At 31.6% G+C, this 57,671-nt stretch carries 51 protein-coding genes (1 of these 51 running past the window's edge); 30 read left to right on the top strand and 21 right to left on the bottom strand.

From position 1 onward, the window contains the following. From ACWVCY_RS13915 to ACWVCY_RS13905, 3 genes are all read left to right on the top strand, one after another. Positions 1-1,238: part of a class I tRNA ligase family protein coding region (locus ACWVCY_RS13915; protein ID WP_455143554.1), annotated on the top strand (this coding region is incomplete at its 5' end). 997 nt of the annotated region lie to the left of the window's left edge; the window shows 1,238 of its 2,235 annotated nt. A gap of 434 nt (positions 1,239-1,672) precedes the next feature. Then, complete coding sequence (locus ACWVCY_RS13910) at positions 1,673-2,821, top strand: esterase/lipase family protein (RefSeq protein WP_455143553.1); 1,149 nt, start codon at positions 1,673-1,675, stop codon at positions 2,819-2,821. A 14-nt stretch (positions 2,822-2,835) separates the two neighbouring features. After that, positions 2,836-3,597 carry an SIR2 family NAD-dependent protein deacylase gene (locus ACWVCY_RS13905; RefSeq protein WP_455143551.1) on the top strand — a complete coding sequence of 254 codons (762 nt, stop codon included), beginning with the start codon at positions 2,836-2,838 and terminating at the stop codon, positions 3,595-3,597. Positions 3,598-3,608: 11 nt separating this feature from the next. Here ACWVCY_RS13905 and ACWVCY_RS13900 read toward each other — a convergent pair whose 3' ends face one another. Further along, positions 3,609-4,097: a GNAT family N-acetyltransferase gene (locus ACWVCY_RS13900; protein ID WP_455143549.1), complete on the bottom strand. Its 489-nt coding sequence runs from the start codon at positions 4,095-4,097 to the stop codon at positions 3,609-3,611. Between the two features lie 121 nt (positions 4,098-4,218). Here ACWVCY_RS13900 and ACWVCY_RS13895 point away from each other — a divergent pair, with 121 nt between their 5' ends. The 5 genes from ACWVCY_RS13895 (at position 4,219) to ACWVCY_RS13875 (ending at position 8,565) form a co-directional block, all read left to right on the top strand. Continuing rightward, positions 4,219-4,734 (top strand): NUDIX hydrolase, encoded by a 516-nt coding sequence (locus ACWVCY_RS13895; RefSeq protein ID WP_455143547.1) that lies wholly within the window; start codon positions 4,219-4,221, stop codon positions 4,732-4,734. Between the two features lie 67 nt (positions 4,735-4,801). After that, positions 4,802-5,365, top strand: a complete 564-nt coding sequence (locus ACWVCY_RS13890) for a hypothetical protein (protein ID WP_455143557.1) — start codon at positions 4,802-4,804, stop codon at positions 5,363-5,365. Next, the gene (locus ACWVCY_RS13885) at positions 5,281-5,568 is read left to right on the top strand and encodes a 4Fe-4S binding protein (RefSeq protein ID WP_455143545.1); all 288 of its coding nucleotides are present in this window, start codon (positions 5,281-5,283) and stop codon (positions 5,566-5,568) included. Before ACWVCY_RS13890 ends, ACWVCY_RS13885 begins: the two co-directional genes overlap by 85 nt. A 219-nt stretch (positions 5,569-5,787) precedes the next feature. Then, positions 5,788-7,254 (top strand): pyridoxal-phosphate dependent enzyme, encoded by a 1,467-nt coding sequence (locus ACWVCY_RS13880; protein WP_455143543.1) that lies wholly within the window; start codon positions 5,788-5,790, stop codon positions 7,252-7,254. Positions 7,255-7,293: 39 nt separating this feature from the next. Next, positions 7,294-8,565 (top strand): threonine synthase, encoded by a 1,272-nt coding sequence (locus ACWVCY_RS13875; protein ID WP_455143542.1) that lies wholly within the window; start codon positions 7,294-7,296, stop codon positions 8,563-8,565. Here ACWVCY_RS13875 and ACWVCY_RS13870 read toward each other — a convergent pair. Next, a complete protein-coding gene (locus ACWVCY_RS13870; RefSeq protein WP_455143540.1) occupies positions 8,548-9,810 on the bottom strand; it encodes an MFS transporter in 1,263 nt (420 codons plus the stop codon). The two genes, ACWVCY_RS13875 and ACWVCY_RS13870, sit on opposite strands and share 18 nt — an antisense overlap. Before the next feature lie 188 nt (positions 9,811-9,998). Between ACWVCY_RS13870 and ACWVCY_RS13865 the strand changes: the two genes are divergently transcribed. Further along, entirely contained in the window at positions 9,999-10,817 is an 819-nt protein-coding gene (locus tag ACWVCY_RS13865; RefSeq protein WP_455143538.1) for an indolepyruvate ferredoxin oxidoreductase subunit alpha, read from the top strand. A gap of 147 nt (positions 10,818-10,964) precedes the next feature. Here the strand turns inward: ACWVCY_RS13865 and ACWVCY_RS13860 are convergent, their stop codons facing one another. After that, positions 10,965-11,720 carry a glycerophosphodiester phosphodiesterase gene (locus ACWVCY_RS13860; protein WP_455143537.1) on the bottom strand — a complete coding sequence of 252 codons (756 nt, stop codon included), beginning with the start codon at positions 11,718-11,720 and terminating at the stop codon, positions 10,965-10,967. Between the two features lie 62 nt (positions 11,721-11,782). Further along, complete coding sequence (locus tag ACWVCY_RS13855; RefSeq protein WP_455143535.1) at positions 11,783-12,178, bottom strand: translation initiation factor IF-1A; 396 nt, start codon at positions 12,176-12,178, stop codon at positions 11,783-11,785. 257 nt (positions 12,179-12,435) lie between these two features. On the opposite strand from ACWVCY_RS13855, the gene ACWVCY_RS13850 reads away from it, so the two are divergent. The 8 genes from ACWVCY_RS13850 to ACWVCY_RS13815 all read left to right on the top strand — a co-directional run bounded on the left by ACWVCY_RS13850 (position 12,436) and on the right by ACWVCY_RS13815 (position 20,888). Continuing rightward, entirely contained in the window at positions 12,436-13,053 is a 618-nt protein-coding gene (locus tag ACWVCY_RS13850) for a thymidylate kinase (RefSeq protein WP_455143533.1), read from the top strand. A 7-nt stretch (positions 13,054-13,060) separates the two neighbouring features. Further along, positions 13,061-14,368 carry an MFS transporter gene (locus ACWVCY_RS13845; protein WP_455143555.1) on the top strand — a complete coding sequence of 436 codons (1,308 nt, stop codon included), beginning with the start codon at positions 13,061-13,063 and terminating at the stop codon, positions 14,366-14,368. Between the two features lie 70 nt (positions 14,369-14,438). Continuing rightward, positions 14,439-14,741: a hypothetical protein gene (locus ACWVCY_RS13840; RefSeq protein WP_455143532.1), complete on the top strand. Its 303-nt coding sequence runs from the start codon at positions 14,439-14,441 to the stop codon at positions 14,739-14,741. A gap of 78 nt (positions 14,742-14,819) precedes the next feature. Continuing rightward, positions 14,820-16,157, top strand: coding sequence for a helix-hairpin-helix domain-containing protein (locus ACWVCY_RS13835; protein ID WP_455143530.1), 1,338 nt, complete (start codon positions 14,820-14,822; stop codon positions 16,155-16,157). 292 nt (positions 16,158-16,449) lie between these two features. After that, positions 16,450-18,666: a HEAT repeat domain-containing protein gene (locus ACWVCY_RS13830; protein WP_455143529.1), complete on the top strand. Its 2,217-nt coding sequence runs from the start codon at positions 16,450-16,452 to the stop codon at positions 18,664-18,666. Between the two features lie 490 nt (positions 18,667-19,156). Continuing rightward, positions 19,157-19,933: a hypothetical protein gene (locus ACWVCY_RS13825; protein WP_455143528.1), complete on the top strand. Its 777-nt coding sequence runs from the start codon at positions 19,157-19,159 to the stop codon at positions 19,931-19,933. A 10-nt stretch (positions 19,934-19,943) separates the two neighbouring features. Further along, a complete protein-coding gene (locus ACWVCY_RS13820; RefSeq protein ID WP_455143527.1) occupies positions 19,944-20,360 on the top strand; it encodes a nucleoside 2-deoxyribosyltransferase in 417 nt (138 codons plus the stop codon). A gap of 72 nt (positions 20,361-20,432) precedes the next feature. Further along, the gene (locus tag ACWVCY_RS13815; RefSeq protein ID WP_455143526.1) at positions 20,433-20,888 is read left to right on the top strand and encodes a peroxiredoxin; all 456 of its coding nucleotides are present in this window, start codon (positions 20,433-20,435) and stop codon (positions 20,886-20,888) included. A 9-nt stretch (positions 20,889-20,897) separates the two neighbouring features. On the opposite strand, the gene ACWVCY_RS13810 is transcribed toward ACWVCY_RS13815, so the two are convergent. After that, positions 20,898-21,518, bottom strand: coding sequence for a DUF1405 domain-containing protein (locus tag ACWVCY_RS13810; protein WP_455143525.1), 621 nt, complete (start codon positions 21,516-21,518; stop codon positions 20,898-20,900). A gap of 114 nt (positions 21,519-21,632) precedes the next feature. Here ACWVCY_RS13810 and ACWVCY_RS13805 point away from each other — a divergent pair, with 114 nt between their 5' ends. Next, positions 21,633-22,712, top strand: a complete 1,080-nt coding sequence (locus ACWVCY_RS13805; protein WP_455143524.1) for a hypothetical protein — start codon at positions 21,633-21,635, stop codon at positions 22,710-22,712. A 10-nt stretch (positions 22,713-22,722) separates the two neighbouring features. Here the strand turns inward: ACWVCY_RS13805 and ACWVCY_RS13800 are convergent, their stop codons facing one another. Beyond that, on the bottom strand, positions 22,723-23,550 hold the full coding sequence (locus ACWVCY_RS13800; RefSeq protein WP_455143523.1) for a hypothetical protein: 828 nt from the start codon (positions 23,548-23,550) through the stop codon (positions 22,723-22,725). A gap of 151 nt (positions 23,551-23,701) precedes the next feature. Here ACWVCY_RS13800 and ACWVCY_RS13795 point away from each other — a divergent pair, with 151 nt between their 5' ends. Further along, positions 23,702-25,177, top strand: coding sequence for a M3 family metallopeptidase (locus tag ACWVCY_RS13795; RefSeq protein ID WP_455143522.1), 1,476 nt, complete (start codon positions 23,702-23,704; stop codon positions 25,175-25,177). An 11-nt stretch (positions 25,178-25,188) separates the two neighbouring features. Here the strand turns inward: ACWVCY_RS13795 and ACWVCY_RS13790 are convergent, their stop codons facing one another. Further along, complete coding sequence (locus ACWVCY_RS13790; RefSeq protein ID WP_455143521.1) at positions 25,189-27,819, bottom strand: hypothetical protein; 2,631 nt, start codon at positions 27,817-27,819, stop codon at positions 25,189-25,191. A 247-nt stretch (positions 27,820-28,066) separates the two neighbouring features. On the opposite strand from ACWVCY_RS13790, the gene ACWVCY_RS13785 reads away from it, so the two are divergent. The 7 genes from ACWVCY_RS13785 to ACWVCY_RS13755 all read left to right on the top strand — a co-directional run bounded on the left by ACWVCY_RS13785 (position 28,067) and on the right by ACWVCY_RS13755 (position 36,237). Next, positions 28,067-29,518, top strand: a complete 1,452-nt coding sequence (locus tag ACWVCY_RS13785; protein WP_455143519.1) for an acetate--CoA ligase family protein — start codon at positions 28,067-28,069, stop codon at positions 29,516-29,518. Positions 29,519-29,703: 185 nt separating this feature from the next. Then, positions 29,704-30,252 (top strand): Rab family GTPase, encoded by a 549-nt coding sequence (locus tag ACWVCY_RS13780; RefSeq protein ID WP_455143518.1) that lies wholly within the window; start codon positions 29,704-29,706, stop codon positions 30,250-30,252. A gap of 4 nt (positions 30,253-30,256) precedes the next feature. Beyond that, positions 30,257-31,045, top strand: a complete 789-nt coding sequence (locus ACWVCY_RS13775) for a hypothetical protein (protein ID WP_455143517.1) — start codon at positions 30,257-30,259, stop codon at positions 31,043-31,045. Between the two features lie 29 nt (positions 31,046-31,074). Continuing rightward, the gene (locus ACWVCY_RS13770; RefSeq protein ID WP_455143516.1) at positions 31,075-33,150 is read left to right on the top strand and encodes an alpha-amylase/4-alpha-glucanotransferase domain-containing protein; all 2,076 of its coding nucleotides are present in this window, start codon (positions 31,075-31,077) and stop codon (positions 33,148-33,150) included. Positions 33,151-34,014: 864 nt separating this feature from the next. Continuing rightward, positions 34,015-34,731 carry a hypothetical protein gene (locus tag ACWVCY_RS13765; RefSeq protein WP_455143515.1) on the top strand — a complete coding sequence of 239 codons (717 nt, stop codon included), beginning with the start codon at positions 34,015-34,017 and terminating at the stop codon, positions 34,729-34,731. Between the two features lie 101 nt (positions 34,732-34,832). After that, positions 34,833-35,285, top strand: coding sequence for a GNAT family N-acetyltransferase (locus ACWVCY_RS13760; RefSeq protein ID WP_455143514.1), 453 nt, complete (start codon positions 34,833-34,835; stop codon positions 35,283-35,285). Positions 35,286-35,313: 28 nt separating this feature from the next. Next, positions 35,314-36,237 (top strand): DMT family transporter, encoded by a 924-nt coding sequence (locus ACWVCY_RS13755; RefSeq protein WP_455143513.1) that lies wholly within the window; start codon positions 35,314-35,316, stop codon positions 36,235-36,237. Positions 36,238-36,350: 113 nt separating this feature from the next. Here the strand turns inward: ACWVCY_RS13755 and ACWVCY_RS13750 are convergent, their stop codons facing one another. After that, on the bottom strand, positions 36,351-36,902 hold the full coding sequence (locus ACWVCY_RS13750; RefSeq protein WP_455143512.1) for a Rab family GTPase: 552 nt from the start codon (positions 36,900-36,902) through the stop codon (positions 36,351-36,353). A gap of 118 nt (positions 36,903-37,020) precedes the next feature. Here ACWVCY_RS13750 and ACWVCY_RS13745 point away from each other — a divergent pair, with 118 nt between their 5' ends. Next, the gene (locus tag ACWVCY_RS13745; protein WP_455143511.1) at positions 37,021-38,907 is read left to right on the top strand and encodes a hypothetical protein; all 1,887 of its coding nucleotides are present in this window, start codon (positions 37,021-37,023) and stop codon (positions 38,905-38,907) included. A 103-nt stretch (positions 38,908-39,010) separates the two neighbouring features. Here ACWVCY_RS13745 and ACWVCY_RS13740 read toward each other — a convergent pair whose 3' ends face one another. The 9 genes from ACWVCY_RS13740 to ACWVCY_RS13700 form a co-directional block, all read right to left on the bottom strand. Then, positions 39,011-39,622, bottom strand: a complete 612-nt coding sequence (locus ACWVCY_RS13740) for a V-type ATP synthase subunit D (RefSeq protein WP_455143509.1) — start codon at positions 39,620-39,622, stop codon at positions 39,011-39,013. 1 nt (position 39,623) lies between these two features. Further along, the gene (locus ACWVCY_RS13735) at positions 39,624-41,015 is read right to left on the bottom strand and encodes a V-type ATP synthase subunit B (RefSeq protein ID WP_455143507.1); all 1,392 of its coding nucleotides are present in this window, start codon (positions 41,013-41,015) and stop codon (positions 39,624-39,626) included. A 13-nt stretch (positions 41,016-41,028) separates the two neighbouring features. Next, positions 41,029-42,765, bottom strand: coding sequence for a V-type ATP synthase subunit A (locus ACWVCY_RS13730; protein ID WP_455143505.1), 1,737 nt, complete (start codon positions 42,763-42,765; stop codon positions 41,029-41,031). A gap of 47 nt (positions 42,766-42,812) precedes the next feature. After that, positions 42,813-43,142, bottom strand: a complete 330-nt coding sequence (locus ACWVCY_RS13725) for a V-type ATP synthase subunit F (RefSeq protein WP_455143503.1) — start codon at positions 43,140-43,142, stop codon at positions 42,813-42,815. Further along, positions 43,135-44,205: a V-type ATPase subunit gene (locus tag ACWVCY_RS13720; protein WP_455143501.1), complete on the bottom strand. Its 1,071-nt coding sequence runs from the start codon at positions 44,203-44,205 to the stop codon at positions 43,135-43,137. Before ACWVCY_RS13720 ends, ACWVCY_RS13725 begins: the two co-directional genes overlap by 8 nt. Positions 44,206-44,237: 32 nt before the next feature. After that, positions 44,238-44,876 (bottom strand): hypothetical protein, encoded by a 639-nt coding sequence (locus ACWVCY_RS13715; RefSeq protein WP_455143499.1) that lies wholly within the window; start codon positions 44,874-44,876, stop codon positions 44,238-44,240. Positions 44,877-44,880: 4 nt separating this feature from the next. After that, positions 44,881-45,093 carry an ATPase gene (locus ACWVCY_RS13710; protein ID WP_455143497.1) on the bottom strand — a complete coding sequence of 71 codons (213 nt, stop codon included), beginning with the start codon at positions 45,091-45,093 and terminating at the stop codon, positions 44,881-44,883. Between the two features lie 95 nt (positions 45,094-45,188). Further along, positions 45,189-47,078 carry a V-type ATPase 116kDa subunit family protein gene (locus tag ACWVCY_RS13705; protein ID WP_455143495.1) on the bottom strand — a complete coding sequence of 630 codons (1,890 nt, stop codon included), beginning with the start codon at positions 47,076-47,078 and terminating at the stop codon, positions 45,189-45,191. Between the two features lie 24 nt (positions 47,079-47,102). After that, a complete protein-coding gene (locus ACWVCY_RS13700; protein WP_455143493.1) occupies positions 47,103-47,429 on the bottom strand; it encodes a hypothetical protein in 327 nt (108 codons plus the stop codon). 661 nt (positions 47,430-48,090) lie between these two features. On the opposite strand from ACWVCY_RS13700, the gene ACWVCY_RS13695 reads away from it, so the two are divergent. Continuing rightward, complete coding sequence (locus ACWVCY_RS13695; protein ID WP_455143491.1) at positions 48,091-48,627, top strand: AAA family ATPase; 537 nt, start codon at positions 48,091-48,093, stop codon at positions 48,625-48,627. Between the two features lie 11 nt (positions 48,628-48,638). On the opposite strand, the gene ACWVCY_RS13690 is transcribed toward ACWVCY_RS13695, so the two are convergent. The 3 genes from ACWVCY_RS13690 to ACWVCY_RS13680 form a co-directional block, all read right to left on the bottom strand. Further along, positions 48,639-49,058, bottom strand: coding sequence for a hypothetical protein (locus tag ACWVCY_RS13690; protein WP_455143490.1), 420 nt, complete (start codon positions 49,056-49,058; stop codon positions 48,639-48,641). Positions 49,059-49,155: 97 nt separating this feature from the next. Continuing rightward, positions 49,156-53,073 (bottom strand): hypothetical protein, encoded by a 3,918-nt coding sequence (locus tag ACWVCY_RS13685; RefSeq protein WP_455143488.1) that lies wholly within the window; start codon positions 53,071-53,073, stop codon positions 49,156-49,158. A 48-nt stretch (positions 53,074-53,121) separates the two neighbouring features. Then, on the bottom strand, positions 53,122-53,310 hold the full coding sequence (locus ACWVCY_RS13680) for a hypothetical protein (protein WP_455143487.1): 189 nt from the start codon (positions 53,308-53,310) through the stop codon (positions 53,122-53,124). 407 nt (positions 53,311-53,717) lie between these two features. Here ACWVCY_RS13680 and glgA point away from each other — a divergent pair, with 407 nt between their 5' ends. Next, the gene (gene glgA, locus ACWVCY_RS13675; RefSeq protein ID WP_455143486.1) at positions 53,718-55,181 is read left to right on the top strand and encodes a glycogen synthase GlgA; all 1,464 of its coding nucleotides are present in this window, start codon (positions 53,718-53,720) and stop codon (positions 55,179-55,181) included. An 11-nt stretch (positions 55,182-55,192) separates the two neighbouring features. Next, complete coding sequence (gene hisS / locus ACWVCY_RS13670; protein WP_455143484.1) at positions 55,193-56,521, top strand: histidine--tRNA ligase; 1,329 nt, start codon at positions 55,193-55,195, stop codon at positions 56,519-56,521. A 105-nt stretch (positions 56,522-56,626) separates the two neighbouring features. Here hisS and ACWVCY_RS13665 read toward each other — a convergent pair. Further along, positions 56,627-57,671, bottom strand: a 1,045-nt coding sequence (locus tag ACWVCY_RS13665) for a hypothetical protein (RefSeq protein WP_455143482.1), incomplete at its 5' end; no start/stop codon positions are given.

Raw genomic sequence — 57,671 nt, 5'->3', positions numbered from 1 at the left:
TAGCCCCCTATAAGAGGGTTATGGTCTATGAGGCTGTTAAGAATCAAGATGGAAGCGACATGCATAAATCTGCATTTACAAATAAAACATTAAGCTTTGATGAGACTAGAAAGATACTTGGTTCTGATTCAATGAGATGGTATTATGCCTGTCAAAAAGCTGATACAATCTTGAATTTTAATCTTGAAGATGCTTTAAAGTTCAAAAGCCGTTTTATCCCAGTTTGGAATGCAGTGAGATTTTTTGTTAATCTTGCATCTTTAGATATTCAAGAAATATCACAGCTCAAGAAAAAATCGGAAAATGTATTCGACCAATGGATATTATCACGTTTAAAAGAGCTGAATAAACAGTATCATCAAGCTTTTGCTTTAGGTGATCTAAGATCTCCAGTTTATGCCCTAGAAAGTTTTTTTGATGATCTTACCAATAAATACATTCGAGTTTCTAGAAGACGATTTTGGAAAACAGAGGGTGATCTGAAAGAAAAAGAAGAAGCTTACTCCACTTTATATACCGTACTAATAAATTTAAGTGTACTTCTTTCCCCATTTATGCCCTTCTTTGCAGAAAAACTTTATCAAAGTCTTCGTTTTCCTTTAGATCAAACCTTGCCTGAAAGCGTTCATTTGTTTCTTTTTAAAGACCTTGAAGTGGTAAATACCTCTAATGAAGCAATTAATGATGTAAATAGCTTTTTTGAAATAATTGAACAAGGTAGATCGCTTAGAAGTAAAGCTAAAATTAAATTAAGACAACCTCTCTCAAATCTAGTTGTTGAAAGTTTTGAGTTATTATTTACTCAAACCTTGTGGGAAGATCAGCTTATTGAAGCTGTTAAAAAAGAGTTGAATGTAAAAAATGTAAATTTATGTCGAAAATTCAATTTTCCTGTTTCCACTGAGGATTACATATCAACTACTTTTAATGGAAAATTTCGTCTTTATTTAAGAACTGAGATAACCATTGAGTTAGAAAACGAAGGAAATGCCCGTGAAATAGTAAGGATTGTTCAAAATCTTAGAAAAAGCCATTATTTGAACTTAGAAACTCCAATCAATATCCTTTACACTACATCAGATTTAAAATTGATCCAAAGTATTGAACAATTTAGTAATTTTATACTTAAGGAGACTATTGGGCACACCATCATAGAATCAGCTAAAATTCAAGGAAAAAAGTATTTAGTCAACGGATCCGTGATATATCTAAAAATAGATGTATCTTTAGATCCTTAATTTTTTTCTAAGGTCAATTTTTCTTATAGAATCAGGTAGTGAGCTATTAAATAGATTATACCGCTCCAAGAAATCTAAATGTTAGAGTTCCAGTTAGAATCTAAGATAATAATAAACCCATGGGAAATTCTTAACATAATTGGTTAGTAATTAAAGAGAAAGGAATTAAATAATAACAGAATGATAAAAAGAAGGCCCAAAAGGTGCGGAAAATGCCAGTAAATTCCTTTATCGTTTTTTTACCCTAATTTATCAATTTAAATTCATTCATGAAAAATCTTTAAGAAATTGACATTAATATATCAGCAGAATTCAAAGAAAAATTGTTAATAAACTTCGGTAAAGTTTGAACAATGAAATAAACAGTCAAGTTTAATTAACTGTTTAAAACCTTTATAACGATTGAATTTTATTAGTAATCAAAAGTGTCTATTATGTCGCCAATATTTAAACGTCCAAAATTTGTGGATGTCACGTCGGAGACTCAACGTTTAAAAGAGTTAGACCACTTCTGGATTCAAATATCAGAAATACCTATTTGTTTTAGATTTAGCTATCTCTCTGATGACGAATCAGGGGAATATATTCCAGCGGGTGATGAAAAAGCTCGGTTTAATGAGCCAATCTTAATGATTCATGGGCATGGGACATCCCATACGATTTTTAATTGGTTTGCTCGTGAACTTTGGTATTATGGATTTCGTTCCTTGTTTGCTATTGACACTTGGGAAATGGATGATCTCAAACAAGGAGCTGATAAGTTAATAGAAATTGTTAATTATATACAGGAAGTCACAACTGCTCATAGGATAAGTATCGTTGCGTATTCAACTGGTGGAATCATTTCAAGGTACTATACAAAGTTTAATCATGGTGATACCCAAGTACGCATATTAGCGATGGTTGGTACACCACACGATAAGGTGCAATACCTTCAAAATCTTATTGAATCAAAAATGGAGAAAGTTCAAATCCAACGTGAACTTGATTATCTTGAGGACATTAATTCAACTATTACAGAAAAAGAATTATATTATTTGACAAATATTAATATAGGGGGTGCTCTCTGGGCCCGTGACTTAAAATCAAATGAAATTCGGTTTGTACCACTATCTGATGCGATCAATATTACTCTTGGGCGAACCCAATTACGTGTCCACAAGCATAAAATTACTTTTAGAGTATTGAGAGACTTTTTTATTCCTAAAGTAGCAGTTTTTAAAATCCGTTTATTGGCTATAACAAATACACTCAGACCTCTAGGATTTCGGATACACTATAAAGGACATATAACCCAGAGATATCCCCAATCAGGATTTATTAAAATTCCATCAATGAAAGAAAAACAATCATTTATTCCTGAGGTTCCTATTATTATTTTCAGTAATTTTTTTTCACTAGAACAAAATGAGGACATTAATTTAACCATTTTCTCATTTGATGATTCAGGAATTCTACAAAAAACAACAGGAAAGGTAGATATTTCTATTAAGTATACAGAATTACCTGCAGTGGACTATTTTACACTGCATGGTACTTCTAATGAGCAAATAAGCCTTGCAGTATATACTTATATTCCATAATGTCAGTGAAATCATTGATAAGTGAAAATTTAATCCTAGAAATAATCCGTCTTATTAAAAATTCTAATTATATAGTTGCCTTTACAGGTGCTGGTATTAGTACTGAATCAGGAATTCCCGATTTTAGAAGTCCTGGCGGATTATGGGAACGTTATGATCCAGCAGAATATGCTCAATATTCCTCCTTTTTAGCTCATCCTGAAAAATTTTGGCAAATGCACCGGGAAGGGTCTTTATTAATCCAAAATGCTGAACCCAATGCTGCACACAAAGGACTGGCATTTCTAGAGAAAAATTTTAATCTAAAAACTGTGATTACTCAAAATATTGATTTTTTACATACAAAAGCTGGGAGTACAAACGTTTTAGAACTCCATGGTTCTGGTGAGTTTGGGAAGTGCTTGAATTGCAGGAAGATCTATCATCATAAAGCAATTACAGATCTTATTAATGAGAAGGGCATTCCACCTCGCTGTACACTTTGTACTGGGTTAATTAAACCTAATGTTATCTTATTTGGGGAACCTGTACCAGATAATATATTCTATGAGGCTAGTAGAGAAATTTCAAAGGCTGATTTAGTAATAGTTGTAGGTAGCAGCCTTTCTGTAGCTCCAGCTGTGTTTTTACCAAGATTAGCATTGTTAAATGGATCGAAATTAGTGATCATTAATGAAGATGAAACTCACTATGATGATGATGCTACCATCATTATCCGAGAAAAAGCTGGATCAGTTTTTTCAAGGATAATAGAAATTTTATCAAATAATCTCTAAAAATTTTCTGTCTACTTGAGTTCCTTTCCCATCAAAAGAGCATGGGCCCGTCGGAAATAATAATTTTTTATTTCCTTTTGAATTTTAAACCCATGAGAGCTATAAAAGTCAATAGCAGGTTGATTTTTAGAATAGACATGCAATTCAACACGTGAAATCTTATAGGTTTTTTTAATAGTTTCAATTAGTGTTTGAAGAAGTTGAGTAGCAATATTTTTACGTTGAAATTCAGGTTCGACAGCAATAGTAACAATTTTAAAAATTGACTGATCTATTTCATCTAATTCCCCTGAAATATATCCGATGACCTTTTCATTTAGACACGCACTATAAGTTATGAATTTTGGGTACATATACAAAAGCGAAAACAGGATAGAATATTCATAACGAAATTTCGGGCTGAAACACTTTTTCTCAATTTCAATAAATCTATCAATGTCTTCCATTATACTTTTTCGGATTACTACTTCTTTATGTACTAAATCTATAGCAGAAGTCATAATAGATCTTCCTGAAAATTAAATAATTTTATGTTTCGTTTTGAATTCTAGCTTTAACCTCGTTTTATTTATATGTCATCTATCATTTAAAGTTGCGGATTCTTGAGTACATTGATTGTTTATGGTTACTCATAAGCTTGCTACACTTGCATACGTTATATACATTAACCCAAAGAAAGCACTTGAAGTTTTACTACTATATCGTAACAAAAAAAAGGACGATTTCCATGCAGGAAAGTATATAGGAGTAGGGGGCAGGGTGGAGCCTGGAGAAACGCCCTTGGAATGTATTATTCGGGAGTTAAAGGAAGAAACAGGTTACATCTTTACTCCACAGAATATAAATTATCGAGGATATATTTATTTTGACGAAATTAATCGTGATAAGTTTTCAGAGGATATTCCAGCATTTAATTGGTTGGTTTTTTTATATACGGCTGTGGTACACGAGAAAAAAGGATTTATAAACCTTGAAGGAGAATTAAAATGGTTTTATATTGAAGATATTCCTTATAACAGAATGTGGGATGGCGATCGTTATTTTACACCATATCTATTAACAACAAATAACATTCTTGAAGGTAAATTCCTTTATAATGGAGAAAAAATACAAAATTGGACTTTTGGGAGAAATTGAATTTATTTTTCATTAAATCAAACTTTCTGATTAGAAGGTTCAAAAAGTCTTAAAAAGAGAAAATAGATTGAAAAGGTTTTTCAATCGTGATCCAAAAATAGGAAAAACTGTTAGTACACTTTTAGGAGCAGTAGAAGTTCCTATCCTTGAAGCTATCAGGTATAACAACAAATTAAATTCTAAGTATTATTTAAAAAAAATGGATTTCTTTTCAAAAGTGTATGGAAGTAAAATTATACCCTTAGACATAAGTTTACATGGAGTTAACCGTATAGCTTCCACAGAAGAAATTTTAAACATAATAAAGCAAATTCCATCACTTTCTATTGGATATTGTTATTGTAGGGCGACTAGGAAAAAATGTGATAACGAACTCTGGACATGTATTCATGTAGGAAATGCCAAAAATATACGTGAAATTGGAGAAAAGTCAATTACTAGAAATTCTACAGTAAAAGAAGTTGAAAAAATTCTTTCAAAGGCGAATGAAAGAGGATTAATTCATCAACTAATTACAGCGCCAACTTCTGAATATTTTTATGTTATTTGCTCCTGTTGTCCCTGTTGTTGTGTAATGCTCCAAACAGTCTTATTGCAACATTCTCATCGAAAAACAAAAATATTGCTTTAACTAGTAAATTTGTAAGCGTTCACAATCAAGAACAGTGCATAGCATGCGGAAGTTGCTCTAAATACTGTTATTTTTCTGCAAGAAGCTTCTTTAATAATCAATTAGTTTATCAAAGTAAAAAATGCGTTGGTTACGGACTATGTGTTACAAAATACCCCATTGGAGCGATTACAATGAAAAGAAGGAAGATTTATGAAAATTAGATTAGAATGATTAATGTAATAGCTTTTGTAAATTAGAATTTTAACTAATCAATCGAAGAATAAACAAATATAAAGGAACAGAGATTGATTGTACCTCCCTTAATAGATTATTTTATTCAGTAAATAATGATTACATAAGGGGATTAATCTTCTTTTCTCCCTTTATTCACAAAATTTATCTCAAGTTTAATTTATAAGGAAAAATATTGGTGAAATAGAATGATAGATCTTACATTAAATGAAGAAATTCTAAACCGAGCTGTAAAACGAGCAAAGGACAGAAATATCATCATACCAACATTTGAAGAGCAAAAAAATCCGAAAAAATTGGTTTCAGCGACAATTAAAGCGGAATTAAAAACTTTAAGTTTATGGGAAGTAGCGCCAAGGAATCTCTTCAGGATTACATGGAAAAATCAATCTGTGGAAAAAGGAGGAGGTTTTAATGATATTGCTAATTATATTGAACTTCCTTCAGAACTGACGGGAGTAGAAGCAAGAATTATTGCCCTGATAGGAAAATGGTTTCCAACAGGTGCTCATAAAGTAGGTGCAGCTTTCAGTTGTTTAGTTCCACGTTTAGTAACTGGTCAATTTGATCCCACCTCTCAGAAAGCCGTGTGGCCAAGTACTGGAAATTATTGTAGAGGAGGAGCATATGATTCAGCAATCCTCGGATGTGAATCAGTAGCAATTTTACCTGAAGAAATGAGTAAAGAGCGTTTTGAATGGTTAAAAACAGTATCTGGGGAAATAATCACGACTCCTGGTGGTGAATCAAATGTTAAAGAAATTTATGACAAATGCCATGAACTGAAAGCAGAAAGAGGAGATCAAGTTGTAATATTCAACCAATTTGATGAGTTTGGTAATCATTTATGGCATTATGAAGTTACAGGAAACGCTATTAAAGAAGTGTTGGATAAAGAGCTTCGAAGTAGTAAATATCGTGGATGCTGTTTCACGACTGGAAGTGCTGGTACTATTGGATGTGGTGACTTCTTAAAAGAGGAATATCCAACGAGTTTTATCGCAGCAGGTGAATCAGTCCAATGTCCTACTCTGTATGAGAATGGATTTGGAGCTCATAGAATTGAAGGGATAGGAGATAAACATGTTCCATGGATTCACAATATTAAAAACACTGATGTTATTGTTGCTATTGATGATCATGATGTTATGAACTGGGTTCGTTTGTTTAATGAATCAGCTGGTTTGGAGTACTTAGAAAAAGAAGTTGGAATTTCTGAAGATATTATTAGTCAATTACCTTTATTAGGGATTTCCAGTATGGCTAATATTCTCTTCGCAATTAAATTAGCAAAATATTATGAATTGACTAATAAAGATGTAATTATAACAGTATTTACCGATTCAATGGAAATGTATCATTCTCGAGTTATTGAATTACGAAACCAATATGGTGAATATAAAACAGTTAATGCTGCAATTGATTACCATAGATCTATCAAGCAATTAAAAACTGATTATATCCTTGAACTTTCGTATCCTCAAAAGAAACGTGTTCATAATTTAAAATATTTCACATGGATAGAACAACAGGGTAAAAATGTAGAAGAGCTAAATCAACAATGGTATGATAATTCCTACTGGTCTTCAATCCATAAACTGACGCCTAAACTTGATGAATTAATAAAACTGTTCAATGAAAGAGTAGCTTTATAATAAAATCCTATAGTTTTTTCATGAATCAAGGTGTTTTAAGTGGATAATAAGGAAACATTTTATAATCCTAACCTAATGTGTCCAAAATGTCGTAAAGAGGTTTATGAAGAAGATTTTATTACTAAATATTGTAATTGTGGATATAGATTACAGATTATTTTTAATTATGAATTATTGAAGGAAAAAGTGACAAAGAAGCTGTTTATAGAGAGACCATTCACTCATGAAAGATATGTTGAGTTCTATCCTCTAAAGGATCCAAAGAATTTAATCCTTTTAGGGACGGGTGGAACACCATTAGTCAAAGCTGAAAAAATAGCGAAAAAAATTGGAGCAAAAAGGTTATTTTTAAAAATTGAAACTGGAAATCCTTCAGGAAGTTTCAAAGATAGACCTATTTCCGTTGGAGTTTCAAAAGCTAGGGAATTAAAATCAAAAACAGTCACTGCAGCATCTAGTGGAAATGCAGCAGCAGCTTTAGCCACTTATGCGGCTAGAGCTGGATTAAAAGCTGTTGTATTTGTACCTGAGTCCGCTCCTCAAGGTAAAATAGCACAATTAACCTTTTTAGGAGCAAAAGTAGTTCGCGTATCTGTTGTAAAAGAAGGAGAAGACCCTACCGTAGTATTATTTAGAATGGCATTTAAGGAGTTTGGATGGACACCCAGTCCTTCCTTTGGCCCTTTTAATCCCTTTCAATTTGAAGGAACTAAAAGTCTTGGATTTGAAATTTGTGAACAGCTTGGGTGGGAAGTCCCTGATTGGGTAATTTGTAACACTGGAAGTGGTGGATTACTTGCGGGGACATATCGTGGTTTTGAAGAATTTGAAAAGCTGGATTTTATTTCTAATACCCCGAAAATGGTTGCAGTCCAACCTGAAGAATGTGCACCAATTGTCGAATCTGTAAAACAAAAAATAGAGCCATTAAATTTTCTGGATTGGAATAAAACTCCTAATACTGTTGCAGGTGGATTAGCTGATCCTCATCCGTGGGATGGGAATGAAGCTTTAGAAGCAATATATCAGAGTAAAGGAACTGCAGTTGCAGTCAAAGAGGAAGACATTCTTAGGACACAAAACTGGCTTGCAGCTGATGAGGGTATTTTTGGTGAACCTTCAGGAACAGCTGCTCTAGCAGGCTTAGAAGAATTAATTAATGATGGAACCATCGATACTAATGATGTTATAATTCTTCCTATAACTGGAACAGGTTTTAAAGATCCTGAAGTTGTATTTCGATCCTTTAAAGTATATGATTCAATTCCTCCTGATCTAAGTGCTTTAAAATTCTTACTCAAACGTATATGATAGAATTTTTTTCACTCTTAAATCAAAAATCCAAAGAATTATAAAAGCTAAAAATGAACAGAGACTAGCGAAAATAAAGATATTTAGATATTTCTGAAGATTCCAAAATAAAAAAATTCCATCGATTAGTGGGCCAAACGCACCAACTATATTTGCAAGAAACATCACTATTCCGAATGCTGAGCTTTGTTTTAAGGTGTTCTTTGCAATTAAACTATTTGTTGAAGGCCAGAAAATAGAATTACTCATAGATAATACAATGTAAAGAACTAGAATTAAAATATCTCCAAATGAGAAATAAATCAGAAGAATAACTCCAGCTTGGAGTAATGCATTAATTTTTAAGACAAAGGATTCACTGAATTTGTCTCCTGTAATTCCACCTAGGAGTTGTCCAAAGATTCCTATTAGTGTTGTTACTCCAATAAACAACGCTGCCTTTGTAATTTGAAAATTTTTGGATTCCGATAGAAATGGTGCGATTATAAAGTTGATCATGCCTCTAGATAAGGACATGGCAATGATAAAACCAAAAAGTAATATTATTCTAATATATCGGGCTTGAGATTTTGAATATTGATCAACCTTCTCATTTTTTTTATAATTAATAGGAATTGATTTCTGATTTAAATTTTTCCGACCAATCAATATCCAAAAGAGAAAGGCAACTATAACTAAAGGAAAAACCCAAAATAAATAAATTTCTCGCCAAGAAAAAGATTCTATAAGAAAATAAACAGATAATGGCCCAATAGAAGCTCCTATAGTTCCTCCAGCACCATGAAATGCAAGAGCTTTGTTATAGTTTGTTGAATATGAATTGGTTTCTTCATTATAAAACTTCTTTGTTACCCAAGCCAATCCTGGCGGATGATAAATTGCTAGTGCAATCCCAAGGATTATCATTCCTAAAACTGATCCCAAATAAATATCTCCCCATAAAAACATTATTAAGGATCCACAGGCTGCTAAAACTACACTTATCGACATTAATGAACCATAATTCATTTTTTCACTCCAATACCCAAATATTGGTGCTGGTAATCCAGCAGCTAAAGTTCCTAACGTACCTATAGATCCTAATCCGATCCATACAATTGAGTTGACATCAGAAAATAAATCATTTCCTACTAGAAGTAGAATAACGGGAAAAATAAAAAATGGAATTTCAACTGAAGCGTGCATAATTACTGCGGCGGTTAATTCAGAAATGTTAGAAATTTTATCTATTTTTTTATAATACACAGACAGAAAGCTTCCTATAGTTAATTAAAAATAGTTAAACTCTTTTGTTTGGATTTTAAGGAGAAATTTTGTCTATACTTTGATCATGGAAAAATGAATAAAAATGTGATACAAAAGAATAATATCGTTGAATATCTTATTTCGAATAAATGCCTTTTATCTAATTACATTTCAGGAATGTTATTAGTTTGCCTCGACCAATGTGGTTTGTTAATTTAATCAAAAAGGGTTTTCCACAGCGTTTCTTGTTTTCACGATTTACTAAATTTCCAATTATTGGACGAATGGTTGATCACATGCTTTTTGAAGGAGATGATATATTATATCTACCAAAAGATGAAGTTATTCAAATAAACAAAGCTATAGAACTTCATGGTGACATGGTATTACCTTCTCAGGTAGTTGATCATTTCATAGATGAATCAAATTATCATTGGATCATGGATTGGTGTATTTGTAGATCTTCGACATCTTGCAAGGATTATCCAGTTAATTTAGGATGTTTATTCTTAGGAGAAGCAGCCATGAGTATTGATCCTCGTTTAGGTAGACAAGTCTCCAAAAAGGAAGCTCATTCCCATGTAAAGAAGTGTCGTGATGTCGGATTAATACATCTAATAGGTCGAAATAAGTTAGATACCTTCTGGTTAAAAGTAGGTCCAGGTGAAAAGTTGCTTACTATCTGTAATTGTTGTGAATGTTGTTGTTTATGGCGTATCCTCCCCTATGTATCTAAAAAGATATCAAACAAAGTAACAAAGATGCCTGGAGTTATGGTTGAGGTGAATCATGATTTATGTATAGGATGTGGAACATGCACTAAAGACATTTGTTTTGTAAAAGCCATTCAACTTGTAGACAAAAAAGCCATTATTTCTGATTTTTGTCGTGGATGTGGTAGATGTGTCGAGATCTGTCCTCAACACGCCATTTTTCTTTCATTTGATGGATTAGAGAAAATATCTGACGCAATTGAACGTATTAATTCTCTTGTAGATGTTTCATAAAGGAAGATAGATTTCCATTAAATTTCTATTTTTGAATTTAATCATCTAAAATAACAAGAAAGGATTATAAAATTATAGATTTTTTCTTCTTAAATTCATAAAGAACATTAAATATGAACTTCACCTTTGGAATTACATGTCAAATAATTATCTTTTCATGAATTCTGTTCTTTTATTAATTGCTTTTTCAAGATTATCGGTAATAATGCCATCAATATTTTGCTTGAATGCCTTTTTAAGATAATTTTCATCATTTACTGGATATAAATTAATATGCAATCCAGAATTTTTTGCTTCTTTAAAGCCTCTTGATGTTAAATAGTCAAAATATACCTGTGTTAGTGTTCTTGAATGTAATTTGATTTTTTCAGGAGGCACAGGATCATAAAATGGATGAATAGCGTCACATTTTAATTCTAATGCTAAATCTATCTTCGGGAGATGACAAAGTAGAGCTGTTGGGACATTTTCATTATGTCTTTTAATTTCCTTAAGAGGTTGAATATTAAATGATGATATTATTAAATTAGAAATATCAAAATTAACATCATATTGGTTTAGAAGGTCGATTAGAAGAACAGCCCCTTCAAAGAATTTTACTTCAATATTTAATAAAGTCTTATTTGCAAATAATTCAAGAATTTCCTCCAGTGATGGAATCTTTATCCCTTTATTATTTAAATCGACTTCTTCGATTTCTTTTGTTGTTAGATCTCGAATTAGAGAGTGCATTCCTATTTTACTCAAAGATTCATCATGGTAGCAGACAAATTGTTTATCAGCTGTTAGATGGATATCAAACTCCAATCCGTCAGCATGATGATGAATCGCTGTCTGAAAAGCAGGTATTGAATTTTCAGGGTCACCATTAACCAAGTACCCTCGGTGTGCAAGAATATGCAAATCTCAAGGCCTCGGTCTTTATGATTTCAATAAATAGTTGTTAAAAATAGTAATTCTTTTAATTAGTCGTATTCTTCTTCTCCCGATGATTCTCGTGGAATTTCTACTTCCAATTGATCTAGGGCTTTCTTATAGCGTCTTGCCAAGGGACGAATCTCATTTTTTCTATATCGATAACTTATATCCGCTTTATCCCCCGTTAAATCGTCCCAAGGCTCAACTAGAACCACATCTCCTATTGAAATCCTATAACCCCTTCTAAATCGACCAGGAATTCGTGCATTTCTTTTAACATTATCTGTACAGAGAACTTCCATATGGCGTGCACCAAAGTTCCTAATAACCACCCCAATTAGTTCATTTTGGCTTGGATATCGCGTTCTCCGAGGTGCTTCGCTAGTTATTGGTACATTTTTTCCTTTCTTTTTATCTTTTGATTTTGGTTTACCTTGAACCATGATAATATTGCCTTCTAAATAGTTTTTTGATGAAATATTAATATTAAAGATTAATAACCTTAATTTCCTCCCCTTCTATGTTTTTTTATCAGCTTATTAAGAAGCAAAGGAGAGGACTACATTGTTAAATCCTTCATAAAGAGTCTTTTTATAAACCTTCAAATAGTTTTGCTAAATAAGAGTATCATAACTCTAATATTAAGGAATCAAATCATTTTTTATTTCTTAAAATTTACAAAGATTGTGTGAAAAAAGGCTTGAAAACAGAGAATAAATATCAGAAGAGGAGATTTTTATTCATTGTAGTAGATTCTGGTGATGGAAGTGGAAAAGACACTCAAACTAATCTAATAGCACGGTATTACATTAAGCAGGGGTATAATGTGAGAATAAGGAGCCATCCTAGCCTTGATAATCCCTTTGGAAGATTAACAAAAAAAGCTCTTGAAGAGGGTGGTACTAAGGGACATATGAAAGCAGCAATATTTTACATTATCGATGTAATCAGAACTTTAGTCAAATATTACCATCCTTCTGAAAATGAAGTTCTGATAATATCACGTTATCTCCTAGGGGTCTGTTACCTACCTAGATCTCTAGTTTTATTTGGGTACAACTTTTTTTCAACTTTTATACCAACTAGTGAATTTTCCTTTTTTCTAGATGTCTCTCCAGAAGTAGCTTGGGAGAGGATAAGAAACCGTGGCGAAAAAAAAGAGATGTTTGAATCTTTAGCTCGTTTACATAAGATGCACGAAAAAATGAGTTACATTACAAGATTAAAAGGATGGATAATCATTAATGGCAATCCCCCACCTATGAAAGTATGGTCAGAAATTAGAAAAAGACTTCCTTTATTCAACGGGATTAATTAAGAGGTAGATAGAAATAGCAATATTTAAAAAACCTCAATTCTTTCAGAATGTCCTAGGGCTGTCCTCATTCCAGATATTAGCCATGTTTAGAAGGGGATTGTTTTACAGTTATTTATCAATTTATTTGAGAAATTTTCTTGGAATGAGTGTAACAGAAACTACCTTATTTGCTACATTACCAATGATTTTAAACGTTTTTTTTCAAATGTTTGTTTGGGGAGTAATTTCTGATAGATATCAACGTAGAAGAACATTTATTGTTATAGGAGAGGTACTTGCAGCTGTTGGAACGATTTTGGTATTTCACACACATCGTACGGTAACTTCTGGGTTACTAGCAGGTTGGATCATTATTATTGGGCTTTCTATAATTGAAATTTTTTGGAGTATGTCTAATACAGGCTGGACTGCTTTAATTTCTGATATATTTCCTTATGCAGAGAGAAGTAAAATTCAGGGGAACCTTTCAAGTTTGGGAGGTATTGGTAGAATTGTGGGAGTTTGGGTTGGTGGTTTGTTGTATGATGGTTTGTCTATGTATTATGAAGGGTGGGGCTTTTATGAAGGTATTCTTTTCTATGTTGCAGCTGGCGTTATGATTTTGTCGGCAATTCCAATGTTTTTTATGCCAGAAGGCGGAATTAAAAGGTATCAGGAGGAGAAATCTCAAGATACAAAAATTCCAAATGGAATTAAGAATAAGGTATTCTTTATCTTTTTAATAGCAATGATATTCATCAATTTCGGTAGAAATTCGGTTGCGATTATTTTATCTCTCTATCTCTCTTTAGAAGAAGGTTTCAATCTAAGTAGTCAAGTTTTAAGTTATATAATCAATACACAATCTTTAGCTATTATTCTAACAGGAATTTTTGTTGGAGGGATTAGTTCCAAGCTAGGAACTCGAAGAACATTGATATTTGGGGCTTTAATTGCTATATTTTCTTTGATTATGTTTTCGACAATCTCCTTTCTCCCTTTAATCTATGTTGCAAGCTTTTTAAGAGGATGTGCTGACGTAATTGTATCAGCTTCATCATATACATATGCATCACGACTTATTAATCCTAAAAACCGTGCTAGATATTTCGGATATTATAATGCAACATTTTTCCTTTCATGGGGATTGGCAGGAACAATTATTGTAGGTCCTACAACTGATCTTCTTATCTTAAGTGGAATAGGATCAGTCCTTGCCCATCAATTATCTTTCTTACTGGCAGCAGGAATTACTTTTATTGGCGTTTTAATTCTAATTCTTATACTTAGTTATTTTAATCGGCATCCTCTTGAATCTATAGCCCTCGTGTCATAATCTCTTGATATTCCCTACATATTATTCAGATTTTATGATCTAATCCATATTATTAAATTGAGGAAAATTTATGTTAAATTATTCTTTAACAACGAATAATCATTTTAAAAATGATTTTAATTTCTTTAATCCAGGCGAATTAATATATTTTAGAGCAAATTTTTCCTCAATTCCTGAAAAATTCCGATTAAGAATATTAGATCAAAAAGAGAATACACGTCTAAATCATTACAATAGTGGAAAAGACAACGAGATTTTCATTCGTTGGCGAATTCCTAATGGTCTTAGAAAGGATCATTTAGGTATTTGGCAAATTATTATTGATACAGATAACGATCAATTTCGATTATTTTTCAATGTCAAAGTTGAATAGCCATGAAATTAATGAATTTTCCAAAATATTGATAAAGATCTCGATATGCTTGAATCAGTAGCTATATAGGTCATTAATATGCCTACTATCTGTATTTGTCTTTCTCAAGATCCTCAAATGACAGTTTTTTCATTTGCTCCTGGTGAAAAAATTAATATTCATGCTGTATTTGAAGAAGAAAATATTCCAGAAAGATATCGTCTTCGAATATTGGATAGTAGACAAAATTCACGTCTTAACCGCTATGGAAAAGGTTTCACAGATTTAATCGTTAAAGATTGGCCAATTCCAATACGAATAAGAAAAGAACATTTGGGTATATGGCAGGTGTGGATTGAAGATTTAAGGGGTAATGTGAATCCTATCAGCCAGATTTTTTTTGTTGAAAATACAAGTAGAACTGAAAGGAAATTGATATATGGTCCTTCAATTCTTCAAATCGGTTCCCCTGTCGAAGAATTGGTTCCTGAGCCTGTTATTATTGAGGAACCTGCTGTAATCGAAATGGTTGAAGAAAAGATTACATCTGGAGCGATTCCAGTTACAGTGATTAAAGGGGTAGGAAAGGTTACAGCAGCTAAATTAGCTGAGCTAAAGATATTTACTATTTCTGATCTGCTAAATTATGATGATCGAGGTTCCCTAGTTAAATTATTACATTTTTCCGAAAAGAAACTTGAAACAATGATTCAAAACGCTGAAAAAATATCAATTTATCCATCAGATCAGATAATACCAACAAGTAAGAAAAAAGATCTTCTTAATATTAAAGGAATAGGTCCAAAATCAATTCAACGACTAAATTCTATCGGAATCAAAACTAAATCAGATTTAATTAATTATAAAGATCTTATCAATCTTAAAAAGACATTAAGGATGTCTGAAAATACAATATTTAAAATTCTCCATGGTATAGGTTTGACTGAAACAGAAATTAAAATAAAAAAACCTGTGAAGAAAGCAGGTGATCTTCAAGACTCTGTAAGTGAACTAAAAGGGATTGGAAAGGTTACTACTCAGAAATTAAATAAAATTGGAATCTATACTCTTAAAGATCTTAATGAGTCCACTTATGAGCAAGTTAAAGAAATAACATCAAAATCAACGTTTTTAAAGTGGATGAAAGCAATTTCAACTTACTTACAACCTCAAGATAAGATAAAACCAATTATTAAAGAAAAAAGAGCTGAAACAGTCAAAAAAATACACAAATCTAAGTCTGAAGAAAATGAACTGTTATTAATTCCAGGGATTGGTAAGAAGACATATGAAAAATTGCTAGAACTAGAAATTAATTCTAAAAAAGCTTTACTAAATTTTCCAGAACCTGAAAAGGCCCGAAAAGCTCTACGGATGTCATTAGAACGTTTTAATAAATTGATCGCCACATTGAAAAAAGAAATTCCTAGTGGTTGAATAGGAAATTATAATAAAAGGTATTTAGAATCCATCTTCATTCTTGAGACATCTATCTTATTTATTATTTATAAAAACACTTTAAAACAATGTGATTTGAAAATTTTTCGAAAATGCTTTAGGAGGATGGACAAAAAATCATTGAATAATAATTTAAGTCGTAATTTGATTTTTGTCGGTTTTTTTAAAATTTGAGCTTTTTAGGAGATAAACTTTTATTACTGACTCAAGCTTTAGTTTTTTTTAAACACTAGTCATGTTAAATAAACAGTATTAAGGAAGTGTGGTTAGAGTGTCACAATATTTTGAAAATCTCGAATCTAGTGATAAAAATACACGTAGGAACGCTGCAGAAGCTTTAGGAAGTGTACGTACAAAAGCTTCTCTACGTGCTCTTTTAGATGCAGCTAAAAATGACCTTGAAAAGGACGTAAGAAAAGCAGCGATTGATTCAATTGAAAGATTAAATGATCGTGAGGCTATTCCAGTTTTAAATAGAATAGCAGAGAATGATAAGGATCGTGGAACTCGTAATAAAGCCAAAGATGTTTCTTTTAAACTTCAAGAATCTGGTCGATCCTTACCAGAAAGTCCAGATTTTTCTGCTAAAGATGCTCAGAGAGCTCGCGAAGATGCTAGAGCGATGGAAGAACATGAGAAGAGACAAACGGGTCTGCATGTCAAGCTTTTAGAAAATCTGAAATATCAAATCGATCGCGAAAATAACATGGTTGATGAAGATGGAGAACGGCTTGAGCGTTTAACTGGGACAGGAAAGGTTCAAATAAAGAATACTGGAAAAAAAGATCGAATATGGGCAATTGATGCAATATTAGAAGGAGTGGATGAAGTTTCTTTTGAAGCAGATGAAGAACAAGGAACAGCTGTTTTTGGTAATTCATTTGCTCTTAAAGAATTAAATCCCCAACAAATGAAATTTGTCCCATTCGAATTTTCTTTAGCAGCTCCACAATTACATCTCGAAGAAGATTTCTGGGATTTAGAGAAAACGGATTCACCACCATTATTTATTCGTGGTGAAGAAGGTGGAATGCGGTTTACAATTAAAGTTTCTAATAATTTTAATTGGCCATTAAGTAAAATAATGATAAAAAAATATATTTTGGATGAAACAACTCGTTTAAGTGACTATAAGGCTGACGAAGGAAGAATGAGCGAAAGCTCAGACCAAAATGGTCGACATCTTCTTTGGGAAATTGAGAAATTATCTGCAGGAACAAGTGCTACAGCAAGCTGCCTATTTACTGTCACTCTACCTGAAGAATCAAATGAACCATATACAATTGGTGATACAGTAGTCACCTATCGCGGAATGGAAACAAGTCTTTCAGGCCTCAAACTTGATACTATCACTGGTAGTTCCTCCGTATTTCAATTTATATCTCGTGATGAACAAGAAGAAAATCCAGGAGACTTTGATTGTCAATTTGAGCTTGAAAACACAAGCGAATTTGAGATGGATCTTAAAGAAGTAAGAATATACGAAGGCCCACTTGAAGAAGGAAATGTTCGTATTGAATGGTTAGGAAAAGACTTTCCTGAGGAAGAACGTTCAATAGATCCAGGCGAAACTTTCAAACTTGATCCTTGGACCATAACAGTCGCATCTGATGAAGAAATTCCGCAATTTGGACGAGACTTAGATCTAAGCGTGAAATATTTATTCGATGCCGAGATCCAAGCTGAATGTATTTTAGCTGGATATGCATTACCTTTCATGGCAATTGAAGTCACCAAAGGTTATGATCCTTTAGAAATACCATCATTCCGTAGAAGTGAAGTATTATCAGAACACATCATAAAATCAATTGGAAGTACTGAAATTCAATATCTTCAACTTGTTGATAAAATCCCAAGTGGTTTTGAAGCACCAGAGAAAAATCAAATTGAAATTAGTAAAGGTGAAGTACAGCTTGAAGAATTTGAATATTCAGTATCAGGTGAGACAATCACTATCACTATGGAACATTTAGAAGATTCTCCTATTGGATCGTTAGAACAAGAAGAAGAAGTTTTTGTCAAATATCCGATTTATGCAACAGCACGACCTAGTGAAGAATTCACAGGTCAAGTTGTGGTTTATGGAAATATTTACCCTGAAGTTAAGCCTATCAAAGCAGAGGCTGAAGCAGGCCCAATTACCGTTGTTCATAAACGAAGAAAACTTAAAATCGGAAAAATGGTTTCTTCAACAGCAAGTGAAGACCCTAATGAATACGAAATTGTCATTCGTGGTGAGAATGAAGGAACAGCAACAATAAAAAATGTTGAAATATCTGATTTTCTTCCTCAAGGTTTTGAATTAGTCTCAGATACTGAAGAGGAACCAGCTGTAGGCTATGAAGACCATTCTTCGGTGCGTGGTGGAAGAGCTATGAAATGGATGTATGAAGAAGTTCAACCAGGTCAAAAGGTGCAGATTCGCTTTAAAATTCGTGCTCCAGGGGATCATGATCCTAAAGAAGTTTACCGAATGTTATTAGGTTGATCGTCTTTAAAAGGGGTAATTTTACCCCCTTTTTTTTAGTTTTATTGAGAATTATATCTTTTCTACATAATACATAACTATAATAAATTTTCTAAGAATTAATTCATCAATTAAATCATAATTTATCTGTAATTAGAGCTTTATTTAAAAGACTTAGTTAAAATATTGGTGTTCCCATAAATATAGAAAGTTGTATTAAATCTTCTATTCATCGATCATTGATTTGATTTAGTGACGTGATTAATCTAACTATCCTAGAACATTTAGATAAACAAATAGAAATTGTTTTAATAGACAATGGACTAATTTTTAATAATCGATTTATAGAAAATTCACTGAAATAAATTATAATATTGTTGAGATTATTGTTTGTGAGATGATCAGAATATATCGAATTTCACTTCAACCAGCTTGTAGCAGGTAAAGAATTACAATAATAATCTATTCCGAAGAATAATAAGAGTCATTTAAAGATTAGGAAATTCAAATTATGCCTTCTTCTGAAATTAAAATAGAACAGGTGATTGCCCTTATTTTGGCTCAGAGCTCTGAAGATTTATTTAAACAAATTACTTCATTAGAGTCAAATGAGAATTTATTATTCCTTTTCTGGGCAGCTGAACAAATTGAACGAAATATAATCAGGTTAACTGAAAAACAGAAACAGCATTTTGTAAGTCAAATGAAGGTATTGAATAGTGCTAAAGATGATATCATTAAGGCAGATTTGAGTCAAAGTCTGAAAAATTATTGTCCAGATTTTTTGATCGGAACCCTTGAATATACTATTCGTAAAAGAGAAGCTCAAATTGATAGATTTGAAGAATATACCTTACTCTTTGATAAATTTAAATCATGGAAGAAATTAGGATTTAAAGATGAAAGACAAAAAAAATTATGGGAAAGATCTCTTAATGGACTGAATGAAGTATATGGATGGATGAATGAACGAGCTGAAACCTTTTTTATAACAATATTACCAATAATAAATGTGGAAACTTATCAACGGTTTCAGAGTTCAGGAAAAAAATTAATAAAGCATTTAAGAAAAGGTAGAACGGATAAACATGTTTTTCAAATTTTAGCTGCTTTATACCATTCTAATCCCATTTTATATCAACGTGTGACAGAGTATTGTTTAGAAAAAGATACAACTGTTCCAGATAAAGAATTGCTTACCTCCTCTCTAACCATATTACGAAATACAACAGAGGATTCTAAAGTAAAGGAATATTGTAACCTTTTATTAAAAAGTATCATATCCTAGGTGTAATACAATGAAAATTTATTTATCTGGTTCTATTCGAGGGGGAAGAGAATTGGCAAATACCTATACGTTAATTCATGATTATTTGATTGATAGAGGTTACACAGTTCTTGCAGAGCATGTTGCGAGTCCAGATGTTCTTGAGATTGAGACTAACATGTCCGAGGAAGATATTTATCTGCAGGATGTTGAATGGTTAAATATCTGTGATGCTATGATAGCAGAAGTTTCGGTACCGAGTACTGGGGTCGGTTATGAAATTGCTTTTGCTTTAGAAAAAAAGAAGCCTGTTTTAGCAGTATATGAACAAACACGAAAAATTTCTGCCATGATAAAAGGAAATACTTCTGCTACTCTCCTTCTCTGCTCATATAATGGGGAAGAGGATCTTATCAACATCCTAGATGATTTTCTCAAATCACTATAAAATTCTTCGAATTTCACCACAAATCTAATATTATTAATCAATAACTTACCATAAAATTGAAGTGTGAACAGTATGTTAAAAATTGGAGATAAAATACCTGATTTTCAAACAGTTTCAGATACTGGTGAAGAAGTAAATTCAATAAAATTAAAAGGAAAAAAATATGTAGTTTATTTTTATCCAAAGGATAACACACCTGGCTGCATAAAAGAAGCATGTTCTATTCGAGATAACTATCAGATCTTTCTTAAGAATAAAATCCCAGTTTACGGAGTTTCAGGTGGCAGCGTGAATTCCCATCAAAATTTTAGAGGTAAATTTGATCTTCCCTTTCCATTATTGATGGATGAAAAATTTGAACTAGCAAAAAGATTTGGAGCCTATAAACCAGGAAACCGAGTTGAACGTATAACTTTTCTTGTGAATGAAGAAGGTAGAGTTGAACAGATTTTTGGAGGAGCTGAAGGAGTTGAAAAAGTAAATACAAGTGAACACGCTAATCAGATTATTAGTTTCTGGGAGCTTTAACCAATCATTCTACTCTTTATATTTATATTGGAGAAAAATTAATCCAATAATGATTAGGAATAAATCTAATAATAATATAAATGAAACGAAGACTTCAAATATTTCTTGGATGGTTGGAAGCTGCGCTAGGGTTGGTGTATATATTCCAAATCCATAAAAATCCGAAAAATCGTTAAAAATGGAAATTCCTATTGGAATTATCGTTTTTCTAGATAATCCTTTTCCAATAATAAGAGGTAAGATTAAAATTGATTGAATTAAGAGCAATGTATGTCCTATAATTACTATTTCAATATCCAGTGATCCAAAATTTGAGATTATTAAATATGTAATTATTGCTCCTCTTATTCCTTGAATATAGGCAAAAAAATTGTAATTTATGTATCTTTGATTATTTCCTTGAAATAGAACCCCTAATAAAAGCAATACGGCCATGGGGCAATCTGGTATTAAAATCCAGAGAAATATTGGGTATTCTTCAATACCAATTATTTCTATATAATAGATAAAGCCAATTACAGCCCCCATAGCATTACCAATAACTAATAGGAGTAATAGATATTTATTACTAAGAAAATTTAACTCCCAGATTTGTATACGATTTATTAAGGCTTTATTATTTAGTTTCAAGATGATTAAAATTAAAATCTATAACCTATAAATATCTAAAGACTAATTTTTAAGTAATATTTAATAAAATTACCAAATAATTTCCTCGAATTATTAGCATGGTGATTTCATACCTTGATTGATCGCGCTGTTTTATTTAATGTTTTTGACAGAAAAGGACCTGTTCCGATTTTTTTTGAAGGATTGAATGAAGAGGAAGCCAGATTTATCGCGTTACGATCACAAATGACACTCTCACAGATGAGTGCAGCTGAGGTTGATAATGCAGAGGCAATCCTTCCATTTTCAAATCTTGGAAAAATAGCTTTTATTTTATTATTTCAAACACCACAAGCTGATTCAGAAGCTTCAAATTGCACCTGTTTTCTTGCTTATATTGTACCTCAAGAGAAACAGGTTTTTTTGTATTCTAAGGTACCATTTCTAAAACTAAAAGCTGATTTAATTATCACAGAGCTTAAAAATAGTTTCATCTATTCTGGATCCAGTCCATTGTCTCCAAATCTAAAAAATTTGATTAAAGATTGGAACGTAACAGAGAAGGAAACAACAACAGAAATTCAGATTATTGAAAAGAAAGTGACTCTTTCGGAAAAGAGAGAGGGTGGAAGTATTGAGTTTTTCCTTTCTCAAGTTAGGAAAGATGAAGAACGAGCTATTGGGGCTCTTTTTCGTAGTCGTCCAGTGTTTGTAACTGGAGGGTCTGAAGTTTTGATTGATTTAGTGGTTCATAGTCTTGATTTTTTCGTACCTCATGCATCACTTAGAAAAATTAGCTATACGGAAAGCATTATTGACCCTTCTATGGCAGATATCATTGGTATTAGTAAAAATATTGTAAAAAATTATCCAAATGAAGTAATAATTGAATTGGATAAAAAGCAAGTGAAAAACGGAAAACCATGCATCTATTCAAAGAATTTAATAAAATTACTTCGAAAAAATCCTGAAAAATCTACAGAAATAGTCAAAAAGTCAACAAATAAACTTCTCAGAGTTGCTGGACAATTGATAGAGGTTTTTTCGCAACCAGAGGAACAACGAGAGGAAGAATTGGAAAGAATAAGAAAATCGAACGATCCAGCACTTGTTGAAGTAGCTGCTGAAATTGGAGCACAAAGAAATCCATTAATAAAAGAATTATTGTTAGCTAGTGTATCTAATCGATTTATTGATTGGATGGATACTTTGTAGGTAAAAAATGTTAAGAAGAGACTCCTAACATTCCTTTTGCCCAGTTTGGTGTAAAAACACCAATCCACATTAGTAATGGATAGATCATCATTAGAAAACGAGAACTTGTTGACCAAAATGCATCTGATAAAAATAAAGCAATTTGGATTCCAAGATCATTAATTAAGCCTGTGAATGCTGGAGGGTTAAGAATTTCAACCGTAAATCCTATAGAAAGTAATGTTTGAGCAATAAAGATCCAGAATAATCTTCGCCATGTTGGTGAATTCTGACGTAATAGTGAAATGCTAAGATAAAAGAATAACAGTGTCACAATCCAAAGTGGGAAAAGAAAAAGTATCCATAAAATGAAATTGGTTGTAATATCATGTTCTGGTGACCAATCAGAACCTGTATATGCAAATTGGAAGGGAGAAAAGATGATAATAGTAAGATATAACGTAATTACTAAAATTGGAGCAATTAATATCTTTTTTGAAGTATCTGGGAAAAATGAAAGTGTGAAAAAGTTCATCAAGATAATTGCTAATCCTGAAGAAATCCAAGCTAATGCTGCTGCAAAAAAAGCAAGTAAGAATATATTTGGTATTTCTGAAAATGAAAGAATTTCATATATTGGTGTAGAACCGATTGTGGGATCAGCTCCAGTTAGAAGCAATATTTGTTCAGTGGCTAGGAATAACATAGCTATTCCCCCAAATATGAGAACTAGGGCTAAAGACAATGTTTGGGGTTTCGGTGATCTCCGATAGGATAAAATTAACTTAATACCTAATAGAATCCACAGGATAATACTTATTGTAACAAATCCAACTCCAAGTAATTCAAGAGGTTCCATTTTGACTCACCAGATTTCTAAAAATATAAGATATTGACCTTCGATTTTATCAAAATCAAAGTATAAAAGGTTTCTTCCAAAGAATTTTAGAAAGATGTAGAATACATGCGGATCTAGTTATTCTCAGCATCTAACCAAAAGGTGTTAATTTATGTCGCGTTCTATTGAAGAAATTGCCCAAGAATTTGAAAAATATGCTATTCAAATGAATGAACAGCGATATAATCAAAAAGCAGGGCTTGAATATAACAAAGACAGAATGGAAGCAATATCACAAGTACTTTTAAATCTATCAAATGAATTTCTAAATTCTTATACAGAACCCCGTTCATTTTATCTGAATTGCATATCAACTATTGCTGATGCAAGGAAATTACCTATTGAAATATCAATATATGAGACACGAAATAGACTTATAGCATCTGATAAATTTCAATTTAATGAAAAACCTGTAAACTGGGGTTCATGGCGTCAATTTAATGCTCAAGCAAATAATAAAGATAGAAAGGATTTATTTGACGAGTTTATTATCAAAGCTCCTGAAATTGCTTCATTAATTGAAAAAAAATTTAATATTTCAAAGCAAGTTTATTCTTTATATGAAAGTAGCCCACTACAGGCATATTTAGAGAAGGAATTCATAAGTTATGATAATTTGATTGATCTTGTCACCAAGATAGGAGATGAATCAAAAAAACCTTTTCTAGCAGCAGCTGATCATTATGCTCCAGAAATTCTTGGTAAAGATCACTTTGAATACTTTGATGATTTTTATGTTGCTCGGGGAAAAATTTATTCTCCATTGAATAAATATTTTACTAAAAAAAATCCATTAAAAATTATTAGACAAATACTTGTTGATTGGGGTTTTGAAGAGAATTTGTCACGCATTTCTGTTGATAGTGAAGACCGAGAAAAAAAGTCTCCAAGTGCTTTTTGTTTTTCAGTTTCAGTTCCCAATGATATCAGAGTTATCTACAAGAAAGTTTCACCTTTCAGTGATTTCACTTCGATCTTTCATGAATTTGGTCATGCTATTCATGGATCTTCAGGAATACCTACTGATCCCTTTTGGGTAAGGTATCTGATTCCTATGTCCGTTGCTGAGACTTTTTCCATTTTTCTTGAAACTCTGTTAGAAAACCCGCTTTTCTTAGAAAAGGAATTGGATTTACCTGAAGAAGCAATTAACGAAATAATAGATCGAAGACATTTTATGGGTTTATATTTTCTTGTATTTTATTCTGCTAACAGTTTAATGAAACTGGAATACTGGAAACGGGATTATTCTATTGATCAAGCTTCTAGTGTTTGGGCAAATCTTACTAAAAGATTTTATTGGGAAATACCAGGAAATTATTGGTTACTTCATCATATCACTCCTAATTATGACTTATATGCTCCTTCCTACATTCTTGCTAGTATTAGAGCTTACGAATGGATCAACCAGATGATGGATGAATATGGAGAATTATTTTGGAGAGAAAAACAGGCTGGCGGTGTTTTTCATGATCTTGCAGCGACTAGAGGATTATTTGACTTATCTGTTTGGGATATGAATCCCAATCCATACTTGGAGTCTCAAATGGAGTTTTCTTACAACCAATTAAAGAATCCTGACACATAGATATTTATTGTTTAAAAATTGAATAGCTCCCAATCAATTTGCTCAATTCGTTGTAAAACCATTACTAAAGTTGGGAAATATATCGTTTGAGCTTCAATTGGAGTAACACCAAGTGACATATCAACTATTAAATCAAGACATAATTCAGCGTTTGTATAGATAGAATTGGTTTCACTTGAGGTGATATTTCCTTTAACCACATCTTGCCAAGTTTTTATTGAAGTCTCATTGAGGAGATGAGTTGAGATATTATCCAATATGGCATAGGTATAATTTGCTTCGATCTGAGTTATTGTGAAATTATCAGTTGCAGAAGTAAAATCATACGGAAGACTGTTAATAATACGTCCGATTGTTTCATTTAAGCTATTACTTCCTAGACTAAAAGAATGTATCGATTGATAAGTAGAGTTAAGTGCGGAGAAATAATCATCAATTACTCTAAATCTTTCTTGAGAGGTTTCTACAAAATCTCTAAGAGAATTGAAAAAATCATTTAACTGTTCTAATTGTTCAAAAACAATATTTGAACTTTGCTGAACATCAATGATGCTTTGCATTTCTAATAAACTGTTTTTCGTCTGATTTAAATAAAATTCTGTGCTTGCTAATCCTTGCTGTATAAACACCCATATTGGATCATAAATATTTGATGAATTTGCCAGATCAATATCTTGGAATAATGACATCGTTGAATTTAATTCTTGAAAAAGTAACGAAGCATTATCAACAGTATAAAGATATAATTTGCTAATAGAATAAAGATTCAAGCTAAAATCTACTAGATCATGAATAGGGATAAAAGAATTTTCTGAATTATTTGGAAGAGATGTTAAATTTATAGAAAGGATTTCATCCGCCAATTCAAATTCATTGCGAGCATTATTCAACAAATTTGATGAAAAATTAGAATGTTCATATAATTCAGTCAAAGCTAGGGTAAGTTTGTAAGTGCTATTAATCCATGGAACAATACTAGTAATAATCGTCATTAAAATTGGAACATCCATTTCAACCTCTTCCAAAAGCCCAGAAATTTCTCCAAAAACTGAATAATCGAGTCTTTGTTGGATTAAACCTATCAAATTTAATAATGGGCTTTGAGCTATTGTTAAATTGTTAATACCCTGCTGAATTATTGCTAGAGCATCACGCATTGTTACATTGTAATTTTCTTGCGATGAACTAGCACCAATATTCATTAAATCAATAGTTTGAAGAGAATTAAGTAATATTTCAAAACTTAAGGCAAATCCATCCTGAAAATTATTAATAGTCCAAAGAATATTGGGAACATATGGGATAGAATCCGCTAGTACACTTGTTAAAGTTAAAATATCTTGAAGATCCTGTAATGGGATTCCAGAAACCTCTGGAATAAAATAGGGGAGAATAAAGGCTATTAATGGGTTTTCTGAAAATTGTCTAAATGAATTACCTGATTTTGCGAGATGCCATTGTGCAGATTGTATTAAAGTCATTAATTTCTCATAATTTTGGCCTAAATTATCTAAGAATTGTGGGTCAAACATTTCAATAGTCTGTGTCAGCCCGATGCTAGCATGTAGAGTACCTTCCGATCCTTTACCTAAAGCATGATAGGTTAATGGGATAATTAAGATTGAAACTAAAAACAAGGCAACAAAAAAGGATTTAACTACAATTCTACGCTTTAAACTCCAATTGTAAATTTCTAAAATTCCAGATAATGCTACAGCAATAGTAAAAGGAATCAAACATAATATTATTACATCAATAAATGGAACAATTAATGCTAAAATGTCGATCCCGAGAAATAAAGGAGGATTTCCTGCAGCTTGAAGAATTGTTTGATTTTTTAATATTCCAATCAAATTCTGACGTGAAATATTATTAAAAATCCCCCAGGGGTTTCTTACAGAGAGCATTCCAATGTGGATTAATGACTCGATGATTAAATAACTAGTTAGTATCGAAATAAAAGAAAGGGGTGCATGACGTGTTGATCTTTTAAAGATGGGGTAAATACAGGCTAATATTAAAAAAGTAGATAAGGCAAAAAGGTAGCTAAAGGTTGTCTCTAGTACCCATGATGGTAGAACGATGGTGAATAATGTAGGTAAAATAATACTTAATCCAAAAATAAGGACTTGACCTTCTGTAGTTTCAAGGAAAGGTTGAGATATTTGAGATCGTTCAATAATCTCGAAGTTTGAAGCATGATAAATTGTCTTAATTTTTCCTACTCCTTCTACAGCTGATGATTCAGGTTTAATTATCTGAATAAGGATATTAATTAATGCTTCAGTTCCAAGGTAATTATAATTCGAATCAATTCCCTCTAGAACTAAATATTCAAATTTATTTGTAAATATTAAGGAAATTGGACCTAGTTTTTCAAGGACAATCATTAAAATATGTATCTCTTGATCACTACGATATTTACTTGTTTTTTTGAACTGTAGATCTGATATTTTTCCTTTGTACAATTGATAATGGTTATTTTCACTGTGAGTGCGTAAAGCCCGAATTAATTTATCTTTTGGAAAGGAAGGAATTTCAACTCCTGGTTCAATTCCTTCAAGAGTATTAACCATAAATTTAAACTCCTCAGATCGATTCTCTGCTTGGAGTTTAAACTTAATTTCCCAATCTTGTGACATATTTTTTACTCCATGATGTGAAACAGATCAAAAAACAATTATGATACATTAATTGTTATGTCATCTTAGTATAAGATATTAACTGAATTTCAAGTAATAGATTATCTAGAATTAAATCAAGTAATTCATCTTATTCGACTTTTGTATAAAATAAAGGTCTATTTAAGAAGAATATCTTTAAATCTATTAATATAAGATCTAATCCCAATTTTGAATTATTAATCAAGGAACTTTGTGAGTGATTTACTTGAGTCAAAATATTTTAGGTTCAACTCCCGAAAAACATGTCCTAGCCGATTTTTTTGAAGCAAAATCAATTGTAATTGTCGGTGCCTCTAAAAAAGATCAGTCTCCAGGAAATATTGTCTCTCGGAACTTCATTGATAGTGATTTTGATGGAGATTTATTTTTTGTAAATCCAAGGCAGGGAAGACTTTTTACAAAGCCATTATATAATTCTGTCATGGATATCCCTTGGACTGTAGATTTAGCAATTATTGTGGTTCCTGCTTCAGTTGTTCCCAGTGTTACAGAGGAATGTGGGAAGAGAGGAATAAGGAGACTAGTCATTCTTAGTGGGGGATTTGGAGAGACAGGGGAAGAAGGCAAAATTCTTGAAAATCAACTAATTGCAGTATGTAAGAAGTATGATATTAGGTTTATTGGACCTAATTGTTTAGGGTTGTATGTTCCGAAGAATAAAATAGATACAATTTTTTTACAACGTGATAAAGTACAAAGACCAAGTACAGGACCTATGAGTTTTTTTACACAAAGTGGAGCTTTTGGTGCAGCTTTCTTATCCGAAATGTTTCATTTAGGATTTGGAGGTTGGATTAGTAAATTTATATCATTTGGGAATGCCACAGATATTAATGAAGCAGATATTCTTGAATATCTAGGTAACGATTTCGATACTCAAGTAATTTTAGGATATTTAGAAGGTTTTAAAAATGCTAGAAGATTTTTAGAGGCTGCAAAATTCGCTAGCATAAAAAAACCGTTTATTTTAATTAAAGGTAACCGGACAAAAGCTGGTGCACAAGCTGCTTCATCTCATACGGCATCAATTGCTTCAAATGATCAAATAGTTGATGATTTACTAAAGGATGCTGGTGTAATTCGTGTTGATGATTGGCAAGATATGCTTAATGCTGCAAAAATGTTTACACAACCGATGCCTAAAGGTAATCGTATTGCTGTCATATCGAATGGTGGAGGAGTTGCTGTTATGATTTCTGATTGTATAGGACTGGAAGGATTAGAATTGGCAGATTTCAAAAAAGAAACTGTTAATAGATTGGAAGAACTTCTTCCACGTTTATATGTCAAATCCAATCCTGTAGATTTAACTGGTTCTAGTACAAATGAACAATATTTTGCCACATTGAATGTTGTTAAGGAAGATATAAATGTTGATGCAGTTATTTTAGTTGTTTTGACTGCTCCTCCATATATTGATCCCAAAGATTTTGCAGATAGAATGGTGATATTATTAAAGGAAGAATCATGGATCAAGGAGAAACCATTCATTATATTAACCATGGGTGGAGAAGAGGCGTTAGTATTTGCGTCAAAAATGGAGAGATTAGGGATTCCAACATATGTACAACCTTCTGCTACTGTTAAAGCTTTAAGTCACCTAATTCGATATTCAAGCTTCTTAAGAAGAATGAAATCTCAATCACAAAAGAGTTAATTCCATTAGTTATTTTTAGAATGAGAGTTAAAGGCACATTATTCAAAATGGGTAAAAATTTTTGAATAGAAAAAGCTTTCAGTCTTAATTAAAAGATAGATTTTTAACAACTTATAAAATACGAATTTAACAAAAAATAAAGAATTGTAGAATGCAATTAAAATTAATTAATTGGAGTCGATTTTTTGGTTTTAAGAAAGAAAGTTAAAGGTCCGAAGTATGCATTCAAATTACTTCTTGTCGGAGAACCTGAAGTTGGAAAGACTTCTCTTATTAAAAGATATGTTGATAATTTTTTTAAAGAGGGTTACCAAATAACTTTAGGAGTAGATTTCCTATCCAAAACAGTTAATATCCCTAAACCTAAAACGGATGAAGATCAGGAGGTATCTTTCCAAATTTGGGATGTAGCAGGACAATCTTCGTTTACAAATTTTCGTCATCTTTATTTGAAGAAAGCTCATGGAGTATTTCTCGTTTTCGATCTTTCACGGCCTGAAACGACCTATCAAAAATTAGATAGATGGCTTGCTGACGTTAAGGAGCAAAGTCCTCAGGCTAAAATAATTGTAATTGGCAATAAAGAGGATATTGCAAAAGGAAAACTACCTGAAGATGAAACAACGATTTTAAAACGCTTCGATGCTAATCAATTTATTACAACATCCGCAAAAACTGGAGCTAAGGTTCAAGATGCTTTTATTCATATGGGTCAATTGATTCTTGGTGAATGAAAACATGGTATCATTTAATGAATTAGAAGCTTTTTTGGCTTTTTTTGCTTTCAGTTCATCAGGAAAATTGTTAATCAGTAAAGATTTTCGTTCAGAAAAAAATAGAGAAAATTTTCCTCCTGCTGCGATTCACACTCTTTTGACTTCAGCATATGAAGTATCTCAAAGTTTAAAAGAGGAATCGATTGATGAGGGCCAAATATACAATTTGGATTTTGCATCTATGAGAATTGCAGGAATTCTTCGAGCTGAAGGATTATTTTGTTTAGTAGCTGCAGCAAGTGCGTCTCTATTAGATATTGAATTTAAATTAAGAACACTTATGACACTTTTCTTAGGATCTTTTGGAGATAAAATCACTAAAAGAAGCGTTAGACTCTCAATTACAGAAAAAGAAATGTTCTATGAATCTTTAGATACAGTTATGACTGGAGAGTCTCGCTATATGTCTGAATCTATGAAAAAAACAGTTGATGAATGTCTATATGCATGGGTAACTAGTGATGATGCGATTCGTGGAGCATGTATTTCATCGTTTACGGGAGCAATTATTGTAAATAGAATGAATGTTGACATCTTGCCTGCTGCTGTTCGGGCTATTCGGGGTGCTTTTGCTTCTCATCTTGAAAAACCAAAGTATTTTATGGCAATATCTGGTGTCTCTAATATTTTTGTATATATACTTGGTGAGGGGTTGCTGCTACTCGTTGATGTAGAACCTAGTTTTTCACCAGCTAAAGCAGTTGAAAGAGTAGAACAAAAGGTCGATGAGATTAGAAATCTATTTACCTAAATCCTTCTCTCTTTTAAGAAGGGTTATTGATGAACTCCATAAAAGAAAGTTCAGTCTTTTTTCCTCTTATTTTTCATTTTCACCAACCTTACGGTAATTTTGATCATATCATAGAAAACGCATATAATAAAGCATATTTACCTCTTGTCAAATTAATACAAGAATATCCAAAGATAAAAGCACATTTTCATTTTTGTGGAAATCTTTTAAGTTGGTTAATAAACCATCACCCTGAATATCTTAAACAAATCCATTTTCTCCTCAAAAGAGGTCAAATTGAGATTTTAACTGGTGGATTTTACGAACCAATTCTATCCATGATATCTGATTATGACAAAATTGAACAGATTAAATTATTAAATGATTGGTGGAAAAATAGATATGAAATTGTTCCTAAAGGTATCTGGTTGGCAGAAAGAGTATGGGTACCACATTTACCAATTTTATTAAATCAATTGAAGTTAGAGTATACATTTTTAGATTCTCATTTATTATTAAAGCTCGGTTTTAAAGAAGAAGAAACGTACAATCCTTTTATTACAGAAGATCAAGGAAAAACTGTCATAATTTGTCCTATAAATGAAAATTTACGATACTTAGTTCCTTGGAAAAAAGTAGATAAAACAATTTCTTATATAAGAGACATCCGTGATCCCCAAACAGATAAAATGTTAGTTTTTTCTTCCGATGTAGAAAAGCTAGGAGAATGGCCTGCAGGAAATAAAACAACTTATGAAATATGCTATATAAGTGGATATGAAGGAAAACCATGGATGGAGGAATTTTTTGAATATATTTCTAATACAAACTGGATTAAGACCCCTTTATTATCCATGTTTTTAAAAAAAATTCCCCCATATCAGCTTGTTTATTTTCCTTCTTCTTCTTATGATAAACTGTCAATTTGGGCTCTTCCTGAACCTCTTAGGTTTAAAATTGAGAAAACAAATTTATTTTCAGAAAATCAAATCAAATATTATGTAAGCGGGTCAATTTTTAGAAATTTTTTGGTTAAGTACTCTCAAGCTAATATTATGCATAAAATTATGTTATATATTAGATATAAGCTTGATTCCCTGTTGGATAGGGAAATTCCAATTTCCAAAATGAAATATAATTTAATTTTAAGAAAAATTTTAGCAGCTCAATCCAATGATGCCTATTGGCACGGTTTATTTGGAGGTGTATATCTAAAACATCTGCGACATCAAATATACAAAAGTCTAATCGATGCAGATATTGAAATAGATAAAGAATTGAATTCTTTGGATGAAAATCACCAAATTGTATCAATAATAGACGTTTTATTGGATGGTTATAAAGATGGAATAATGAAGAACGAATATATATCCTGTTTTGTATCTTCAAAAAAAGGGGGTTCAATTTTTGCATTGTTTTTCAAAAAAGCTAGATATAATTTTCTCAATGTTTTAACCCCTGTGCAAGAATCTTATCACTCTTCAGAATTTTCAGGAATTATTGATCAATATGAAAAATGGGCGTTTCAGGATCATATTGTACCTAGGAATTCTACTCCTGAACAAATACAAAATAATAAATCTATTGATATTGGAGGTTTTATTAACAAACCATATCACATTATTGAGAATAAAAATGATCTACTTGCCTTGAAAAGAGTAGGAGAGGTTCGATTACCTGAAGGTCAAGTACCAATTAAAATAATCAAAAAAATTCGACTAGAAAAGAATGAGATCAATGTAAACTATTCAATAACCGTTTCTTCTAGGTATAACACGTTAAATATTGATTTTGTTCCAGAAATAAATTTAATCTTAAATTCTCATCCATATAAAACTAAAATTATAGCTAAGAACGAACCAATATGTATCGAGTCAACATCAACTCATGAAAATATGGATTCAATCGATTTTCTAGATATGAATGAACAAGAAATGGTTTGTTTAACGGTTTTATTTGGCGAGTCTTGTTTATGCACTATCACTCCAATTTTTTCATTCATCGTAGGTGGATTAGGTTGTGAAAAAAAATATCAAGGAACTTCTATTTTTCCCCAATTTCCTATTTTAAGTAATAATACTAAATTGACGGTGAAATTAATTTTAAAAAATCTAATAGAAGCCTAAAAATATATAATTTTACTTTTAGAATTATTTAGCTTAGGATAAATAATAAAAGGACGATACCAATAAAAAGTAGAAATCCACTTCCAAAGGTAAATACAAAATCCATAATCAATCTTATCTTACTTACTGCTGCATTCACTTATTCTCTGGGTACATATGATACTTAAGGGTTAATAAACTCTTCTATTCTTGATTCTGAATCACTCTTAAAAGATCATTCTATTAAAATGAAAAAATTTGACAATTGATGGAGTGTTTTGTTTTTTAATCCTAAAATTCATAACGATTAGAAATCTCAAATAATAACCTAGTAGCTTACATGACATGAAAATTAAATAATAGATTAAATATGTAGAAATTTATATAACATAGCAAAATCGAAATATTTCATTCCTCCTCAGTCTTAATATTAAGATTGACTGATTTTAAGAAAGAACTCATCTTACAGGGCAATTATTGTCATTTTATTGATATATTATCTGAAAGGTGCCATTTATAAAACTAGAAATTATGGAAACAGAGAATTCAGAGTTAATCAAGGATCTTCAAATGAATAACATATCAGTTATAGCAGGTTAGAAGCTAATTGGGACTAATTTATATATATCTGCAATAATTAAACATTTTGATAAATAGTTGTTGATAGAGCAAGACCAAAAGCTAAAAAATAGGATAAGAATGATCTATGGGTGATAAATTATTGTTGTTATAAGTCAAATCTGGATTCAATGTATTCAATGTTCGCAGATTATTGGACATTGTCATTTAAGGATTGGAAGTGAGTTAGAACCCGAATTAGGAGGTAGTCTATATACCGCTCTAGTTGTTGCTCTTTCTGAAGTTGAAGAAAAGAGTGAGTACTTAATGTCTGGAATTTATGGGTATAAAATCCCAGACAATGAAGGGATAGGATTATTTACGGTTCAAAAAAATAGATTCCGCATTTTTTTTCTTTGTGAGGGGCTATATGGAAGCGGGGTCCCATCTATCAAAGGTAAATTATCAAATAATCTTGAAAAATTGTTTAAATCTCTCGAAAGGCATTTTACAAAAGATTTTTGCTATTTATTGCATCGATTTGAGGAAAGAGACACATTTTGGTTTGAATTAATTTATTCCTGTGGTTTTGGAGAAAATATTCCTCTTGATGAATTAGAATATATTTTTCCAATTCAATTTCTTCAAATAAAAACAAAAATCTCTGGGAAAGAAATTGATATTGATACCGTGGAAACTGTAGAATTAGGTTCATTAGGATTTGGATGGCGAGGAGTTCATGAATTTTTAGCAAAGCACATTCAAGAAATATTTAGTAAAGCACAATTCAGTTTTCTCCTTTATCAGACACTTTTTATCCAATTAAGTGAGTTTGTACAAGATTTTACTCCAAATACAATAATCCTTACTTATCAAGCAGGGCATTTACAGGAAAATATTGTACTAGTAGCTTTTCTCACGTTAAATGAAAATAATATAAGTATTCGTTATTGTTTACCTATTTCCTCAGATTTAGAGGTGATAGGTAGTAGATCTATTCATTCCTATTTGAGGTCTTTATTTTTAGAACCTCAACCTACATGATTTAGTTATAAATGCTTTTTAGGGGTTTCAAATTGATTTGTTATTTTTTTCTTTAAAGATAAAAATTAAAAACTACAAACTTTTTTATAGTGCGAACAAGAATGACAAGAACTTTTCAAGAAGATTTCTCACGCATAATTGATTTAATTCAAATTTGTCTTTCTGAAGAAATAGAAAAAGGAATGGAAGTTCCATCTAATTCATATTTTCAAGAATTATTAAAGCAAGAAAACATATTTTTACTAATTCATGAAGAAGAGAATAATATAGTAGGCTTTGTTTTATTAGAAGGAGAGATAAGAGGATTTCCTTCATCAATCATGATGATTGGTGTAGAACCATTATATCGAAGAAAAAAAATAGGATCAACTCTATTAAGAGCAGTAATTGATCTTGCTAGAGAAAAAAATTGGACAAAGATCAAGATTTTAGTACGTCCCAATAATTTTCCATTGAGATGTCTTATCACTCAATTAGGTTTTATCCCAGAAGGTTTATTGAGAAAGGAACTCTTTAAAGAGGATATTATTACGTATGCATATTTTCCCCTCTAATTAAGAAAAACTTTTTAGGATTGGCAAAATGCCTCAATCATCTCATTTCTGGTTAAATTATAATTTTTTAACCAAATCCCTTATCATTGTAATATTTTGGTCCACTCCACCTTTAATTTCTAAATTATGGGTTGGAAGTGGTGTATTTCCAGGAATATATTATGGGTTTTTACGTTATGGTTTGGGTTTTGCTACTCTATTCTTATTTATACTATTAAAAGGAAAATTTATTTTTTTTTGGAAATCTATTAGAGAAAAAAGTTGGAAACATATCATTTGTGCATCTTGGCTTATTGTAATGATTATAGGCCAGAATTTTTCAGTTTTTTTTATACTAGGAAGTAGTAGTTCGATTTTATTGAACTTTAATCCAGTTTTTATATATTTACTTTCTCCCCTTTTATTTAGCGATGAGTATTATTCAAATAGAAAAAATATAGGCATTTTAATTTCAACCTTGGGGATTTTTTTAGTCTTTTTTGCGTCTATGGAAAATTATAAGGAATTTAATCCACAATTCTTCATAGTAGGAAATATTTTAGGAGTATTATCTGGAATAGGCTGGGCTGGGTATTCATTATCACTAAAGTGGTTATTTAAAGAAAAAGAATCGGAAGAAATAACCTCTATTAATTTATTAATTGCTACAATTATATTATTTAGCTTAAGTATCTTTTTGGAAGGTAATTTGATACCTCCGATTAATGTATTTACTGTTTCAAGTTTATTTGGACTAGTAATAATAGGAGTAGGAGCTGCGGCTCTAGCATTTACTCTTTATTTTGAACTAGTCCAACAATACGGGGCATCTAATGCAGCAAATATTCAGTTCTTAATTCCTCTATTCTCACTTTTTTTTGGATTTATATTTATAGGGGAGTTTTCAATTCTCACGATGATTGGAGGGATAATATCTGCTATAGGGTTGATTTATATAACTAAAAGCTCCTAATTAAACATTTAGGCTCAGGATACTCCAATTAAAACCAAACCTGCACCTAAGGGGTATTAGATTCTGCACTGTATTGAATTATTCCTTAAATAAATAGCTAAAATTATGATTGCTTAAATAATACCTTCCCTTTGCAATATCTCACGAGTAAGTAATTCAAAAGCTTCTCTAATATTAATGTCAGCTAAGGCTGAGGTCTCTAAATATTTAATTGGTTTAAATTCAGGAATTATCTCATCCTCCAAATCATCATAAGCTATGCGTATTTGATCCTCAAGGTCTGATTTATTCCCAATTAAAATAGAAGGAACTTGATCTTTTCCTAAATTTTTTTCAATCTGTTCTTGCCACTCATATAGTTCATCTAAAGTTTCTGGCCGTGTTAAATCAAAAACAAGCAATGCTCCATTAGCTTTTCGGAAGAATATTTCACGTAATGCCTGAAAACGTTTTTGACCAGCTACATCATAAATAATGAGATTAACTAAATTTCCATTGACTTCTATATGGCGATTGGAAGGATCGAGTCCAATTGTTAAAAGGTAATTATGCTCAAACCGGTCTTCGATATATCTTCGAACGATCGATGTTTTTCCTACTGCACCTGCTCCACATACTATTATTTTGAGATGATATTTCGCTTTTTGTGATGTCTGAACATTCATAGCTATCACATATACCATGGAGTTTGTTGAACATTTATATTTGAGGAGAATATCGTGTTTTTTAAACAATATCAAATAACGAGCATGTATTATACTTAAATAAATTGGAGAGTTCTTAATGGAAAATTCAACGAGTTCTTCTAAGATCGCAATCCGAATCCCGTGGAAAGAGTATTTCCGGAAACAAAGCATTAAATTATTAGGTTTTATCATTATTGCTTGTTTAATAATCGGTGTTATGTTTGTTAGTCAGCAAATGGGAGAGTTACAGGATATCAGTCGTCAAGATCCCAATTATTTATTTGCTGTATTTTTGTCCAGTATATGTTTCATCCTTGTATTGATAGGTTTTAGTAAAATTGTTTTGTTTGATATGGGGAAAGAATTTGGACTTAGGGACGAAAAAACTGATAAAACTCGTTTTGATTTAAGGTTCTTTCTATTTTCAACCCTTGCTCTTTCGTTTTGCTCTGCAATGTATTTACTTCTTGATGTTTTTTTAGGAAACGCCTATCTTGAATTATTACCAGTTTTATTAATGGAATGGATTATAATAAGTTTTGATATACAAATAACTGGATTAACAGACAAATTAGGGGATCGTAGAGAGTTTTATCAAACTGCACGTAATCTTTACTTTAATTTCTTTTTCCTTATAATTGTTGGATTCTCTGTTCTCATATTTCTTTCAATATTAACGAGTTTTGGTCGAAAAAGATTAATTAAACGATATCGCAAAGATGAAACTGTCCCTGTCTCTGAATCAGAAGAAAATAGGAGATTATACAAACTTCTTCTTTGGTTATCTATCCCCTTTATTACGATATTTGAATTAGGGATTCTCCCCTCTACAACAGGTTTAATCAACTCACTAATTACTTTATTACTTGTAATTGGGTTGTTATGGTGGATATTTCAAATTCTGAAAACAATTTTTATAATAATATGGAGGGGTTTCAAATTTTCTGCTTTTATCACCTCTGTTAATTTATTATTAATTATTCCTTTAATCCTAATACTTTATGTCTTACCAGTATTAGCTTGGACCTTTTGGGATATTTTTTCTGGATTCCAAGGTGGAACAATACAAATCAACCTAACTGAAATAATTAATAATTTTATTTCATTTCTACAATTTAGGGCTCAAGATATTCTTTCAATTGTTGAATTAGACTTTATTTTTGTTACAATTATAGCCACAGCCATCGTTGGTTTCGCTGAAGGATTTGTTATAGTAGCAATATTTTCCGCTATTTATAGAGGAGTAGAAGTTGCTCGAACTGGGCAGATAGTATCACGATCACCTCCCAAAATAGCTGTACTATCAAAATATCTAATTTTACTAGGAATCTGGATTAGTTTGATCTGGGATAGTTTTTTAGAGATATGGGAAATGCTATTAGTTGAATTTAATTTTTCACTACCTGAAATAAACGTACCTACTTTTTTCTATGTTATTTACTATTCCTTAATAATTCCCTTCTCTCAATGGTTTGAGGACCTTATTCCTATTTTAAAGATCATACCATTCCTCCTCCTCCCGATATACTTTGTATTTTCTGGGGCATATAAATTCCTGAGTGTTACTCTTGTTACACCACGTGTTAAAGAAAGATTATCTCTTTTCTTTTTATTAATCTCTACCTCATTTGTGTTGATCATAACAAATATATTAGGTGATATTTATGATTTAGCTATTCCAGATGCCCCTCTAAAAAGTGTTTTATTTTTGGAGAGAGCATTAACACACGCTGTGGGTATTTTTGAATATATTGAAGCACTAACATTCTATTTGGGATTTTTTTACGGTCTAGCGTATGTAATTAATAAGTTTCTTAAATCAAGAAAAAAGAAACCAATGATAACGGAATATATTCCAGAAAATGATCATTCAAAGTTAATAGAAAAAATAGATGATGAAAATACAGAGCTTCCAGATAGTAATTTGGTCGATTTCCAAAAATCAGTAAACGATGTTCAAAAAGAAACCATAAATGAGCCTTAATAACCCAAAATAACTCATTTATAATCTCAGAGTAAAAATTAAAAAATTAAAATTGTAAAAATCGTTGTAGGTATGAATACCAATTCTTCTTTTTTTTAATTTTTTATTTCTGTCTACTTGACATAAAGATTCTTAGCTTTGATAGCTCATCTCTTTCCTTCTCTTCTAGGGATAATAAAATTTGTTCTATTTCCTCATTTAGTTCAGGAATCAATATTTTTTCTAAAGCATTGAATCGATGTCTTGTTTTACGAATTTCTCTACCTAATTCTGTTACTGCCATTTCTTGGGAGGCAAGATCAATCAAAACTTCTAATTGTTGTCGAAATAGGTCAATTGTTTTATCAACTAGCTCTGAAGTAACGAAAACAGATTTTTCTTGATTATCTTCCAAAAGTTCAAGTGAAGGGACAATTATTCCCATTACATTTTCTGATTGAACGTTTATTCTTAGAGTGTTTGTAGCAGCCATTGCAGCTAAAGCAAGATTCTTTCGATCCATCGCTTTTGTGAGTGCTAGAGATCTTCTTGCTTCCATACCCAAAAGAGAAAGCTTTTGCCGTGTGTGATAAAGCTGTACGACCTGTTTGGAATAAGCTTCAAGAAGTGCACCAATTCTATCTTCTAGAAGTTCTTTCCCTGTATCAGCAATGCTTAATTGAGCTTTTCTGTCTTGGAGCTCTATTCTTGTTTTCTTCAATTGTTGAGATGACACTTTAATAGGGCTCTCCAGGGTAATATTTATCAATAAATTCTTTAGAAATTCGATTTAAATCAGTTTTGGGGATAATTTTTAGTACTTCCCATCCTATAGAAAGGGTTTCCTCTATCGTTCTCCTTTTATCACCTTGGTTTATAAATTTTTGCTCAAATGTGTCAGCAAATCGTAGATATAAACGATCCCGATCGCTTAAAGAATCCTCTCCTGCGATGGAGGCTAATTGTCTTAATTTCATGCCTCTTGCGTAACTAGCAAACAGTTGATTTGCAAGATTAGCATGATCTTCTCGTGTTTTTCCTACCCCTATACCTTCATTCATCAGTCTTGATAGTGAAGGAATGGGATTCATTGGAGGATTTATTCCTCGATTAAAGTGAGGACGACTCATGAGTAGTTGCCCTTCAGTAATATATCCTGTCAAATCAGGTACAGGATGAGTTATATCATCATTTGGTAGTGTAACTACGGGTATCATCGTAACACTCCCTGGTTTTCCTTCCACTTTTCCTGCTCGCTCATAAATTGTTGCTAGATCTGTGTAGAGATAGCCAGGATAACCTCTTCGTCCTGGAAACTCTTCTCTAGCTGAAGAAATTTCTCGGAGTGCTTCACTATAATTAAGCATGTCATGTAGAAGAATTAAAACATTTCTATCTTTTTCATATGCTAAATATTCTGCAAATGTTAATGCAACTCTTGGTGTAAGTATTCTTTCAACAATACTATCCATAGTATAATTGGAAAAGAAAGCTATATGTGCTCCTGAAGCTTCTTGGAATTTTAATCGAAAAAATCTTCCTTCACGTTCTGTAATTCCCATAGCTACAAAAATTACATCAAGTTCTTGCTCCTCTGCAAGCACTCGTGAATTAACTGCAATATTTGCTGCAACCTCTGATGTAGGCATTCCACTAAGAGTAAAGATTGGAAGTTTTTGGCCTTGAACTAATGCATTTAGTCCATCTATTGCAGAAATACCTGTCTCAATAAAATCCTCTGGACTACTCCTTCTAACTGGATTCATCGGAGCCCCAGTAATTGGAAATCTCTTTTCAACAAACAGAGGCCCAAGATCATCTATGGGTTGCCCAAGTCCATTCATTGTCCGACCAATCATCTGTTCAGACAAACCAACTCTAAAAACATCTTTTGTGAATTCCACTTCTGTCTGAGTTCTTTCCATAGAATAAGTTCCTTCAAAAACTTGAACAATTGTAGCATTTTCATCCGCTTGAAGAACTTGTCCTGTTCGTATTTCTCCATCAGGCATATAAATTCTAACAATTTCTTCATAAGAAACATTTTTTATTGATTTTAAAAAAATAAGAGTACCTTGGATGGATTCAATTGTTTTATAGCGAAAAGTGGGTAATGTTCTTACTTTCAAAATTATTCCTCCGTTAGTAACCTATTTCCTCAACTCTTGAAGGAATTTCTTTCGTAAATTCTCTGATTCCATCGATATTTAGCTCTTTCAAACGTTTAATATCCTCGATTAGCTTTTCTTCATAAAGTGGATCTACTAATAAAGTTTCAGATTCTACACGTTCTTCAATGAGATGATGAGCTTCAAGAATTGCTTTAGCCATTAAATATGATTTTTCAGCGGAGCTAAACGCATCTTCCTCTGATAAAGCATTTTGCTGGAGAAATCCTTCTCTTATTAATTCAGCGGTCAATAATAATCCTTTTTGTTTTTCCGAAAGGGTATCTTTGCCCACTAATCTTACAATACGCTCCAATTCTTCTTCCTCCTGCAATATTGTAGCAATTTCAGTCCTATATTCATTCCAATCTGGGGCAACTTCTTTTTTTAGATACTCAGCAATCTGTTTGACATTTTGGCTATAAGATATCCTCCATGATATAGCGGGGAAATGTCTGCTCCTTGCAAGATCAGTGTCAAGTGCCCATAAGCTAGTTGTAAAACGCATTGTATATTGTGTTACAGGTTCAGAAAAATCTCCTCCTTGGGGTGAAACAGCTCCAATTGTAGTAATACTTCCTTCTAGTCCACTAAGAGTTACACATCTTCCTGATCTTTCATAAAATTGACCAATTAATTTAGGGAGATAACTTGGAAATCCTTCCTCACCTGGAATTTCACCTAATCTACCAGAAATTTCACGAAGCGCTTCTGCCCATCGTGAAGTTGAATCAGCTAAAACTGAAACACTATAACCTTGATCACGATAATATTCAGCAATAGTTATTCCCATATAGATGCTTGCTTCTCTTGCTGCAACAGGCATATTGGAAGTATTAGCAATTATTGAGGTTCGATCAATCATTAATCTTCCTGTTTTCGGATCAGTTAATTTTAAAAAGCTTTGTAAAGCATCTGCGGCTTCATTTCCCCGTTCTCCACATAAAGTCATTTGCATAATTTCAGTTGAGGCAAACTTTGCTAGAGTTCTATTGAGAACAGTCTTTCCAGTTCCAAATCCGCCTGGTATCATAGCAGAACCACCTTCAACCATCGGATAAAGGAAATCAAGTATACGTTGCCCTGTTAAAAAAGGTTTATAACTTAAAATTCTTGATTTAAATGGTCTGGGTTGTCTTACTGGCCAATCATGATAGAATTTTAATTCTTGATCTTTAGATTGAGTTTCAATATGCACCAGTGTGTCTGTAACTACATATTTACCTTCAGGGGCTATTTCTTTTAATACTCCATGAACATTAGGCGGTACCATAACTCGATTTTCAACTGATTCTGTTTCCTGAATTCTACCAAGTATTTCCCCTCCTTTGAGTATTGAACCAGTCTTAACATTCAGTTCAGGTATAAAATGCCACTTTCTATTAACATCTAATGGGCTAGTTTTTTCCCCCCTCCCAATAAACGATCCTTCTAGCAGATTTAATGGCCGTTGAATTCCATCATAAACAGTAGACATAATTCCTGGTCCTAATCTAACTGTTAAAGGTCGGTTAAGGTTATAAACTGGCTCTTTTATTCCTAATCCTGATGTTTCTTCGTAAACTTGAATAACAGATGTTTCTCCACGTAATTGAATAATCTCACCAAGTAATTTTTCCTCACCAATCTCAACTAAATAATTTTTTTTCGGATTTTCTAATCCGTAAACAAATACAACTGGCCCTGCTATCCTTTTAATTATTCCCGGCATTTTTTAGACCATCCATAAATTATCTTTTTTGTTTCAATCAATTTACCTTATTCTTTTTCGACTTTAACTATAATTCCTGCCGTACGTAAAGTTATTTCTCTAATGTGTTCCTCAGCACTAGTACCACCTTCTTTAACTGACTGCATAGATAGTATAAGTGGTTTCTGACGTTTTTTTATTGCTTCTAGGAATCTTGGATTTAAAGATTTATATAAATCTTCATCTATTCCAACAATCCCAATATTCTCGTCCTTTAAAGCTGTTTGAAGAATGTTAAAAGCATCTATTCCATTTTCAGCCTCAAAAACGTTTGCACCTGCAAGACGATATCCTATACCTAAAATTGGATGTGTTATTATCAGAATTGAATTATTCAAGGAACAACCTCTTCTCGATTTCATTTTGAGTAAAATTCTCGAGACCATGAGTGAGGATTCTCAAGTTACGAGCTTCTACTGTCATTTGCCATATATAGCCTAATCCTAAATTGAAAGCATGTCTTTTAAACCTTTTTCGAGTTTGTGAGGCCAAAAATATTTTCTCAATTTCCTCCACAAATATTTGAAGAGTTCCTACCATTCCTGCTTCCTGAATCATCTTTTGAATAACATCTCTATATGAAGTTCTTAGCAGAATGGTTTGTAATGTTTTTATGTCTCTTTTTCTGACTGCTAATTCAATTTCTTCAGGAAGAATTCGTGCTTTTCCAGGGAAAATAAGTAAAGAAAAATCTAATTTATCAAGAGCTGTGCCTCTAGATATTCTTCCAATAAAATTTATTATTGTTTTAGTATTTTCAAATTCTCTCTCTTCATTCAATGTTTTTTTCATTATATTCGCTATTTTCCGATTTTTAATATTTTTAATTCCCTTTTTTATTTGATTATAATAAAATTGATTAAAAATACCATCTACAGTATCAAGATCAGTAGGTAAAACATTTGCTTCAATTAGCTGTCTGACAACCTGAGCTAATGGATTCAATATTGATTCTAAATAATTTAAAGCTTCATTTAAGTCGGAGCACTTAGCAAGATGTAAAAGTTCACTTTGATTTAGATCACCAATGGGAATAAAGTATGGCTGAAAATCCGCAGTTCTAAGGATACTTCGGATAGCCAGTTGAATATTTGCCAATTCCCATTTGAAACTTAATAATTTAAACGCTTTCTGATAAACCCCTCCAGATAAATGTATTACCTTTTTCATGCGTTCTGAAAGCACGATATTAATGGTACTATCAACAGCTGTAAGAGGGTCTTCAAGGAGTAACCGATTTTCCAAAATTGTTTTATAAATGGGAAAATTTCTGAGATCTGCTATAAAAGAAGATAAATCGTAGGAAGTCAATAATCTTAAATAATCATCCTTTGTAAGTAATCGACTTCTCATTCCGTAGAATCGCGCAGCAATATATCCTTGGGTTGTTGTAGCAGACAATAGAGCGCCTCCTAGTTATCTCATTTTTTGAATTATTTTTTAGTCCGTAATTGTCCCATAACTTTCTGAAATTGCCATGGAGACTCATCTAAATCATTCCATAAATCTTGAGAAGCTTTGATAATTAAATCTTCTTTTTTCTTAATGAATCGAGATTCTAAGGTATTTTCAATAGTTATTGGTGAATCTAGCCGTTTAACAAGAACACCCACGCGGTCTAGATCTGCAATAACATGTTGGTTTGTCCCTGAAATGGTTTTGAATTTATCAGGATCACAATTCTGTGTTATATGTACCTCATATGTGTTTCCAGAGTCCTGTTTTATTTCTTGAAACATTTTATTCAATAAATTATAAGATTCTGTTCCTATTGCAAGTGTTTTGAATTTATCTTTTAATTTCAGGATTATCTGATCCATTAAGCGTCCTTTCTCATTATTGGAACGTCTTAACCAATCTTCTTGTTTTTCAGAGATTGTCCTTTGGAATGAATCCATCAAGACTGGAGAGTTTTTAAAAGAATCAAATTCTGCTTCTATTTGGTTAATTTTTAGTAAGGTTTGGTTTTGAATTTCTAAAATACTTGGATCAACCGTACTTTCAATTTCAAGCATTTTAGAATTTGATTTCTCTTTCAAAGCTTCCAAAAATTCATCTATTTCTTGGTTCATAAATTCAGGCACCGATTCCAAGTAGAATCATGATAGAGATAACAAAGCTAAGAACAAGTATAGTTTCAGGGATCGCTATTAATATGATTGCGGAGCCCATCTGATCGGGCCTTTCAGCTAACATTCCTGTAGCACCACTGCCAATAAAGGCCTGCGCTAGTCCAGTACCAATTGCACCTAAGCCTAAAGCTATGGCTGCACCAATAGCTCTCGCCACTATAACGTTATCTGTAACTGTAGCTTGTAGTATTTCTAAGATCATTTTTTTTTCTCCTTTGTTTGAGTTTTCTTTCTGTTATTTTGGTGTTTCAATTATTGATTTGTTCCATAAGGTCTGTAAGTATCTCCACCTTCCAAAACAAACTGAGTGAAAAATTCGAAAACATTTAACCTCATTGAATGTATGGAGGGCGAAAGAATTAAAATTACGAGATTGATCATATGAAGTCCCAACCCTAAAAATAATCCAAGGGGAAATAACTGAGTAGTGAGTTCATTAGCTACTTTCCCCATCCAAGCCCCAACTAGTCCAATCGCCATTAAACGAGCAAATGAAAGGATGTTCGAAAATTTTTCAATTACATGAATAAGTCCAGCAATACCATCTAGTTTGATCAATATAATAATTGAGACGATTATGATGAGTAAATCGATAATGACAGCTATAGCAAATAAATCATTTGATATAATTAAAATTAACAAAAGTAATGGTATAGATCCCCATATGAGAATCAATAGAAGGTTACTATACACATGTGACATATGTTTCAGCTTAAAATTATTGTAGGCTCCAAGGAATAGTCCACCTATTATAATAATTAAACCAATAAATATTGAAAGGATTAGCAAATCTTGAGTATCTTGATATCTGTTTAATAATGGGTGAATGTTGAGGTGTAGGTCATGAGCCAGTATTTCTCCCAAATCTCCAAATATCTCAAAGTATACTAATCCAAAAAACATTGCAGACATGCAACTTATCATAAATATTTCACTAATATTCTGTAAACCTTGCTGTTGATTTTTTTTAAACCTTCTACGAAGAATAGTTGCAATAACAAATATTATTGCGGCATAACCAATGTCTCCTACCATAAATCCCCAAAAGAATGTAAAGAATATGAATACAAAAGGTGTTGGATCAATCGATCCATATTTTGGTAATTGAATTAAGTTTGTTATAGTTTCAAATGGTTTTACAATTCGAGGATTCTTCCTTAAAACTGGAGCATTTTTTTCTGCTTTTCTTCTTTTAATTAGAATTCTTTTATCGAAATTTTTCTTTAACTCTGATTCGAGAACTTTATATTTCGATTTAGGTACATATCCTTCTATTTCAAATGTATTTTCAGTTCTTCCCATCTTTTCAACCAATTGAAAAGCTGAGATTCTTTCAACTGCTTCCTTATGAATACTGATAAATTCATTAAATTCTGGAGTCTGAATTATTATTTCCTTTTTTTTCTCTAATGACTCCAAGATTGTTTCATATTTGGATATCAATGATTCAATATGAGAACTAAAATCTTTTAGTTTTATCTTTCCCAGCTCTGGTGAGAGAGTAAAAGTGCTTAATTTCTCGCTGGATAGATATTTCTGAATTTCATTTCTAAAATCTTTATTGTAAAGTAATAGAACTGCAAAATAATTTTCATCCACCCGTCTTGATATTACTTCATACAAACCTTTTGCTTTTTTAGCAATTTCTTTCTCAAATTCGTCTAATCGAAGATCAGATTTTCTATTAAACATTATTATATTTGAATCTAGATTGGGATTTTTATCGATTTCTTGAATTAACTGTTGAGAGTGTGTGAGGATTGGTTTGTATCTATTAAGATGCTCAATTTTTAAATTCAAATCAGCTTTTTCCGTTTCAATATCCTTAATTTCAGGTTCAATAGAAGAGAGAAGAGTCTGTAAATCTCTTATTATCTCCTCTGTTGTTCTTTTCACTCTTATTTCTTGTGCTTCTGAAAATGAATCCATGTTTATAAAAGAAAGAATTGCTGAAACTCGTGTTTCTAAATTTTCAAGAGTCATTTTTAATGTACGAAGATTTTGATCTTCATATGTTTCTTCTCTCCCAAGGGGGGTTGATTCAATTACGTGAAAAACCTTTAATGTTTTAAGTATGTTAATTAGTTCAAAAATATCTTCTTTAATCCCAATTATTTTAGTTATAAACATTGTTTCAATCAAGTATACTACCATCCTCACTTGAATTTAGGGTAAAATAGATTTTAGAATTTTTTCAATAACTTCTTCTTCTCTTTGTTTGTATTTTTCATTAATCTCTTGAAAAATTATTTCTTCTTCCTTTTCGATGGAGTTAACAAGTTTTTTGAAATCATTTTCGAGCTGGGTTCGATAATTCTCCTTTTTTGCTTCAATCTCTTTTAATTTCATTTGATAATCTTTATCAGCGTTTTTTTGTGCCTTTTCAATTTTCTTGTATACTTGACTTCGTACATCAAGAACTTTAGTTTTAAAGATCATTTCTTCAGATTCTATTTGTTCTTTTAGATGATTTTTGGGATAATTCTCAACCATGATTTCATTCCTGTCCTTGATTAGTTATTGATCTTTAATACTTTGTAAAAATTTCCTTGCACAAATTATTTCTATGAGAAAATAGTGTTGTATTACCCTATGTTCATCAGTATCGATTTTTCTTTCAGAATGAGTTGGAAAACTCTGAAAGTCGGTTCTCTTGGAAGTGCAAGTATTTTTATCACCTAAAGGTCCATCAAAAGCATTTTTAAATTTTCTTTTTAAAGTTAAAGTTATGCTTCGAATAACTTATAATTTAATTGAGGAGCTATTATATAGATATCAATATTCTAGAGAAAATTTTATTATTTCAATTTAAGTAGAGTCATTTTTTCCTTCTTTTCTCCTTCCCAAGAATGATTAGAAATTAGGTCAACAATTCTTTGAATAGTCTATTTACAATTTCTAGATTTGGGAATTTTTTAAGGTTTTAATTGCCTTATTTAGATTCGTCTGGATATTTAAGAATTTATTGGTTTCTGATTATATTAAAAATTATATATATCTTTGTAGGACTTTTTTTAGAACTAGAAGACAGGATTTGTAAAGATTTATTAATCATTTCATATTTAGATTATCTGAATGGATGAAAAAAATAAGAATCTAATTATATTTGCCTATTAAAAAACTTTTAGATATAAATAAAGGACTAAAGGTTAAAATGAGAATTCTTTTAGGAATTTGTGGTCAGATGGGAAGTGGAAAATCTCTTGTTGCTGAATATTTAGAAGAAAAATATAACTTTAAGCGATTTCGGTTATCTAGTAAAATGAGGGAAATTGCAATTGATTTAGGGCTTGAACCCTCTCGTGATTTTTTACAGGGTATTGGCAAATTTATGCGGGATTTTGATGATGATGTTTGGGTTAAATATCTTATTAAAATGATCATAAATGAAAAAGGGAATATTGTCGTTGATGATATTCGAAGAATCAATGAGGTTAAATTTTTAAAACCCCAAGGATTTGTTATAATACGAATTGAGTCTACAGATAAAGAAAGAAAAGCTCGAATAGAAAAACGGACAGGCATGATGATTCCTGAGAATGAATGGTTTCGGTGGCAAAATCATTTAACCGAAATCCAGGTGAAAGATATTCCTGTTGACAATATTATTGTCAATAATGGCACTATTAAGCATTTGAAAAAAGAAGTCGATCATTTAATGGATGAATTGTTGATAAAAAATAACAGATAGATTATTTCAATTTATTCATCATAGTTTTTTAGCAAATCTAAAGATCCTTTCATTTTACTTTCGACAGTTTTCTTTTTTCTTGTCTGTAATGCATTCTTTAATTCATCAACACTGATTTGATCTGATGAAGGACTTTCTTCAGAATCATATGTTCCTGATAAAATAGTAGCTTGTCCTCCTGGTGGTATACCACCTGAATATTGCTTTCGACGGATCTCACGAAGATAAATTTCTAAAGAATCTACAAATTGTCTTGCAGTTTTTAGTAATAACTCATCAATGCTTCCGGGGTAATTTGTTCCATAATCCACTCCCCGTCTGATTTCTGCTATTTGAGGAGCTAATTCTTCATGTGATCGTCGATTGACAATTAAATCAATCAATTTTTTCATTTCTTGCCCCATCCAAGCAGTATAATCTGTCGATGCCATTTTCATGAACCATTTATTTTTTAGATCTCAGTTTGGTATTAATTTTTTTTAAGCTTCAAATTATTTTAATCCTTGCATTTAGAGTTTAACAGGTGATCTATTTTGATCCTCGTTCCCCGGTATGTTTTTGTGTAAAATCCAACATATCATCAATTAATGATTCAGAATAATCTGCGTCAACTTTGGTATAATCACTTTTTTCAGTCAAAAAAGTTTCAGCAATCACTTGACGTTTTGAAGTTAGCAAATCCAACCAATTTTTCTTTCGTTCTTCAACTAATTTTGAACATGTCCTTTCTATTAAATCTAAAAATCTTCTAGCTATTGTTGAAGGATCATTTAATAATCTAAGTTTATCAATTACCTCATCTATTCGTTTTAAAGCATTTAGAAAGTTTGAATCCTCAAAATCCTCCTCGATTAATCCATAAAGCAATGTAAGGGAGGCAGAAATATTTCCAGTTTTTTCGGAATAAATAAAAGCATACTTCACTGCTAGTTCATTAATTTCAGCTTTTTTCTTGTAATTGACTCCAATTTTATAGAAAATTCCTGCTAACAATTCACCATATTGATCCCCTATACCGCTACCTAAGGTATTTATTAAATTGATACCTTTTTTTACGATTTCAATATCGAGATTATGATGTTGAATTAGAGAAATAACTTCGTCTATTACTCTCATCTTAGTTTCTGGTCGTAAAATCTCTAGACTAGTGATATAATTCACCAGTGTATTAATTAACAGTGAATATTCTCTCAATTTGAAGAATTCCTGCCCTAATCTAATTGTGAAATACCCAAAAACTTCCTCATTTGCTTCCAAATCGAAAAATGCGTTAAAAAATAACTCAATTTGCTCGTTGAACTTCTCTTTTTCCTTTCCTATAAATGATTTTATGATTAGATTAATGAATGAATCGATTACAGCATTAATTTCTTTTTGAGGATATTCTATCCTAATTATGAGTTCTAGAAATAGCTTTAGTAGATCTTTAGCCTTGGAAGGTGCATTTTGGATAAAAAGAGGTAAGAGATCTCTTACTAGATATATTGTTTCATTAAATTTTGACTCTTCAATTCCTAAAGTAGCAATATCATATACTTGTGATAGTGCACCATCAAAATTTCCTCGTCCTATAAGTGCAGTAATTTTTTTTCTTTCTACTTCAATTATTTTATCAGTTTGGTTTAATTGTTGATATATTCGTTCTTGAAAATCAATAAATCCAATAGCTTCATCAAATTTCTTCTTATCAAATAGCTCTTTAATAAATTCTTCTGATAATAAGATTAAAGGACTTGCTGAAGAAGCTAGTGCTTCATCATACATTAATGTAAGGGGAATCAACGCTTTCTCAAGAAAAATCATTGTATAAGGAATATTATCAATTAAAAAGAATTTCCTTGCTTCTGACATCGCTATCGTTGAAGCTTCCTGAATCATTTCTAAATTATTATAGATTTCTAAGGCATAATCCATAAGAGTGAAATATGTATCATAATCAGCTGAGTTAAATTTTGAATCTGCAACTTCTAAACAGATATCTGCTAGGCTTAAGGTATTTGTTTGGGAAGAAGACTTCTCTTTTGCTTCAGTCAAAAAGTGTAAACCCTTCTCAATGAAATTATTTTTAAGTAAAGCGGAACCAAATTCTAGATATAAGGACATTTCATCTTCTATGGAACCAAATTGGGTAATACTTCTATGTATCTTTTCGAACTCTTGAAAAGCCATTATCTCATCATATTGAAGGGCTTGTATTGCACGTGTTAACATAAGATTTGAAGCTTCTTTAATTATATTCATTTTTTGTAGAGTGTCAATTAAGAAATCAAGAAATCTTCCTGAAAGTCGAATATCAGTTGCTTCAAAATGATCTTTTCTTTCTGTTGCATAATCTAATAATATCCCCACTTTTTCAATTAAATTATAATTAATAAATCGTTTACATGCTTGTTTTAAGAACATAAATCCTTCATCATAAAAGCTATGCTCAATCAAACGTATAGCATGTTCAAATTCTGCGTCTCCTAGTCCCTCGATAATATTTAGGTGATTATACAGCTGAGTAATATTTTGGAAGAGTTCATTAATAAGAGCAATTTCGATTTTAACTTCCAAAGCTTGATTTATTTGTTCTTCCAAATTTTTAATAGTTTGTAGAATTTGTTCTTGTGGTGCATTTGAATCTATTAGAAGTTGAATTTCCTTCGAATGGAGTTTAAGAGCTAAATTTACATTCTTTTTTTCGAATAATTTAGAGGAAACTGTTTGCAATCTAGCCATTGCTCTACTTATTTTTTTTGCTTTGACTAAAAAGTCAAAATCTATGTTATGATATTCTAGTGCTTTATTAAAATCGTTCTCTTCTATTTTATTAAGAGCCAATCTTGCATATAATTCATCATATTTATCTTCATCTTGGATATGGAGATAATACCTACCTAATAGTTCAATGAATTGAGTTACAAAAAGTTCTGACCCAGTTTTCTCAATTATGTTAAATTGTTCAAGGATATTCTGATTGAAACCCTTTATTACCTCTAAATCAAGTTGTTGGAATAATAAAAATGCTTCTTCTAAAATGGAGAGTTGTTTTTCATAATCTCTCCATTGTGCATAATTTTTTGCTCCTTTAATTAATAACCAAGCTGCAGATTCGTATTCACCTATTTCTTTATATGAATTTAATAAAAATGTTCTTAGATTCTCTAGAGGGAATATTTTCATTGATAAAGCTAGCTTTTCAATACGCGTCTCTAAATCTTCTCCGATTTTTAATACTCCCGATTTCAGATTATTTTCAATTAAATAACTCATTGCCTTCTCAATATAAGGTAAATCATCACTAATTTTCTTTTTTTCGACGAGATCTTTACCAAATTGACATATATAAAAAGCAATCTCTTCGATTATCTGGCTTTTATTTAATCTTTTAGCTAATCCGTTAATTTTGTCAAAATAAAGTAAAAAAACAAGAGATTCTAATCGATTGAAGTCGTCTTGCTTTGTAGATAATAGAGACTCTTCTGCAGCTTGTTTTCCGTTAGAAAAAAGATAATCTAAGACCTCTACTGGCAATTTTTGAGCAATCTCAGCAGGACCAGTTTGGGAATTTGTTATCGCTTCATCAAGATAATTAAAAGCTGTTTCAAGCTGTGAATTTTTAACATATATTCTTCCAATATCGAATAAAATCTTGGAGAATTCTGGTAAAGAGTATATATAGGCTTCTCGTGCCTTGGAGATCATTAGATCTGAAATTTTACGTTGTTCAATATCTGAGAAATGATCTGATAAAATTTCTAAAGCCTTGTCTGAATAAACTTTCTTTTCTAAATTAATCACTTGTTTTTGATGAATTTCATCTTTGAAAATATTTCTTGCTTGATCAAAAAGTATAAAACCTCTTTCTATTCGATTTTTCTTAATATTAATTTCTGCCTCTGCTAAATACGATTTAAAAATTTCCTCTATATTATTTATTTGACTAAAAATAATCCTACTTTTCTCAAAACTTTCTTCTATAGCAGTTTCAGATACCGAAGATTGAGCTAAACCAATACCTACTTCAACAAATAATTTTCCTGCCTTAAGAAATTCGATATCTCTTTGGGCTTCTCCTGATACAATTTCTTTGCATTCTCCAAGAAAATATCTTGTCATAGCTCCATTTTTCGTTGTATAGCTATTAGTATCTTCCAAAATTCTGATATAATTTTCAATTAAAGGGATAGCTGAGGCAGTATATCGAAATAATTCCTTCCTTGTCTTATTACGTCCTTTTCGAGCAAAAGAAATAATTTTGCGATATAATGTGATAACTAATTCATCTTTTTTTACTTTATGTGTAGCTATTTCAATAGCCTCTTCTAGGTATTTAAGACCCTCTATAAAATTTTTTTCACTTATCATATGATCTGCAAGGTTCTGATAAGCAGTAATGGCTTCTTCCCACTTTTTTTTAGAAACTAGCTTATTTACCTCTTTAATCATATCCTCTATATTCATTAATAATCCTCATCTAGGCTTTAAATCTCTTAAACCTTTAAGGTTTCTTTATTTCTTAATTGTTGGATCATGTTCAAAAATAAGCTTAATGTACCATTCAGTCAAATCGTGGAGAACTTGTTTATCCCATTTTTCTAATTTGTTCCCCTTACTTTTTCTATGTCCATGATGATCATTCGCATCGGTAATAAAGCCTTGGGGAATAAAAGCGTTCATAACATTTATATAGAGTGACATATGTTCAAAAAATCTCTGATTAAGTCACAATATTAATCTAAGTTTATTATCCTGATTCCGGCTCAGGTAATGAATTTCTACTCCATCATAAGAAGTAGAAAACCTTTTTTATGTTTCATTGTAAGTGAAATTCTTCATTATGAATATTATTGCAGCAATAATTGTACTAGTGCTACCCTATGGTATGAATTTTGTTCCTTTCTGGATACGAAAGATTATACAAGGTTATTGAATACTCTCCCTATAATTATTATGCTATACTTTAAAAATCAAATTTATCCTAATTAATCTCCCTCAGAACATAAAAACAAGTATATAGGGAATTCAATTATTTATAATCTGAAAAAATAAAAAATTTGGTATTAGAATAAATAAACAATTATGTAAATTATCTTGAGGGAAATAATATGAGAATCGCGATATTCGCTAGCGAAATGGAACCATATATAAAGACTGGAGGATTAGCTGATGTGATGGGTACTCTTCCATATGCGTTATTAGAAGTTTATCCAGATATTTATGTTGATATGTATATCCCTTACTATGGCCCAATTAAAAACCAAGACCTAAAATTCGAACATGAAACGACTAGTTTTTCTTTAAAAATAGGGTCAAAAAGATTTAATGGTCAAGTTTTTATCCAGAAATTTACAAATTTCAATCTTCAAGTTCATTTTATAAATAATTACCGCCTTTTTTCCTCACGATCGCAATTATATGCAAAAGATGGTAAAGATTATAGAGATAATTTACAACGTTTCATCTTTTTTTGTCGTGGTTCCTTAGAGTATATTAAAAATAAATATTCTGGTGGTAATCCCTACCAAATATTTCATTTACATGATTGGCAATCAGCATTAATTAGCCTTTTTATCAAGTTAGATGATTTTTTTAGTGAAAGTATGGTTAAATCCGTTTTTACTATTCATAATCTGAATTATCAAGGTAAGTTTCCTGCTTCACAATTTCCTCTCCTTGGGATTGGAAAAAAATTCTTTACTCCCAAATATTTAGAATTTTGGGGGAAAATTAATTTAATGAAAGCAGGATTGATATTTTCTGATAAATTGACCACTGTCAGTCCCACTTATGCTAACGAAATTCAAACCAAAACCTATGGAGCAGGATTGGAAGGAATAATAAAAGAGAGAAAGAACGACCTTGTTGGTATTTTAAATGGAGTGAATTATTCTTTATGGAATCCAGAAAAAGATAAATTAATTCCCAAAACATATTCTAGTCAAAATTTATCTGGAAAAGCAGAATGTAAACTGACTCTACAAAAGATGTTTAATTTACCAGAGGATCTTAATATACCATTGCTTGGTGTTGTTACACGATTAACATGGCAAAAAGGAACTGATTTACTATTATCTACAATAAGAAAATTACTTTCAAAGAATATACAATTTATTTTGGTTGGGATGGGAGATCCGAGAGAGGAATTATTATATAAAAATCTTCAAAAGGAATATTCGAATAAGGTTGGGATTACTATTGCATTTAATAACGAATTAGCTCATTTGGTGGAGGCAGGTGCCGATATATTTCTTATGCCCTCTCGTTATGAGCCATGTGGATTAAATGACAAATATAGCTTGAAATATGGTACTATACCTATCGTTTTTAATACTGGAGGATTAGCGGATAGTGTTACTGATTATATATTGGATAAAGAGAATGGAACAGGGTTTATATTCTACCAATATACTCAAAAAGACTTTTTAGAGACAATTGAAAAAGCATTACATCTCTTTGAATCGAAAGATACATGGCTTAAAATAATGAAAAGAGGAATGTCAAAAAACTTTTCTTGGAAAAACGCTGCAAAAGCTTATTTAGAATTATTCAACAGTATTATTGAACCATAAGACAATGTTAGGTGATACAATTTACAGTATTAGATCTCCTTAAAGGAACAAATGATCGACTTCCTGAAGAACAGGTTCTTAGAGAACAGATTATGGATCATATCAAGTCGATTTTTCAGATCTATGGATTTCAACCCGCAACTACACCAATACTTGAACTCTGGGAGGTTCTAGCCAGTAAATATGCTGGAGGTGCTGAAATCCTAAAAGAAACATATAAATTAACAGATCAAGGAAAAAGAGAATTAGGCCTTCGTTATGATCTTTCTGTTCCTCTTGCACGTCTTATAGGGATGAATCCTAATCTAGGTAAACCATTCAAACGGTATGAAATCGGAGTCTGTTTTCGTGATGGACCAATTAAAAAAGGCCGATATCGTGAATTTATTCAATGTGATGCAGATATAATCGGAGTTGCTTCCATGCTTGCTGATGCAGAGTGTTTAGCACTAGCTCATCATATTTTTACAAGTTTAGGCTTAGATATTTACCTTGAGGTAAATAATCGAAAATTATTATCAGGTATATTGCTTCAGGCAGGCATTTCTCAAGAACTGCTAAATACAACTATCCTCTCAATCGATAAACTAAAAAAAATCGGTTTTGAAGGAGTAAGAAACGAATTAGAAGAAAAAGGTATCAACTCAGACTTGACAGACACAATTTTTAGTTATTTTCAATATGAAGGTCCTTATCTCGAAATTTTAGCACATCTTGAGCCTCGCATTACAAATGAGATAGGAAAATCTGGATTATCTGAATTACGGGATTTATATCATTTTTTGGAACTATTTGGAGTGACTGAAGATATTAAACTTCACTATAGTTTAGCCCGAGGTCTGGAAATTTATACCGGAACTGTTTTTGAGGCTTTTTTGAAAGATGAGAGTTTTAATTCATCACTTTGCGGAGGAGGACGTTATGATGATATAATAGGCAATTTCCTTGCATCAGAAGAAGTTTTTCCCGCTGTGGGAATTTCATTCGGTCTAGAGACGATCTTTGATGTGTTAGAGACAATTTCATCTCGGAAACCATCTTTAACTGAAGTTTATGTTATTCCGATTAAAACACTAAATGAAGCAATAAAGTTAACTACAAATTTACGTAAGAATGGCATAAAGACTGAAATTGATTTAATGAATAAGAAAATATCGAAAAATATGGAATATGCTGATCGACAGAAAATTCCTTTTGTAATTATAATAGGTAAAAAAGATTTAGCAAAAAAAATGGTAACCATTAGGTCAATGGTTGATGGAAACGAAGAGAAAGTGACTATAAACTCAGTTATTACTTATATTAATGAAAAACTTTCCAAAGAAAGTAAAACATTCTAAAATAAATTTTTCCAAATGTAGAGACATAACAGGAAGTATTTATTGAGCAAGAATTTATTGAAATTAATCTTTTAATCGCTCTAATTTATTAAACTATTTAATATTTCATAAAGATAATACAATTTGATTTTGAATAACTAACATTTCAGAAAGGATCAAATCAATCGTTTTGGGAATATCCTCAACAAGTCCCAAAGGAACACATCGTTTTACATTCACTCCTGCTAATAAAATCTCATTTAATCCACGCATAATCATATCAGGGGAGTACCAAGGTCTTTTAGATGCCCACCATTGTTGACAAGAGTGTATCCCACGATCTAAAAAGGTCCTAGCATTTTCAAATAGCTGAATTTGTTCCTTATTCATACTTTGAGTATATTTCTGAACGAGATGAACAAGTGTAAGGGCCAACATTATGAATTGATGCTGTTTTTGATGTAAATTATTTTGGGGATTGAACCAGAGGGGAAAGGCAATATTCTGTTCTAGGTCGTACGGCATAGTAGACCAACTAGAAGCCTTAGGAGTTTGCATTTGGCCTTTAGGAAACGTATCAATAATTTCAGTTATTGTACAGATCTTGATGTCAGTTCTTTTAGGAAGGTTATCAAAAAGGGGGGATAGGAAATTTCTTATCGCATGTTTAACATGATGACCAAATGTTTCTCCATCCATAGCTAATATGACATAATAGTTATGGTCCTGTGATTTATATTTCAAACGGTTTACAAATGTCTCAACATTATTTATTTTGTCAAAAGCGCAATCAATAGAGATATAATCGTCTCGAAATATTAGATTAAGACCAGTGGATTTATGCTTTGAGATATATGTAGTAGGAAATTCAGTTAGAGAGTTTGCTATCCCAGAACTAATTACCCAATCAAAATTTAACTTTTTCAATACAGGAAAAATTTCTTCTGAAATTGCCATTTCTGGAGGGAAGAATCCTTTGGGATCAAATACTTTTCCAAAGAAATTACGATTTGTTTCGTGGTTTAATTGAATTTGGCGAAAAACTTCTGGTTCTGGTATTAATGGAAGAAGAGGATGGAATTTTGCGCTTCCAGTGAATTCAATTTGTCCACGAGAGGCTAAAGTAGTCAATCCTTCAATAACAGAGGAAAATCCATAATCATCAAGCTGT

It is taken from the genome of Candidatus Hodarchaeum mangrovi (assembly GCF_975850365.1).
This window is presented reverse-complemented; position numbering and strand designations above follow the sequence as displayed.

Excerpts from the sequence above, each read along its gene's own strand:
- ACWVCY_RS13910 (WP_455143553.1), top strand. The coding sequence starts at position 1,673 with ATGTCGCCAATATTTAAACGTCCAAAATTTGTGGATGTCACGTCGGAG.
- ACWVCY_RS13900 (WP_455143549.1), bottom strand. The coding sequence starts at position 4,097 with ATGACTTCTGCTATAGATTTAGTACATAAAGAAGTAGTAATCCGAAAA.
- ACWVCY_RS13895 (WP_455143547.1), top strand. The coding sequence starts at position 4,219 with ATGGTTACTCATAAGCTTGCTACACTTGCATACGTTATATACATTAAC.
- ACWVCY_RS13880 (WP_455143543.1), top strand. The coding sequence starts at position 5,788 with ATGATAGATCTTACATTAAATGAAGAAATTCTAAACCGAGCTGTAAAA.
- ACWVCY_RS13855 (WP_455143535.1), bottom strand. The coding sequence starts at position 12,178 with ATGGTTCAAGGTAAACCAAAATCAAAAGATAAAAAGAAAGGAAAAAAT.
- ACWVCY_RS13840 (WP_455143532.1), top strand. The coding sequence starts at position 14,439 with ATGTTAAATTATTCTTTAACAACGAATAATCATTTTAAAAATGATTTT.
- ACWVCY_RS13835 (WP_455143530.1), top strand. The coding sequence starts at position 14,820 with ATGCCTACTATCTGTATTTGTCTTTCTCAAGATCCTCAAATGACAGTT.
- ACWVCY_RS13825 (WP_455143528.1), top strand. The coding sequence starts at position 19,157 with ATGCCTTCTTCTGAAATTAAAATAGAACAGGTGATTGCCCTTATTTTG.
- ACWVCY_RS13820 (WP_455143527.1), top strand. The coding sequence starts at position 19,944 with ATGAAAATTTATTTATCTGGTTCTATTCGAGGGGGAAGAGAATTGGCA.
- ACWVCY_RS13815 (WP_455143526.1), top strand. The coding sequence starts at position 20,433 with ATGTTAAAAATTGGAGATAAAATACCTGATTTTCAAACAGTTTCAGAT.
- ACWVCY_RS13800 (WP_455143523.1), bottom strand. The coding sequence starts at position 23,550 with ATGGAACCTCTTGAATTACTTGGAGTTGGATTTGTTACAATAAGTATT.
- ACWVCY_RS13795 (WP_455143522.1), top strand. The coding sequence starts at position 23,702 with ATGTCGCGTTCTATTGAAGAAATTGCCCAAGAATTTGAAAAATATGCT.
- ACWVCY_RS13790 (WP_455143521.1), bottom strand. The coding sequence starts at position 27,819 with ATGTCACAAGATTGGGAAATTAAGTTTAAACTCCAAGCAGAGAATCGA.
- ACWVCY_RS13775 (WP_455143517.1), top strand. The coding sequence starts at position 30,257 with ATGGTATCATTTAATGAATTAGAAGCTTTTTTGGCTTTTTTTGCTTTC.
- ACWVCY_RS13770 (WP_455143516.1), top strand. The coding sequence starts at position 31,075 with ATGAACTCCATAAAAGAAAGTTCAGTCTTTTTTCCTCTTATTTTTCAT.
- ACWVCY_RS13765 (WP_455143515.1), top strand. The coding sequence starts at position 34,015 with ATGTCTGGAATTTATGGGTATAAAATCCCAGACAATGAAGGGATAGGA.
- ACWVCY_RS13760 (WP_455143514.1), top strand. The coding sequence starts at position 34,833 with ATGACAAGAACTTTTCAAGAAGATTTCTCACGCATAATTGATTTAATT.
- ACWVCY_RS13755 (WP_455143513.1), top strand. The coding sequence starts at position 35,314 with ATGCCTCAATCATCTCATTTCTGGTTAAATTATAATTTTTTAACCAAA.
- ACWVCY_RS13750 (WP_455143512.1), bottom strand. The coding sequence starts at position 36,902 with ATGAATGTTCAGACATCACAAAAAGCGAAATATCATCTCAAAATAATA.
- ACWVCY_RS13745 (WP_455143511.1), top strand. The coding sequence starts at position 37,021 with ATGGAAAATTCAACGAGTTCTTCTAAGATCGCAATCCGAATCCCGTGG.
- ACWVCY_RS13730 (WP_455143505.1), bottom strand. The coding sequence starts at position 42,765 with ATGCCGGGAATAATTAAAAGGATAGCAGGGCCAGTTGTATTTGTTTAC.
- ACWVCY_RS13715 (WP_455143499.1), bottom strand. The coding sequence starts at position 44,876 with ATGAACCAAGAAATAGATGAATTTTTGGAAGCTTTGAAAGAGAAATCA.
- ACWVCY_RS13700 (WP_455143493.1), bottom strand. The coding sequence starts at position 47,429 with ATGGTTGAGAATTATCCCAAAAATCATCTAAAAGAACAAATAGAATCT.
- ACWVCY_RS13695 (WP_455143491.1), top strand. The coding sequence starts at position 48,091 with ATGAGAATTCTTTTAGGAATTTGTGGTCAGATGGGAAGTGGAAAATCT.
- ACWVCY_RS13690 (WP_455143490.1), bottom strand. The coding sequence starts at position 49,058 with ATGGCATCGACAGATTATACTGCTTGGATGGGGCAAGAAATGAAAAAA.
- ACWVCY_RS13685 (WP_455143488.1), bottom strand. The coding sequence starts at position 53,073 with ATGAATATAGAGGATATGATTAAAGAGGTAAATAAGCTAGTTTCTAAA.
- ACWVCY_RS13680 (WP_455143487.1), bottom strand. The coding sequence starts at position 53,310 with ATGTCACTCTATATAAATGTTATGAACGCTTTTATTCCCCAAGGCTTT.
- glgA (WP_455143486.1), top strand. The coding sequence starts at position 53,718 with ATGAGAATCGCGATATTCGCTAGCGAAATGGAACCATATATAAAGACT.